The sequence below is a fragment of the Flavobacterium sp. genome, from assembly GCF_027484205.1.
GTDB lineage: Bacteria > Bacteroidota > Bacteroidia > Flavobacteriales > Flavobacteriaceae > Flavobacterium.
The window spans coordinates 346,029-403,699 of sequence record NZ_JAIXUB010000015.1; the positions used below are offsets into that span (position 1 = coordinate 346,029).

General features: G+C 31.3%; 53 protein-coding genes, 1 tRNA gene and 1 pseudogene (2 of these 55 cut by a window edge). 24 read left to right on the top strand and 31 right to left on the bottom strand.

All coding sequences use genetic code 11. The features are described from left to right. The 5 genes from Q0049_RS07660 to Q0049_RS07680 form a co-directional block, all read left to right on the top strand. Nucleotides 1-693, top strand: the 3' portion of a protein-coding gene (locus Q0049_RS07660) for a glycosyl hydrolase 53 family protein (protein WP_298118263.1). Its footprint begins 315 nt before the window's first position; only the last 693 of its 1,008 coding nucleotides appear in the window; its start codon lies beyond the left edge, outside the window; the stop codon is at nt 691-693. A 5-nt stretch (nt 694-698) separates the two neighbouring features. Next, nucleotides 699-3,098: a beta-galactosidase GalA gene (galA, locus tag Q0049_RS07665; RefSeq protein ID WP_298118264.1), complete on the top strand. Its 2,400-nt coding sequence runs from the start codon at nt 699-701 to the stop codon at nt 3,096-3,098. Between the two features lie 198 nt (nt 3,099-3,296). Further along, nucleotides 3,297-4,466, top strand: a complete 1,170-nt coding sequence (galK, locus tag Q0049_RS07670; protein WP_298118266.1) for a galactokinase — start codon at nt 3,297-3,299, stop codon at nt 4,464-4,466. Nucleotides 4,467-4,514: 48 nt separating this feature from the next. Continuing rightward, nucleotides 4,515-5,567, top strand: coding sequence for a UDP-glucose--hexose-1-phosphate uridylyltransferase (locus Q0049_RS07675; protein ID WP_298118268.1), 1,053 nt, complete (start codon nt 4,515-4,517; stop codon nt 5,565-5,567). Nucleotide 5,568: 1 nt separating this feature from the next. Continuing rightward, the gene (locus Q0049_RS07680) at nt 5,569-7,239 is read left to right on the top strand and encodes a sodium/sugar symporter (RefSeq protein WP_298118271.1); all 1,671 of its coding nucleotides are present in this window, start codon (nt 5,569-5,571) and stop codon (nt 7,237-7,239) included. Between the two features lie 5 nt (nt 7,240-7,244). On the opposite strand, the gene Q0049_RS07685 is transcribed toward Q0049_RS07680, so the two are convergent. From Q0049_RS07685 to Q0049_RS07740, 12 genes are all read right to left on the bottom strand, one after another. Continuing rightward, the gene (locus Q0049_RS07685; protein WP_298118273.1) at nt 7,245-7,685 is read right to left on the bottom strand and encodes a LexA family transcriptional regulator; all 441 of its coding nucleotides are present in this window, start codon (nt 7,683-7,685) and stop codon (nt 7,245-7,247) included. Further along, the gene (locus Q0049_RS07690; RefSeq protein WP_298118276.1) at nt 7,676-8,950 is read right to left on the bottom strand and encodes a Y-family DNA polymerase; all 1,275 of its coding nucleotides are present in this window, start codon (nt 8,948-8,950) and stop codon (nt 7,676-7,678) included. Before Q0049_RS07690 ends, Q0049_RS07685 begins: the two co-directional genes overlap by 10 nt. A gap of 96 nt (nt 8,951-9,046) precedes the next feature. Further along, complete coding sequence (locus Q0049_RS07695) at nt 9,047-10,105, bottom strand: hypothetical protein (protein ID WP_298118279.1); 1,059 nt, start codon at nt 10,103-10,105, stop codon at nt 9,047-9,049. Between the two features lie 483 nt (nt 10,106-10,588). Further along, a complete protein-coding gene (gene lepA, locus Q0049_RS07700) occupies nt 10,589-12,385 on the bottom strand; it encodes a translation elongation factor 4 (protein ID WP_298118284.1) in 1,797 nt (598 codons plus the stop codon). Nucleotides 12,386-12,530: 145 nt separating this feature from the next. Continuing rightward, the gene (locus Q0049_RS07705; RefSeq protein ID WP_298118288.1) at nt 12,531-13,610 is read right to left on the bottom strand and encodes a serine hydrolase; all 1,080 of its coding nucleotides are present in this window, start codon (nt 13,608-13,610) and stop codon (nt 12,531-12,533) included. A gap of 134 nt (nt 13,611-13,744) precedes the next feature. Then, nucleotides 13,745-14,104, bottom strand: a complete 360-nt coding sequence (locus Q0049_RS07710; protein WP_298118291.1) for a hypothetical protein — start codon at nt 14,102-14,104, stop codon at nt 13,745-13,747. A 1-nt stretch (nt 14,105) separates the two neighbouring features. After that, nucleotides 14,106-14,588, bottom strand: a complete 483-nt coding sequence (locus tag Q0049_RS07715) for a DoxX family protein (RefSeq protein WP_298118294.1) — start codon at nt 14,586-14,588, stop codon at nt 14,106-14,108. A 42-nt stretch (nt 14,589-14,630) separates the two neighbouring features. Next, nucleotides 14,631-15,296 carry a DUF2807 domain-containing protein gene (locus Q0049_RS07720; RefSeq protein WP_298118297.1) on the bottom strand — a complete coding sequence of 222 codons (666 nt, stop codon included), beginning with the start codon at nt 15,294-15,296 and terminating at the stop codon, nt 14,631-14,633. A gap of 53 nt (nt 15,297-15,349) precedes the next feature. After that, nucleotides 15,350-15,706, bottom strand: coding sequence for a hypothetical protein (locus tag Q0049_RS07725; RefSeq protein WP_298118299.1), 357 nt, complete (start codon nt 15,704-15,706; stop codon nt 15,350-15,352). Between the two features lie 144 nt (nt 15,707-15,850). Further along, the gene (locus Q0049_RS07730) at nt 15,851-16,336 is read right to left on the bottom strand and encodes a hypothetical protein (protein ID WP_298118301.1); all 486 of its coding nucleotides are present in this window, start codon (nt 16,334-16,336) and stop codon (nt 15,851-15,853) included. A gap of 1 nt (nt 16,337) precedes the next feature. After that, on the bottom strand, nt 16,338-17,231 hold the full coding sequence (locus Q0049_RS07735) for a hypothetical protein (protein ID WP_298118303.1): 894 nt from the start codon (nt 17,229-17,231) through the stop codon (nt 16,338-16,340). Between the two features lie 73 nt (nt 17,232-17,304). Then, nucleotides 17,305-18,510 carry an AraC family transcriptional regulator gene (locus Q0049_RS07740; RefSeq protein WP_298118305.1) on the bottom strand — a complete coding sequence of 402 codons (1,206 nt, stop codon included), beginning with the start codon at nt 18,508-18,510 and terminating at the stop codon, nt 17,305-17,307. 104 nt (nt 18,511-18,614) lie between these two features. Here Q0049_RS07740 and dusB point away from each other — a divergent pair, with 104 nt between their 5' ends. Further along, nucleotides 18,615-19,607, top strand: coding sequence for a tRNA dihydrouridine synthase DusB (gene dusB / locus Q0049_RS07745; RefSeq protein WP_298118307.1), 993 nt, complete (start codon nt 18,615-18,617; stop codon nt 19,605-19,607). Here the strand turns inward: dusB and Q0049_RS07750 are convergent. Next, on the bottom strand, nt 19,604-20,809 hold the full coding sequence (locus Q0049_RS07750) for an FtsX-like permease family protein (RefSeq protein WP_298118309.1): 1,206 nt from the start codon (nt 20,807-20,809) through the stop codon (nt 19,604-19,606). The genes dusB and Q0049_RS07750 overlap by 4 nt on opposite strands. Continuing rightward, nucleotides 20,810-21,202 (bottom strand): 30S ribosome-binding factor RbfA, encoded by a 393-nt coding sequence (gene rbfA, locus Q0049_RS07755; RefSeq protein ID WP_298118312.1) that lies wholly within the window; start codon nt 21,200-21,202, stop codon nt 20,810-20,812. A 177-nt stretch (nt 21,203-21,379) separates the two neighbouring features. Between rbfA and mce the strand changes: the two genes are divergently transcribed. From mce to Q0049_RS07770, 3 genes are all read left to right on the top strand, one after another. Next, entirely contained in the window at nt 21,380-21,781 is a 402-nt protein-coding gene (gene mce, locus Q0049_RS07760) for a methylmalonyl-CoA epimerase (protein ID WP_298118315.1), read from the top strand. 109 nt (nt 21,782-21,890) lie between these two features. Continuing rightward, nucleotides 21,891-21,964: transfer RNA gene (locus Q0049_RS07765), tRNA-Ile, on the top strand. Nucleotides 21,965-22,146: 182 nt separating this feature from the next. Next, nucleotides 22,147-22,347 (top strand): hypothetical protein, encoded by a 201-nt coding sequence (locus tag Q0049_RS07770; protein ID WP_298118317.1) that lies wholly within the window; start codon nt 22,147-22,149, stop codon nt 22,345-22,347. Nucleotides 22,348-22,380: 33 nt separating this feature from the next. Here Q0049_RS07770 and Q0049_RS07775 read toward each other — a convergent pair whose 3' ends face one another. Then, nucleotides 22,381-22,968 (bottom strand): riboflavin synthase, encoded by a 588-nt coding sequence (locus Q0049_RS07775; RefSeq protein WP_298118319.1) that lies wholly within the window; start codon nt 22,966-22,968, stop codon nt 22,381-22,383. A gap of 60 nt (nt 22,969-23,028) precedes the next feature. Here Q0049_RS07775 and pdxA point away from each other — a divergent pair, with 60 nt between their 5' ends. From pdxA to accC, 6 genes are all read left to right on the top strand, one after another. Further along, nucleotides 23,029-24,093 (top strand): 4-hydroxythreonine-4-phosphate dehydrogenase PdxA, encoded by a 1,065-nt coding sequence (gene pdxA, locus Q0049_RS07780; RefSeq protein WP_298118320.1) that lies wholly within the window; start codon nt 23,029-23,031, stop codon nt 24,091-24,093. Between the two features lie 78 nt (nt 24,094-24,171). Next, nucleotides 24,172-24,714 carry a DUF177 domain-containing protein gene (locus tag Q0049_RS07785; RefSeq protein ID WP_298118793.1) on the top strand — a complete coding sequence of 181 codons (543 nt, stop codon included), beginning with the start codon at nt 24,172-24,174 and terminating at the stop codon, nt 24,712-24,714. Nucleotides 24,715-24,723: 9 nt separating this feature from the next. Further along, nucleotides 24,724-24,918, top strand: a complete 195-nt coding sequence (gene rpmF, locus Q0049_RS07790) for a 50S ribosomal protein L32 (RefSeq protein WP_298118323.1) — start codon at nt 24,724-24,726, stop codon at nt 24,916-24,918. Between the two features lie 142 nt (nt 24,919-25,060). Beyond that, a complete protein-coding gene (locus Q0049_RS07795) occupies nt 25,061-26,059 on the top strand; it encodes a beta-ketoacyl-ACP synthase III (protein WP_298118325.1) in 999 nt (332 codons plus the stop codon). Nucleotides 26,060-26,085: 26 nt separating this feature from the next. Further along, nucleotides 26,086-26,565, top strand: coding sequence for an acetyl-CoA carboxylase biotin carboxyl carrier protein (accB, locus tag Q0049_RS07800; protein WP_298118327.1), 480 nt, complete (start codon nt 26,086-26,088; stop codon nt 26,563-26,565). Between the two features lie 97 nt (nt 26,566-26,662). Continuing rightward, the gene (gene accC, locus Q0049_RS07805) at nt 26,663-28,009 is read left to right on the top strand and encodes an acetyl-CoA carboxylase biotin carboxylase subunit (protein WP_298118329.1); all 1,347 of its coding nucleotides are present in this window, start codon (nt 26,663-26,665) and stop codon (nt 28,007-28,009) included. 126 nt (nt 28,010-28,135) lie between these two features. Here the strand turns inward: accC and rpmA are convergent, their stop codons facing one another. Then, a complete protein-coding gene (rpmA, locus tag Q0049_RS07810; RefSeq protein ID WP_298118330.1) occupies nt 28,136-28,396 on the bottom strand; it encodes a 50S ribosomal protein L27 in 261 nt (86 codons plus the stop codon). Nucleotides 28,397-28,427: 31 nt separating this feature from the next. Then, a complete protein-coding gene (gene rplU, locus Q0049_RS07815; protein ID WP_298118331.1) occupies nt 28,428-29,120 on the bottom strand; it encodes a 50S ribosomal protein L21 in 693 nt (230 codons plus the stop codon). A 224-nt stretch (nt 29,121-29,344) separates the two neighbouring features. On the opposite strand from rplU, the gene Q0049_RS07820 reads away from it, so the two are divergent. Both Q0049_RS07820 and Q0049_RS07825 read left to right on the top strand, forming a co-directional pair. After that, nucleotides 29,345-30,673 (top strand): pitrilysin family protein, encoded by a 1,329-nt coding sequence (locus Q0049_RS07820; protein WP_298118332.1) that lies wholly within the window; start codon nt 29,345-29,347, stop codon nt 30,671-30,673. Between the two features lie 9 nt (nt 30,674-30,682). Beyond that, nucleotides 30,683-32,734, top strand: coding sequence for a pitrilysin family protein (locus tag Q0049_RS07825; RefSeq protein WP_298118334.1), 2,052 nt, complete (start codon nt 30,683-30,685; stop codon nt 32,732-32,734). Between the two features lie 74 nt (nt 32,735-32,808). Here Q0049_RS07825 and Q0049_RS07830 read toward each other — a convergent pair whose 3' ends face one another. Beyond that, nucleotides 32,809-33,675 carry a DMT family transporter gene (locus Q0049_RS07830; RefSeq protein ID WP_298118336.1) on the bottom strand — a complete coding sequence of 289 codons (867 nt, stop codon included), beginning with the start codon at nt 33,673-33,675 and terminating at the stop codon, nt 32,809-32,811. Between the two features lie 111 nt (nt 33,676-33,786). On the opposite strand from Q0049_RS07830, the gene Q0049_RS07835 reads away from it, so the two are divergent. Next, nucleotides 33,787-34,167, top strand: coding sequence for a heavy-metal-associated domain-containing protein (locus Q0049_RS07835; protein WP_298118338.1), 381 nt, complete (start codon nt 33,787-33,789; stop codon nt 34,165-34,167). A gap of 55 nt (nt 34,168-34,222) precedes the next feature. On the opposite strand, the pseudogene Q0049_RS07840 reads toward Q0049_RS07835, so the two are convergent. The 10 genes and pseudogenes from Q0049_RS07840 to mutY form a co-directional block, all read right to left on the bottom strand. Further along, nucleotides 34,223-34,367, bottom strand: a pseudogene (locus tag Q0049_RS07840) (gliding motility lipoprotein GldD); the annotation flags it as partial. 3 nt (nt 34,368-34,370) lie between these two features. Beyond that, entirely contained in the window at nt 34,371-35,114 is a 744-nt protein-coding gene (locus Q0049_RS07845; RefSeq protein ID WP_298118340.1) for an ATP-binding protein, read from the bottom strand. Continuing rightward, a complete protein-coding gene (locus Q0049_RS07850; protein ID WP_298118342.1) occupies nt 35,096-35,746 on the bottom strand; it encodes a hypothetical protein in 651 nt (216 codons plus the stop codon). Before Q0049_RS07850 ends, Q0049_RS07845 begins: the two co-directional genes overlap by 19 nt. Before the next feature lie 5 nt (nt 35,747-35,751). Next, the gene (locus Q0049_RS07855) at nt 35,752-36,366 is read right to left on the bottom strand and encodes a hypothetical protein (RefSeq protein ID WP_298118344.1); all 615 of its coding nucleotides are present in this window, start codon (nt 36,364-36,366) and stop codon (nt 35,752-35,754) included. A gap of 79 nt (nt 36,367-36,445) precedes the next feature. Further along, nucleotides 36,446-37,573, bottom strand: coding sequence for a hypothetical protein (locus Q0049_RS07860; protein WP_298118347.1), 1,128 nt, complete (start codon nt 37,571-37,573; stop codon nt 36,446-36,448). A gap of 332 nt (nt 37,574-37,905) precedes the next feature. After that, a complete protein-coding gene (locus Q0049_RS07865) occupies nt 37,906-38,538 on the bottom strand; it encodes a response regulator transcription factor (protein ID WP_298118350.1) in 633 nt (210 codons plus the stop codon). A gap of 17 nt (nt 38,539-38,555) precedes the next feature. Next, nucleotides 38,556-39,128, bottom strand: coding sequence for a gliding motility lipoprotein GldD (gene gldD, locus Q0049_RS07870; RefSeq protein ID WP_298118352.1), 573 nt, complete (start codon nt 39,126-39,128; stop codon nt 38,556-38,558). Then, on the bottom strand, nt 39,118-40,416 hold the full coding sequence (locus tag Q0049_RS07875) for a gliding motility-associated protein GldE (RefSeq protein ID WP_298118355.1): 1,299 nt from the start codon (nt 40,414-40,416) through the stop codon (nt 39,118-39,120). Before Q0049_RS07875 ends, gldD begins: the two co-directional genes overlap by 11 nt. A gap of 25 nt (nt 40,417-40,441) precedes the next feature. Then, entirely contained in the window at nt 40,442-40,876 is a 435-nt protein-coding gene (locus Q0049_RS07880; RefSeq protein ID WP_298118357.1) for a single-stranded DNA-binding protein, read from the bottom strand. Between the two features lie 33 nt (nt 40,877-40,909). Beyond that, nucleotides 40,910-41,947, bottom strand: a complete 1,038-nt coding sequence (mutY, locus tag Q0049_RS07885) for an A/G-specific adenine glycosylase (RefSeq protein ID WP_298118359.1) — start codon at nt 41,945-41,947, stop codon at nt 40,910-40,912. 133 nt (nt 41,948-42,080) lie between these two features. Between mutY and Q0049_RS07890 the strand changes: the two genes are divergently transcribed. Then, nucleotides 42,081-42,374 (top strand): HU family DNA-binding protein, encoded by a 294-nt coding sequence (locus Q0049_RS07890; protein WP_035127849.1) that lies wholly within the window; start codon nt 42,081-42,083, stop codon nt 42,372-42,374. 381 nt (nt 42,375-42,755) lie between these two features. After that, nucleotides 42,756-44,300 (top strand): ribonuclease E/G, encoded by a 1,545-nt coding sequence (locus tag Q0049_RS07895; protein WP_298118363.1) that lies wholly within the window; start codon nt 42,756-42,758, stop codon nt 44,298-44,300. A 310-nt stretch (nt 44,301-44,610) separates the two neighbouring features. Here the strand turns inward: Q0049_RS07895 and pbpC are convergent, their stop codons facing one another. The 3 genes from pbpC to Q0049_RS07910 all read right to left on the bottom strand — a co-directional run bounded on the left by pbpC (nt 44,611) and on the right by Q0049_RS07910 (nt 53,353). Continuing rightward, on the bottom strand, nt 44,611-46,986 hold the full coding sequence (gene pbpC, locus Q0049_RS07900) for a penicillin-binding protein 1C (protein ID WP_298118365.1): 2,376 nt from the start codon (nt 46,984-46,986) through the stop codon (nt 44,611-44,613). Between the two features lie 54 nt (nt 46,987-47,040). After that, on the bottom strand, nt 47,041-52,755 hold the full coding sequence (locus Q0049_RS07905) for an MG2 domain-containing protein (RefSeq protein ID WP_298118368.1): 5,715 nt from the start codon (nt 52,753-52,755) through the stop codon (nt 47,041-47,043). Nucleotides 52,756-52,909: 154 nt separating this feature from the next. Further along, the gene (locus tag Q0049_RS07910) at nt 52,910-53,353 is read right to left on the bottom strand and encodes a nucleoside deaminase (RefSeq protein WP_298118372.1); all 444 of its coding nucleotides are present in this window, start codon (nt 53,351-53,353) and stop codon (nt 52,910-52,912) included. A 724-nt stretch (nt 53,354-54,077) separates the two neighbouring features. Between Q0049_RS07910 and Q0049_RS07915 the strand changes: the two genes are divergently transcribed. The 4 genes from Q0049_RS07915 to Q0049_RS07930 all read left to right on the top strand — a co-directional run. Next, nucleotides 54,078-56,033: a hypothetical protein gene (locus Q0049_RS07915; RefSeq protein ID WP_298118375.1), complete on the top strand. Its 1,956-nt coding sequence runs from the start codon at nt 54,078-54,080 to the stop codon at nt 56,031-56,033. 172 nt (nt 56,034-56,205) lie between these two features. Continuing rightward, entirely contained in the window at nt 56,206-56,688 is a 483-nt protein-coding gene (locus Q0049_RS07920; protein WP_298118378.1) for a hypothetical protein, read from the top strand. Continuing rightward, a complete protein-coding gene (locus Q0049_RS07925; protein ID WP_298118381.1) occupies nt 56,681-56,932 on the top strand; it encodes a hypothetical protein in 252 nt (83 codons plus the stop codon). The genes Q0049_RS07920 and Q0049_RS07925 overlap by 8 nt, the downstream gene beginning before the upstream one ends. An 85-nt stretch (nt 56,933-57,017) precedes the next feature. Then, nucleotides 57,018-57,671 carry the 5' portion of a 1-deoxy-D-xylulose-5-phosphate synthase gene (locus tag Q0049_RS07930; protein WP_298118384.1) on the top strand. 1,128 nt of this gene lie beyond the right edge of the window, so only the first 654 of its 1,782 coding nucleotides appear in the window; its start codon is at nt 57,018-57,020; the stop codon falls past the right edge of the window.

Genomic DNA, 57,671 nt, shown 5'->3' on the forward strand with positions numbered 1-57,671 from the left:
CATTATTCCGATTCTTGGGCTGATCCTGCAAAACAAAATAAACCTGCAGCATGGAAAAATCATTCGTTTCCTGAATTATTAAACGATGTTTACAATCATACTTTTGAAGTAATTTCTGCTTTAAAAAATGCAGGTGTAATTCCAGAATGGGTTCAAATTGGGAACGAAATTCCAGGAGGAATGCTTTGGCCCGATGGAAGCACTGATAATTGGAACCAACTGGGACAACTTTTAAACAAAGGCTATGATGCAGTGAAAGCTGTGGATAAAAAAATCAAAGTAATTGTTCACGTTGATGAAGGAAATAACAATGCAAAATTCAGAACATTCTTCGATAATGCCACAGCTCAAAAGGTAAAATATGACATCATCGGACTTTCCTATTATCCATATTGGATTAAAAAAGATTATTCAGAAACCATTGCCGATTTAGAATTCAATCTTAACGATATGGTAAATCGATACAATAAAGATGTTATGATTGTTGAAGTTGGTGGTGAAGACGATAAAGTTCAAAACACTTATGAATTGTTAAAAGCTACCATTGAAGCAGTAAAAAGAGTTCCAAATAAAAGAGGTTTGGGAGTAATGTATTGGGAACCACAAGGCGCAAAATCATGGAGTGGTTACAGTTTAAGCGCATGGCAAGCTGACGGAAAACCATCACCAGCATTAGATGCATTTAAAGACTAATTACGATGAAAAAAATATACTATTTTACTCTAATTCTAATGAGTCTAAGTACAACTTTTGCTCAGAAAAAAATCAGTTTAGACGAAGATTGGAAATTTCATTTTGGAAATGCAGCCGATGTTTCCAAAGATTTCGATTATGGAAAAACAGCCTTGCTTCACAAGTCTAATGTGTATGCTACTACTATTGTAAACCCAAAATTTGTAGATACTTCTTGGAAAAAAATCAACGTTCCACACGATTGGGTTGTCGATCTTCCTTTTGTAAAATCAGATCAAGTTGAAATGGATAGTCACGGTTACAAACCTGTTGGCGGTGCTTATCCTGAAACGAGTATTGGTTGGTATCGCAAACATTTTTCTGTCGACAAAAGAGATGATGGAAAACGATTTGAACTTCAATTTGACGGAATTTACAGAAATGCGGAAATTTGGTTCAACGGATTTTATGTGGGAACTAATTTTAGTGGTTACATTGGCAATTCTTATGATGTTTCAGATTATTTAAATTTTGAAGGCGATAATGTCATTGTAATTCGAGTAGATGCCACACAGTATGAAGGATGGTTTTATGAAGGTGCCGGAATTTATCGTCACGTTTGGTTGAATGTTACTGATAAAGTTTTCATTCCAAAAGATGGTGTTTTTGTTCATTCAAAAGTAAACGGTAAAAATGCAACAGTAACTGTAGAAACAGAGGTTGAAAATAAAAATCTACAATCTTCTAATGCCGTTGTTTATTCCATAATTTCGGATAGAAACGGCAAGCAAATCGGCAAAACTTCAGAACAAAAAGTAGCTCTTTCGGTTAACGGAAAAATGATCATTAAGCAAAATTTGAATCTGAACAATGTTACGCTTTGGTCACTTGAAAATCCGTATTTGTATAAAGTAGTTTCTGTAATAAAATCGGGAAACCAAATTCTACATCAAACAAAAACTCGTTTCGGAATTAAAACGGTTAAATTCGATGCCAAAGAAGGCTTTTTCTTAAACGGAAAAAAAATCAAAATTCAAGGAACAAATAACCATCAAGACCACGCTGGAATAGGAGGTGCATTACCAGATTTTATGCAATATTATCGTATAAAATTACTGAAAGAAATGGGTTCCAATGCTTACAGAGCTAGTCATAACGCACCAACTCCAGAACTTCTTGAAGCATGCGATAGTTTGGGAATGTTGGTTTTAGACGAACAACGTTTGCTAAACAGCAGTCCAGAGTATATCGACCAATTTAAAAGAATACTCAAACGAGATAGAAATCATGCTTCTGTTTTTTTATGGTCCATTGGAAATGAAGAACAAAACATTCAAGGAAACGACTACGGAAAAAGAATTGCAAAATCACTTTTAGCCATTCAAGAAGAATTAGATCCAACTCGAACTTCAACCTATGCTGCCGATATGGCAAATGATTTCAAAGGCGTGAATGAAGTAATTCCGATTCGTGGATTTAATTATCGAGAATATGCCGTTGCCGACTATCATCGTGATCATCCCAATCAACCATTGCTTGGAACCGAAATGGGAAGTACTGTAACGACAAGAGGAATTTATGAAAAAGATGAAATTAGAGCTTACGTTCCAGATCAAGATATAACGCATCCATGGTGGGCAAGCAAAGCCGAAACTTGGTGGAAATTAGCAGCAGAAAATGACTATTGGCTTGGAGGTTTTGTTTGGACAGGATTTGATTATCGTGGTGAACCAACACCTTATAAATGGCCAAATATCAGTTCGCATTTCGGAATTTTAGATGTTTGTGGTTTCCCAAAAAACATTTATTACTACTATAAAAGTTGGTGGACAAACGAAGATATTCTGCACATTTCACCACATTGGAATTGGCCTGAGAAAGTTGGAAAACCTATTGATGTTTGGATAAATACCAATGCTGACGATGTTGAATTATTTCTTAACGGAAAAAGTTTGGGTAAAAAAGTGATGCCAAGAAACAGCCATTTACAATGGGAAGTCAACTATGAGCCAGGAACTTTAGAAGCAGTTGCTTATAAAAACGGAAAGAAATTAACTTCAAAAGTGGAAACTACAAATTACGCTACAAAAGTTATTGCTGTGGCCGATAAATCTTCGGTTTTAGCTGATGGTAAAGATGGTGTTGTGGTGAATGTTTCCATTGTTGATGATAAAGGAAGAGAAGTTCCAAATGCAAATAATATGGTTTATTTCAAACTAACAGGCGATGCTAAAATTATTGGTGTTGGAAATGGTGATCCAAGTTCTCATGAAACTGATAAATGTGCTGATGGTGCTTGGCAAAGAAGTGCATTCAACGGAAAATGTCAAGTGATTATTCAAGCCGGAAAAACAGTTGGAGATGTAAAATTGGAGGTAAAATCAAATGGATTGCAATCAACAACAGTTAATTTGAGCATGAAATAATAATTTTAACCACATAGAAACATAGAAATAAAAGTTTTAAAGAAGCTTTGCTTAAGATAGATTTCATAGCTATGTGAAAAATGAAATTTCTATTTAAATCTTGTAATCACATTGTAATCTATGTTTCTATGTGGTTAAAAAACATAAAAAGGTTTTGGGAATAATTAATAAAAGATACTGAAACAAGTTCAGCATAAAATGAAGAAAAAATTAATACAAAATACATCGGAGCATTTTGAAAAATCCTTTCAAAATAAACCCGAGCATATTTTCCTTTCACCAGGAAGAATCAATATTATTGGTGAACATGTTGATTATAATGATGGTTTTGTTTTGCCAGCTGCAATTAATAAATACGTTTGCATCGCGATTTCACCTAATAAAAATTCCGATTGTAAAATCATAGCCAAAGATTTAAATGAGGTTTTCGAATTTAACTTGAAAGATACTTTAGTTCCAAATCAAATCATGTGGATTAATTACATTCTAGGAGTTTTGCAACAACTGAAAGATCAAAAGCAATTTGATAACGGATTTAATGCAGTTTTTAGTAGTTCTGTTCCTATTGGTTCCGGACTTTCATCTTCTGCTGCAGTAGAATGTGGATTTGCTTATGCCTTTAATAAAATGTTTGGTTTAGGTTTAACCAAAGAAGAAATAGCGCTTATCGGACAAAAATCTGAGCATACTTTTGTTGGAGTAAATTGTGGAATTATGGACCAATTTGCTTCTGTTTTTGGTAAGAAAGATAAAGTAATCAAACTCGATTGTAATACTTTAGCATACGAATATCATAAAGCAGATTTCAAAAAATATTCACTACTTTTATTGGATAGTAGTGTAAAACATACTCATTTAACATCAGGTTACAACGATAGAAGAAACGAGGTAGAACAAGGTTTAGCCATTATAAAAAGTCATTTCCCAGAAGTAAAAACCTTTAGAAATTGTACAGAAGAAATGGTAAATGCTCTTAAAAGTGAGCTAGGAGAAATTGTTTACAAAAGATGCCATTTTGTAGTAAAAGAAATTCAACGCGTTCAAGATGCAGTTGATGCTCTAGAAAATTCAGATTTTAATAGATTAGGAAGTTTAATGACAGAGACACATCATGGTTTATCTAAAGAATATGAAGTGAGTTGTGAGGAATTGGATTTTTTAGTCGATGCTGTAGCCAATGAAACTTCAGTTTTAGGAGCAAGAATAATGGGTGGCGGTTTTGGAGGTTGTTCTATAAACCTAGTAGAAAAAGGTTCAGAGAAGGAACTAATCGAAAAAATTTCAGCACAATATCGTTCTAAATTTGGCATTGAATTAAAATCATACAAAGTAAAAATATCCAAAGGAACATCAGAATATAAGAATTAATTAAACCTGACAGGTTTCTAAAACCTGTCAGGTTTAAAAAATAAGACTATGCAAAACTTCAACCATAACGAACATCCACATAGAAGATACAATCCGTTGTTAGACGAATGGATTTTGGTTTCGCCACATCGCGCAAAACGTCCATGGCAAGGTCAAAACGAGAAAATTGCAGAAGACAATCGTCCAGAACACGATGCCAATTGCTATTTGTGTTCGGGAAATGTGCGTTCTAATGGTATAAAAAATGACAATTATACTGATTGTTATGTGTTTGAAAATGATTTTTCTGCTTTGTTGCGAGATGAGGTTGATTTTGAAAATAATTCCAACAATTTATTTCAGTTAAAACCAGAACGTGGCATCAATAAAGTCATTTGTTTTTCACCAAAACATAATCTCACGTTACCAGAAATGGAAGTTTCAGATATTGAAAAAGTGGTTAAAGTTTGGAAAGAGCAATATATCGAATTGGGAAGTCAAGATTTCATCAATTACGTTCAAATTTTTGAAAATAAAGGAAGTGTAATGGGTTGCAGCAATCCACATCCACATGGTCAAATTTGGGCACAATCTTCTTTACCAACTCAAATAGAAAAAACACAAAAAAACCTACGTTCTTACTACGATAAAAATCAATCCAGTTTGTTGAAAAATTATATTGAGCAAGAATTAAAGTTGCAAGAACGTGTTGTTATTGAGAATGAGCATTTTGTAGTTTTAGTTCCGTTTTGGGCAACTTGGCCTTATGAAACCATGATTGTAAGCAAACGACATTTTGGAAATATCATAGCAATGACTAATGACGAAACGAAAGCATTTTCCGAGATTCTAAAAGGAATTACAGTTAAATATGATAATTTATTTGAAACGTCCTTTCCTTACTCAGCAGGAATTCATCAATCACCAACGGATAGAGTTTCGCATCCAGAATGGCATTTCCACATGCATTTTTATCCACCATTATTGCGAAGTGCTACTGTGAAAAAATTTATGGTCGGTTACGAAATGTTGGCTGAAGCCCAACGTGATATTTCACCCGAACAAAGTGCTAAAATTCTAAGAGACTTACCAAACCAACATTATAAAACTAAAACCAACTAATATGCAAACCTTAGCAACCAAAGACTATATTGTTTTCTTCCTCTATTTTATAATAATTGTAGGTTACGGATTTTGGATTTACAACCGAAAAAAGAAAGCACAAACCAGTAGTAACGATTATTTCCTTGCCGAAGGTTCGCTAACTTGGTGGGCAATTGGAGCGTCTTTAATAGCAAGTAACATCAGTGCTGAGCAGTTTATTGGAATGAGCGGAAGTGGTTTCAAAATGGGGTTGGCTATTGCCACTTACGAATGGATGGCAGCAATTACTCTGGTAATCGTGGCAATTTTCTTCATGCCAGTATATCTCAAAAACAAAATATTTACCATGCCTCAATATTTAAAGCAACGATATAATGGGAACGTTGCAATGATTATGGCTGTTTTTTGGTTGTTATTGTATGTATTGGTAAATCTAACTTCTATTTTATATTTAGGTGCTTTAGCAATTAGTAGTATTTCAGGTTTGAATATTACTTTGTGTATGATTTTTTTGGCTGTTTTTGCAGTTATGATAACGCTTGGCGGAATGAAAGTTATTGGTTACACCGATGTTATTCAAGTGTTTTTCTTGATTTTAGGCGGATTGATTACCACATATTTAGCATTAAATTTAGTTGCAACCGAATTTGGTTCTGATGGAGTTATCAACGGATTTACAATTATGCGAGACAAGGCAGATGACCATTTTCATATGATTTTTGATAAAACCAATCCAAATTATATGGATTTACCAGGACTTTCAGTACTAATTGGTGGAATGTTAATTATCAATTTGAATTATTGGGGTTGCAACCAATACATTACTCAAAGAGCTTTAGGTGCCGATTTAAAAACAGCTCGTGGTGGAATTTTATTTGCCGCTTTCTTAAAATTATTGATGCCAATTATAGTTGTTTTACCAGGAATTGCCGCTTATGTTTTATATCAAAATGGACATTTTCAAACGGAAATGCTACAAGATGGAAGTGTAAATCCAGACCGAGCTTATCCTATTTTATTGAATTTATTACCTGTTGGATTAAAAGGACTTTCGTTTGCAGCATTGACCGCAGCGATTGTAGCTTCTTTGGCAGGAAAAGCCAATAGTATAGCAACGATTTTTACATTGGACGTTTATAAAGAAAAAATTAATGTTGAGGCAAGCGAGAAAAAATTAGTAAACATTGGAAAACTAACAATAATTACGGCAATGATTATAGCCGTTGTTGTAGCGCCATTTTTAGGAATAGATAAAAAAGGTGGTTTTCAATACATTCAAGAATATACTGGTTTTGTAAGTCCTGGCGTTTTTGCCATGTTTATTTTGGGTTTCTTTTGGAAAAAAACTACTTCAAATGCCGCTTTGTTTGCAACGATTGGCGGATTTATTCTTTCAATCATTTTCAAATTCATGCCAGCTTTCGTTGATTTATCGTTTTTGAATCCGATGGGATTTGCGGTGCCAAATGCTAATGGCGTTTATGAAATTCCGTTTATTGATAGAATGGGATTTGTATTTTTAATTTGCGTTATCGGAATGTACTTTATTAGTATCTATGAAACTAAAAAAGGTGTTCAAACTAATGGTCTAGAAGTCGATAAAACGATGTTCAAAATGTCACCAAGTTTCACTGTAGGAATGCTTGTGATTGTTGCAGTTACGGCAGCTTTATATACTGTTTTTTGGTAAAAATATTATAAGTTTTTAATCACATAAGTAACGATTCCCCAAATTATCAACTCATTTTCGTCAGTGACTTTTATGGGTTGATAATTTTTATTTTCAGGCATTAAATACATGCAATCTTCTTCGGTTTTAATTCGTTTTACGGTAAATTCACCATCGATGAAACAAACCGCAATTTTATTGTTTTGAGGTTCTAAACTTCGGTCAACTACAAGAATATCTTTATTGTTTATTCCGGCATTTATCATAGAATTTCCATTAACTTTTATGTAAAAAGTTGATAATGGATTTTTACACAATTCTTTATTCAAATCGATGCCACTTTCCATAAAATCGGTTGCTGGTGATGGAAATCCAGCAGAAACGCCTTCTTTTATGTAAGGTATTTTCAATTCGCTTTCTAAATCAGGACGGAAGAAAGTTAAAGAAGGTTCTTTTTTTAGTGACATTTTATTTCTAGAATTTCGTTAAATCTTGTGGTATATCTTGGTGATAAATGATTTTGTTTCATATTCCAAGTGAGATTCAAATTTTGTGTTCCTAACTTTACTTTTCGATCTCCAATTTTAGCATTTAAAAAATCCATTGCTTTCATGATTGCCAAATGCTTCGGATTTTCTTCTTCAAACAACTGAAGCTGTTTTTTATCTTCATCAATTAATTCGGTAACTATTACACCAGCTTTTTTGAATTTAATTCCTTCATTGCCTTTGTACAAATCTTTCAACATGGATATGGCAACATTTGAAATTGTTAAAGTTGAATTTGTTGCATAGGGTAAAGTCACAGCTTTATTGAAATAATATTTTTGAGATTCATATTTGTGTTTATCAATGACTAACATTACAATTATCGTTTGACAGCACGATTTTTGTTTGCGTAATTTTTCGGCACAAACCGCTGAAAAGGTAGCCACGCGTTCTCGTAAATCATCAAATTCTGAAATCTGTTTTGGAAAACTTCTTGTTGTTGCAATACTTTTCTTTTGTTCCCGAATGGGTTCTAAATCTAAAACCGATTTTCCTTCTAATTCATATTTCAATCGCATGCCAATAACGCCCATTTCTTTTCTTATCCAAGCTTCGTGTTGAGGTTTGGTAAAATCGTAAGCAGTGAGAATATTGTGCGCCATCATTTTTTTTCTCAATCGGAAACCAATTCCCCAAACGTCTTCAATTTTGGTCCATTTTAAAGCTTTGATGCGTTTCTCTTCGGTATCAATTACATAAATTCCTTGTGTCCTGTCTTGAAATTTTTTAGCAATTCTGTTGGCTACTTTTGATAGTGCTTTGGTTGGAGCAAATCCAACGCAAACGGGAATTCCAACCCATTTTTGTACCCGTTTTTTCATCTGAATACCATAATCATGATAATCAGAAATTGACATTCCGTCAAAGTTTAGAAAAGCTTCATCGATGCTGTAAATTTCTACATTAGGCGTAAAACCTTCAAGAATTTTCATCACACGATTACTCAAATCGCCATACAGTGGATAATTAGAAGAAAATACTTTAACATTTTTCTCTTTAATCAATTCACGAATTTTAAATTCTGGTGCGCCCATTGGAATACCAACTTCTTTAGCTTCGTTACTTCTAGAGATGACACAACCGTCATTATTAGACAAAATAGCAACCGGTTTTCCATTATATTGAGGTTGGAAAACACGTTCGCACGAAGCATAAAAATTGTTACAATCGACTAAAGCATACATAGTACAAAATTAGTCAATAATTAAATTTCACAATTGTTAAATAGTTGGATTGTTGATAAATAAAAACCCAACAACTTTCGTCATCGGGTTTAAAGATTAAGCTTTAAATTTTCTAAAAGATTGAATCATTTCATAAATGCCAAAAGCAATTACAATTTTCCCAAAAATAAAAATTAACCAACTTAAAGGATTTGTCAAGTAAACTCTATCAGTTTCTAATGGATTATAAAAATCAGTAACTAAGAAAAATCTAAATAAACCAGAGATAAAATGAGTCCAATTGTCCAAATTTAAAATTTCAACAGTATGATTATAATTTTCAATTATATAAAAAAGAAAATATATGGAGAATCCCCAAAACAAAGTGAATTTTAATGCTCTTTTCCAATCTGTTCCATATTCTGAAACCACATCGCTTATCCATAAAACAAAAGCATCTCTTTTTAATTGTTCAGGTTCTCTTATGCGATGATTCAGATGGTCTTTATCTTTTTCAAACTCTCTTAATTGTTTTCTTATATCTTCTCTATATGCATTAAATTCATATACCCTAAATTTATTATAGTCAATTTTATTTTCAGCTTTCTGAAGTTGTAATTTAATAGTTCGAATAGTCCTTCGGTTACAATTATATATTTGTTTAATTTGAATATCATCAAAGTTTGCTTGTTTCTCAAAAATTGTTCTGTCTATATCTACAATATCAAAATAGGTTTCTTGTAAAGATACAATGTCATTAAATTTTATGTTGTTAAATGATATTTTATGAATTCTAGATTTATTAAAACTTACTTGACTTAAAAATTCGCAATCATCAAATCGTAATATTGTTTTTATTTCATCACCAGTGTTTTCTATTTTAGTTACATTCAAAAACTTACAATTCGCAAAGTGTGTATCATTATTAAATTTAGATTCAAAAAAACTAGAGTAATTAAATTCACATCTATTAAAAAAAGCAGAATTATTTATATGATTAAATGTATTTCCAAAATAATCAAAATGACTTTTAAAGTAACAATGAGAAAACAAAACTTGATTTAAATTGCATCTTACAATAGATACATTTTCTGAGAAATTTGAATTAATTAGTTGGATTTTTGAGAATTCATTAAAAATTATATTTTCAAAATCTAAATTTTTTATTTCTGACAAATCAATTTTTAAATTTCCCTTTCTAAAAACATTTTCCTCACTAAAATTTATCTCCAAAATATTGCAATTTCTTATAATTACATATTCGCAATCAAATTGATTTGACACAAAATAAAGGCTCTGAAAAGTACAATCTCCTATGAATAAGTCTGTTAAAAAAGTGCAATTTTTGAATGTAATGTAGTTGGAGTATTTATCTTTATTTTTATAAAAGCTAAATCTCTTTCCAGAAAAAATTATATTTTCGAAGACGAAATCATTCTTGATCTCGCCTAAATCAATATTAGTAAATTTGTCAAATTCAATTTTACAATTTGAAATTGATTTTTCTTTTGAATATATGATACTTTTAAATTCAAGTTCATCAATAATTTTCATCTATTTCTAATTTATCCAAATATAAATAAAAAACCCAACAACTTTTAGTCATTGGGTTTCTTAATATTTTAAACTTTGTACTTCGTAAATTGTACCTCGTACTTTCTAATCATTCAACTTCAAAACAGCCATAAACGCTTCTTGCGGAATTTCAACATTTCCTACTTGACGCATACGTTTTTTACCTTTTTTCTGTTTTTCAAGAAGTTTTCTTTTACGAGAAATATCTCCACCGTAACATTTTGCGGTAACGTCTTTACGTAATGCTTTTATAGTTTCGCGTGCAATAATTTTAGCACCAATTGCCGCTTGAATTGGAATATCAAATTGCTGTCTTGGTATTAATTCACGTAATTTTTCAGTCATTTTTTTACCAATATTGTACGCGTTATCTTCGTGAATCAATGCAGAAAGTGCATCAACCGTTTGTCCGTTTAATAAAACGTCTAGTTTTACTAATTTAGAAGTTCGCATTCCTATTGGAGAATAATCAAATGAGGCATAACCTTTAGAAACCGTTTTCAATCGATCATAAAAATCGAATACAATTTCTGCTAATGGCATGTCAAAATTCAATTCTACTCTTTCCGTTGTCAAATACGTTTGATTAGTAATTTGACCACGTTTTTCTATACATAAACTCATTACGTTACCCACAAAATCAGATTTTGTAATGATGGTTGCTTTTATAAATGGTTCTTCCACTCGATCTAAACGTGAAGGTTCAGGCAAGTCAGAAGGATTGTTTACTACAAATGATGTTTCAGGATCTTTTTTAGTGTAAGCCAAATACGAAACGTTAGGAACAGTAGTAATTACTGTCATATCGAATTCACGTTCCAAACGCTCTTGAATAATTTCCATGTGCAACATTCCCAAGAATCCGCAACGGAAACCGAAACCTAAAGCAGCCGAACTTTCTGCTACAAATACTAATGAAGCATCATTCAATTGCAGTTTTTCCATTGAAGCACGCAAATCTTCATAATCTTCAGTATCAACAGGATAAATTCCGGCGAAAACCATTGGTTTAACATCTTCAAATCCTGTAATCATATTGGTAGTTGGTGTTTTAGCATCGGTAATAGTATCACCAACTTTTACTTCTTTAGCTTCTTTAATTCCAGAAATTAAATAACCAACATCACCAGCAGAAATAACATTTTTTGGAACCTGATTTAGTTTTAAAGTTCCTACTTCATCGGCAAAATATTCATTGTCAGTTGCCATGAATTTAATTTTTTGACCTTTACGGATTTCGCCGTTTTTCACTCTAAAAATTACTTCAATTCCACGAAAAGGATTGTAAACAGAATCAAATATTAAGGCTTGCAACGGTTCATCAACAACACCTTTTGGTGCAGGAATTTTTTCAATAATGGCAGCCAAAATATTTTCGACACCAAAACCTGTTTTACCCGAAGCATGAATAATATCTTCTAATTTACAACCTAATAAATCGATAATATCGTCGCTAACTTCTTCAGGATTAGCACTTGGTAAATCTACTTTATTTAAAACGGGAATAATTTCCAAGTCGTTTTCTAAAGCCAAATATAAATTAGAAATTGTTTGTGCTTGAATACTTTGTGCGGCATCAACAATCAATAATGCGCCTTCGCAAGCTGCAATTGAGCGAGAAACTTCATACGAAAAATCTACGTGTCCTGGAGTATCAATAAGGTTTAAGATATAATCTTCACCTTTATATTTATATTCCATTTGAATGGCGTGACTTTTTATGGTAATTCCACGTTCGCGCTCTAAGTCCATGTTGTCAAGCAATTGCGCTTTTTCTTCACGAGCTGTAACGGTTTGTGTTGCACCAAGAAGTCGGTCAGCAAGTGTACTTTTTCCGTGGTCAATATGTGCAATAATGCAAAAATTTCTAATGTGTTTCATGCTTCAATTTCAATATCAAGTTCAATCCCGAAACTTCGGGGCAATAGCAATTCTAATGCAATTAATCTGCAAATATAAGCTAAAGTTTAGATTATAATGATATGTTTTTGAATCATAATATGGATTAAAGTTGAAACAAAGCCGTTTATTTTTTCAAATCGGTAATTGTACTTTTTTCGCCTTTACTTATTAAATACAATTGTTCTGACATTTCATAGAGATTTGTTGCGCTGGTATTACTAAAAACGATGATGCTTTTGTTGTCATCGAGCGTATGAATCCAATTGGTATTAGAACCAAGAATTCCGCCTGGACGATACACAAATTTAGTATTAAAAATACCATAACCATCGGCAAACCAAAATCCAAACGCCACATTTTCAAGTGCTCTGTTTGGCGCAATCATTAGTTCGGTAGTTTTTTTAGAAAGCAATTTATAGTTGAAAATACCGCTATCAAATTTTAATAAATCTTCCACAGTCGAATACATAGAACCCGATCCAAAAAAGTTTTCTATATAATAAGGTTCGTCATTTTTGAATTCATTTGTTTTTTCATCTAAAGTATAAGAATCCACTAATCCCGAAATAATATCAGTTGATTTTAACATATTGGTATTTTGCATTTGAAGCGGTTTTAGAATTTTTTCTTCCAAATTTTTTTCAAATGATTTTCCAGTTATGTTTTCGATAATTTTATGCAAAATCATGTAGTCACCATTATTATACGCGCTTTTTTTCCCTGGAATTGTATCTAATTTATTGCTACAATAAGTGTCAATATAGTCATCAATAGACAACGGTAATTGGTAGGTTTTCAATTCAAGTTTTTCGGCAAGATTTGGAATTGCAGAACTGTAGGTAAGTAAATTTTCAATGGTAACTTTGTCTTTTGCTTCGCCTTTGTAATTTGGGAAATACGTTCCAAAAGTCGCTTTTAAATCAAGTTTTCCTTCTTGGTAAAGTTGCAAAATTAAAACAGCAGTAAACGTTTTTGTTATCGATAAAATTTTGAATTTAGAATCGGCTTTTATGACATTATCCAATTGTCTATTAGCAATTCCAGTTCCGGTCAAGAAGTCGATTTTGCCATTAGTAGCTACTAAAACGGTTCCGTTAAAGTTTTTTTGCGAATGATAATAATTTATGACTTCGGTATATTTTTCTGTTTGCGCAAAACTGATTTGGCAAACTATAATTAGTATAATTGATAGAATTTTTTTCATATATGTAAAATTTATTTGTTAGCGGTCATATATTGTATCGCCTTTTTATTTATTGGGGTTTGCGTGAGCAAACTTTTTTGTTAATGGCGATTTCATAATTTAGTTTTAAAATTGTTCTCTAAACTACTGATTTTTTATCTTTTATTGAATTTTGCATTAAAAAAAGTGGTGTCCTTTTCAGAAAATAAGATTCTTCGGTTGTCTTCATTTTGAAATTCGAACGTATCGTTGACCACAAATTTTACTTCTGTAAATTTATAGCCGGTTTCTCCAGTAATTATTATTTGAAACAAACTGTCCTTTTTAATTTCCTTCATTTCGGTGTCGTAATCCCAAGACAAAGGTTTGTCGTTTCCTCGAATTCCGACTTTTTTCACGTTTTTAATTTCCGAAGTATCTAATGTGAAAACGACAGTTTTTTTATAGGTTTTCTGAACGCAACTTGTTACCAATAAAGAAAATACAATTGCAGTTATTGTTACTATATTTTTCATATTATGCTTTATTTTTAGTTAGTAAATAATCCATTCCAAATCGTCCTGAACCTATAATTAAATAGAACATGGCAACCCAAAGAAATCCCATTGCAGCAAGACAATTCCATAATCCATTTTGTATTTGTTGCATAAAAATGGCAACTAACATGGTGCAAATAATAAGGAATGATGTTATCTTTGTTTGAAGTCCGAATAGTAAAAATAGTCCGCCAACAGCTTCTGCAAATGCGCCCATCCAAGCAAAAAACGCTGGAGCGATGGCGAAAATTCCACCATAACTAGCCACATCATTTGGAAACCAAAAAGCCACTTCAAACAATCCTAAATTATTATCGACTGGCGACCATGGCATTCCAAATTTAGATGCGCCAAAATCGAAGGCAAGCAAGTAACCACAAACGATTCGTGGAATAGTTAAAAATAAATCTTGAGACCAATGAGGTAACAAAATGGGTTTTGTGATTTTAGATAGTAGTTTCATAGTTTTTGAAATTGAAATTGATTTTTGATTATGATTGAAACTTTAGTTTATAATTAAATTACCGTTTCCTGATTTTTTAGAATTAGAATCAAATTTGGCTTTTCCTTTATTGATGATATCGCCATTTCCGGTTAATTTTGCTGTAAGTTCTTCAGAAGCATTTGCAATTAAATTTCCATTTCCTGTGCTTTTTAAATCGGCTTTTTTTGCCAATAAATTTTCAGCATTTACATCACCATTACCAGTTTTAATAATATCTAGAACATCAATTGTTCCACTGATTTTGCTATTACCATTTCCTGTATTTTCTAGTTTGAAATAACGTCCAACAATATTTTCTACGGTTAAATCACTATTGCCTGTGTTTTTAATTACACTCGCTTCTGGCATTGTAATTTTGATTTTGAAATTGGTATCTTCTATATACATTTGATTGTTCTTGTTTCCTTTAAATTGAATTTTTAATTCATTTTCTGAAATGTTTTCTGAAAAATTCAAAAGATTTTCAAGATTGTCATCAATGGTCACTGAAATACTCCAAGTTTTTCCTATTTCAACTTCTATTTTTCCATCTAAATCTTCTAAAGTTAGTTTGTCGAAATTTTTATAATCATAATTTTTGGTACTAATTTTTCCTGAGCCTTTTAATTGTGCGTTTGCAAAAGTTGAAGTTAGTGTCAATACAATTGCGATGATTAATTTTGTCATTTTTATTTGTTTTTGAAGTTGTTTTTTGATTTTGATTAATGATTGAAACACGTTTAATTTTTATATCCCATAGATAATCCAGTATCGCCAGTAACATACAAATCGACAGATGCACCTTCATTAGATTTATTTTCAATAACTAAAGCGGTATTTTTTTCTGCTTTTACCGTTACAGTTTCATTTGGACTTACGGTAATTGGTGAATGTGTTCCACCAGAAATTGGAGCCATAATTATTTGTAAATCATGGTTGGAAACATTTTTAAGTTTTACTTTAAAGGTTCTGTGTTCGTTGTTTCCTAAAACAAAACTTTCGTTTGGTTTAATGGTTGTGTTTGAAGTTAGCGAACCAAAAATACTGCAAGAAGTAGTAAGTAATAAAATAGCGAATAATGCAATTGTTGTTTTCATAATTTAAATTTTGATGATTAATAACAGGGCAAAATTGCGCCATTAATTATCGTCAATCGCTTCAAATTATGATTTGAGACCTAAGTTTTTGAAATAAAATAAATTGATACTATCTGATAAACAACAGTTTATGATTTGATACCTTTATTGATAGGAAGTTGGACTGCATTGCGCAAATTTTTCAGTCGCTGTTGATGAAAAAGTATATTCTTTTGCAAAAAGTTCTAATAGTCTTTGAAATTCTTTTTGTTTTTCTTCAGAAATTAAGTTTTCTGGAAGTACACTTTTTAGTTTGAAATTATAAATAAAATAATCGATTTTGCCATTTGGAGCAAAATAAATTCTTTGGAAACATTTGGTTTTGGTTTCCCATTTGAAGTTGTTTTTGTTTAAAAACGAACCAAAATCTTGAAGTAATTTAGTGTAAGATTCTTGTAATTTTTGCTGTTGTGCTTCAGTTTTGAAAACAGCTTTTGTACTGTCAACATGAACAGCTGATTTGTATTCTAAATCTAATTTTTCGATACTAATTCCATTTTTTTGAGCTTCTTCAATAGAAAAAACTTTGGATTGTGATTGCATTTTATTGGATAACAAAACGACTAAAAGTATTTTTATAATGGTTTTCATATTAGTATTGGTTAATTATTTGATGCATTCCTGGTTCGCAAGTTAACAAATGCCAACCACCAAAAACAATGTAAACTCGATTATTAGTTTTAAGCAGTTCATTGGTTTTCTGTAATAAAAATTGGTCTCTTATTTCTTTTGATTTTCTACCAATTTCTTGAAATTTCCCATTTTTATCAAATGGATTTGTTGGTTTTAACGAATTGATTTCAAATGGTCTTCCTACTAATTCTTGATAATTTTTCTTGAAATAGTCAAATGTTTTTTCATTTGGCGAAAGCGATAATTTTCCTTTTTTAATGATGTAATTAGCTAAAAATTTATTGTAATTAGAAACAATCGAATCATAATTTGTGACTTTACTGTCATAAAGAGACCAAAGCAATCGTTCAGTAATAATATAAGTTAGGAATTCATTTTTAGAATATAATTTTGAAAGTTCCTTGAGCTCATAATCAATTTCAGGATCACCGTTAACGGTTTTAATTTTCAAACTATCGGATAAATATTTCAATAATCCAATCTCACCATCTTTTAAAATGGCTTCTCTCTTTGAAGTATAATTTTTTCCATCAACAGAACCTCCTTCGTTTATAGCAATTGAAGGATTAGTTTTTAAAAATGATTTTTCAATGTCTTTAAACATTTTGTTAGTTACATCATTATTATCTGTTAGATGTTCAACGCCACAAAATGTTATTGATTTTTCCTTTTTTTCGAATTTAATGATGTAAGGATTGGATGGTAAATGTCCAAAACTATCGAGTTTTATATCTAAATAGCTTTTGGTTTTAAAGTTCTTAATAACTGAAGTTTTGTTTTTCTGATTCTCATTACAAGAAATTAATAAGAGCAAAATACAGATTAAATAAAAAGGTGTGATTGAAAATTTCATTTGATTGATGATTGAAACCTTGATTAAGTAAAAATAAACCTCTTTAATTTAACAAAATTGTAAAATTGTAATCTCAAGAAATTAAATTCAAATACTCTTTTGGAGTTTTTCCAGTATTTTTTTTGAACGCACGGTTAAAAGTCGCTTTGGAATTAAATCCACAATCGTAAGCTATTCCTAATAAAGTAGATTTTTTGTGCTCGCCATTTGCAAAACTATTTTTTACAGCTTCAATTCGGTAGTTATTGATACAATCGTTAAAATTCATTTGGAAACCTTGATTGATGGTTTTTGAAATTACGGAAGCATTAGTTTCTAATTTTTTTGCTAAATCTGTCAGCGTTAATTCTGGATTTTGATAGAGTTTTTCTTCATGAATTAAGGTTTCAATTTTAGATTTCCAAAGTTCAATTTCGGGCGAGTTTGTTTCTTCAAACGTTTCATGCTCTATATCTATTACCGTTTCTTCGATAACAGTATTAGAAGATAAAAGATAAGTAGGTTGGTTGTTAAGAACTGATAATTTGAAAGCAATTTTAGAGATAACAGCATTACTATAACCAGTAACAGCAATATAATATAGTACAATGGAAAACATCAGAAAAAACCACCAAGTACCTTGATAAGAATCTAAAACAGGAAAAAATATGCTAGCAATGGTAAATGTTAATCGAATGCAAATCATGCATAAAAACGCAAATAGATAATTACGAATCCATCGAAACAGTAAGTCATCAGCATTACTTGCAACTTGAAAAATTAATTTTTTGTATTTGAAATAATATCTTAAACTCAAACCAAAATAAATCGTCATCGAAATAAAACCAGAATATTGATACCAATTATCAAAATCTTTATCAGCTTGATCTTCATAAAAATAATATGCTTTAAAAATAAATTTGTCGTAAATCCAAAAGCTCATCATTACAAATAGATACAAAATACCAGGTAAAAAATGCAATAAATCTTTCTTTGAAAGTTTAAACATTGGATTCAATAAACTTTGTGTGTAAAAATATATTATTGGACCAATGAAGAATAAATGCTGAAATGGCATATAAAACATAAAATCTCTGTAAGGTTGATTGTCATACCAACCAGCAAAGCCCAACATCCAAGGTGCAATGAACAAACTGCATAAAAATATAAAAAGACTCAACCAATAGTTGGATTTATCCTCAGTTCTTATGGCTTTTACTAACAATAAAATGCTGTAAATTATTCCTTGCGTGAAGGAAATAAGTAAAAGCGAACTGTAAGATCCAAATTCAAAAAGCATGAAGAAGTTTTTGTAAAAATAAGTATTAAATATTATCTGTTTGTTACAATTATATTAATTTCATAACTGAATATTCTTAACTATCTTTGCAAAAAAATAAAGCAATGCCTAAAATAGGTAACATCATATTACCCGATTTCCCACTATTACTTGCGCCGATGGAAGACGTAAGCGATCCACCATTTCGTAGATTATGTAAATTACATGGTGCGGATTTGATGTATTCTGAATTTATTTCTTCTGAAGGATTGATTCGTGATGCTGTAAAAAGTCGTCAGAAATTGGATATTTTTGATTACGAACGACCAGTAGGAATCCAAATATTTGGCGGTGATGAAGAAGCCATGGAAATGTCGTCACGAATTGTTGATGCTGTTCAACCTGATTTGGTGGATATTAATTTTGGTTGTCCTGTTAAAAAAGTGGTTTGTAAAGGTGCAGGCGCAGGTGTTTTGAAAGATGTAGATTTAATGGTGCGTTTGACCAAAGCTGTTATTAAAGGAACAAATCTTCCGGTAACGGTAAAAACACGTTTGGGTTGGGATGAAAATTCTATCAATATTGATGAGGTTGCTGAACGTTTGCAAGATATTGGTGTTCAAGCTTTAACAGTTCATGCGAGAACTCGTGCGCAAATGTATAAAGGACATTCGGATTGGAGTCACATTGAACGTGTGAAAAATAATCCTAGAATTACGATGCCAATCTTTGGAAATGGCGATATTGACTCTCCAGAAAAAGCATTAGAATATAAAAACAAATTTGGCCTTGACGGAATGATGATTGGTCGCGCTGCAATAGGCTATCCTTGGATTTTTAACGAAATCAAGCATTACTTTGCGACAGGAGAACATCTAGCAAAACCAACAATTTCCGATAGAGTAGAAGCTGCAAGAAATCATTTAACATGGTCAATGGATTGGAAAGGTGAACGCCTTGGAATTATAGAAATGCGTCGTCATTATACTAATTATTTCAAAGGAATTTCAAATTTCAAAGATTACCGATTGAAATTGGTTACTATTGATGATGCCGAAGGTTTATTTAAAGCTTTAGATGAAATTCAGGATGTTTATTCAAGTTATCAAGTCATTTAATCTAAAACACTTTTACTAGCGCGACTACTTGCAATTAAACTTGCTAGAAATCCTAATAACATGATTGTTATAAAAACAATTACAATATTTTCAATAGAAAAGACAACAGGATAAGCAAGTGATTCTGTTATCATTATCAATTCAAATTGTTGTTGTATAAGAACAATTGCTGAACCTAATAAAAGCCCAATAATTCCTGCAATTGCACACGATAAAATTCCTTGATATAGAAAAATTGACTTTAGTTTCTTTGGTTCAACTCCTAAATGATATAATGTTTTTAAATTATCTTTTTTGTCTAAAACCATCATGATAATTGCACCTGAAAAAGCAAACAAAATCATAATGATCACTAAAGTAAAAATCAAATAAATTGCTAAATTTTCGGTGTTGAGCATTTTGTGTAAAGTAGCATTTAATTGTGCTCTGTTTTTTACTTCAACTTTTCCATTGAAAACAGAATTGATGGAGTCAATAATTTTATTTTCATCAACATTAGGATTCGTTTTTATTTCAATTCCCGAAACTTGATTAGGTTTATATTCTAATAATTCTTGTGTTAAACTTAAATCGGCAAAGACAAATTTAGAATCTAATTCTTCGCTTATAGCATATATTCCAACAGGAATAAGTGATGTTTTGTTGAAAGCATCTTCAATATTTTCTATACTAATATTTCCTTTTCCTGGTTTTGGAACAAAAACTTCAAACGGATTGTTAAAATCAAATAACCCTAATGATAATTTTTCTGAAATTCCATAACCAATGACAACCTGATAGGTATCTTTTTTGAGCCATTGACCATTAAATAATTTATCTGAAACTTTATTAACTTTTGAATAATTCGAATCAATTCCTTTTAGAGATGTAAAATATTCTTTTTCGTTGAAAGAAAACATTACTCGCTCTTCAATTATTTTGCTGTAACTTACAACACCTTCAATATTTTTGATTTTTTTTTCTTGTTCAGATGAAACTATGAAGGATTTACCTAATTTTGAATTTACCTTTAAATCAGGATCAAAATCATTTGAAAAAGATAAGCTAAATACACGTAATCCGCTAAATACAGAGAGTACAATAAACAAAGCCATTGCACCAATAATAATTCCACCCGATGCAATTCGAGTAATAATATTGATAGCATTATTTTTACTTTTACTAAAAATGTAGCGTTTAGCTATGTAAAGCGGAAAATTCACTTATGCTTTTTTTCTTTTTTCTAAAAGATCACGATTTTCAATTGGATTTTCTTCACCTTTCAAAGCATTATCGATTTTTTCAATATAATCCAAAGAATCATCAATGTAAAAGGAAAGATTAGGTACTTTACGTAATTGCAGTTTTACTCTCTGTGATAAATCGTGTTTAATTAAAGGAGCATTTGATTTTACTGCTTCTAAAATTTCTTTAGCTTTATCTTGAGGGAATACACTTAAATATACACGCGCCACACCTAAATCGGTTGTAACACTAACTTTAGAAACCGAAATTATCAAATTTGTAAGTCCGTTTTTTCTCACTTCACCTTGAAGAATATCTACTAAATCATTTTGTAGAACACTTCCTATTTTTTTCTGTCTATTTGTTTCCATAGTGCAAAAATACGATTTTTTTAAAGCCACGAAGACTCAAAGGCGCAAAGTTTAATTTTTTCTACTATGTGTTGTTTCAGAAATTTAATTTTTAAGGTTACTTTTTTTAAATTAATTTTTGGAAATTACTTAATTTTACAAAACCTTAGAGTCTTAGAGACTTTGTGGCAAAAAAGCATGAGAAAAATAGAACACATAGGAATAGCCGTAAAAAGTTTAGAAACATCTAATTTATTATTTGAAAAATTATTTGGCGCGCCTGCATATAAACAAGAAGAAGTAGCAAGTGAAGGAGTAAAAACCTCTTTTTTCATGAATGGTCCAAATAAGATAGAATTACTTGAAGCCACAAATCCAGATAGTCCAATTGCAAAATTCATTGAAAAAAAAGGAGAAGGAATTCATCATATCGCTTTTGATGTAAAAGATATTGTATCAGAAATGAAAAGATTAGAAGAAGAAGGGTTCATTTTGCTAAATGCAGTCCCAAAAAAAGGAGCTGATAATAAACTTGTAGCTTTTTTACACCCAAAAACCACTAATGGAGTTTTGATAGAATTATGTCAAGAAATAGAATAGAATAATTGAATTTCAAACAATTATGAAAATATATAAAATCTAAAAAATCAAAAACAAAAAAACACTTGCAATAAATTAAAAATAGTAGTAATATTGCAACCTCATAATCGGTCCTATAGCTCAGTTGGTTAGAGCACCTGACTCATAATCAGGTGGTCCTTGGTTCGAGCCCAAGTGGGACCACATTTTAAAAAGACTTCTTTTTTGAAGTCTTTTTTTATTTTTTGAAAACTAAAAACAATTATTTTACGTTTATAATAACAACAAGTAGATTAAGTTAACAAATTGTCATTAAATTTCTACAAGTATTAAATTATAAGCGAAAATATTTTGATAAAGAGATTTTTTTTTTACTTTTACGCCCTATGAGAATTGTCCCAAGTAGAAAAGTTTTATTATTAGTAGGTCTTTTGGGTTGTAACGTTATGTTTGCAGCACCTGATCCTCCGCCACCAATTCCACCACCTCCAGGGTTGCCAATTGATGGTTGGATTACTTTTGTTGTATTCTTATCATTGGTTTTTGGATTATACAAAATATACAGAATAAAAAAAGCTTCAAATTAATTTTGAAGCTTTTTTTATTTTTGTCACAATTTATTATCTTATGGAATGAAGTTTAGAAACATATTTTCCAATTACATCAAATTCTAAATTTATTTTTGTACCAATAACAAAGGTGTTAAAGTTGGTATGTTGATAGGTATAAGGAATAATAGCTACACTAAATTCATTAATTTTCGAATCTACAACAGTTAAACTAACACCATTTACAGTAATAGAACCTTTTTCAATAGTTAAATTATTTAAAGAAGCATCATATTCAAAGGTATATTTCCAACTGCCGTTAGTTTCCTCAATTGATTTACATACTCCAATATGATCAACATGCCCTTGAACAATATGACCATCTAGACGATCACCAAGTTTCATTGCGCGCTCAAGATTAACAAAATCATTAATTTTCCAACTTCCAACATTGGTTTTGTCAATTGTTTCTTTAATTGCGGTTACCGTGTAATTGTCATTTTCAATCCCTACAACAGTCAAACAAACACCATTGTGTGCAACACTTTGATCAATTTTTAGTTCATTAGTAATGGATGAATTAACCGTAATGTGAAAATTTTCTTCTTCTTTTTTAATGTCTTTTATTGTTCCTAGTGTTTCTATAATTCCTGTAAACATTTGTCGTTTTATTTTACTAAATTTGCACTTCAAAAATAGCAATAAATAAGAAGAGTCACTATGAAAAAAGCAGAAAATATAATTGTTGGAATTTCAATTGGAGATTTAAACGGTATTGGAAGCGAAGTAATATTAAAAACATTTGAAGATACTCGAATGTTAGAACTGTGCACGCCTGTAATTTTTGCTAATGTAAAAATTCTTTCTTTCATAAAACGAAATTTGAATTCTGATGTAGCTCTTCATGGAATTGATAAAATAGAACAATTAGTTAAAGGTAAAATTAATGTTTTAAATGTTTGGAGAGAAGGAGTTGATATTAATTTTGGTCAAAATGATGAAAACGTAGGTAAATACGCTATTAAATCATTTGTTGCAGCAACAAAAGCACTTAAAGAAGGTTTGGTTGATGTTTTGGTGACAGCTCCAATTAATAAATACAATATTCAATCGGAAGAATTTAAGTTTCCTGGACATACAGATTATTTGGATAAAGAATTGGCAGGAAACGCATTAATGTTAATGGTTCAAGATAATCTAAGAGTTGGGTTGTTGACAGATCATGTTCCTGTTAATGACGTTGCAAAACATTTGACAGAAAAATTAATTTTCCAAAAAATTGAAACCATTAACTTGACACTGAAACAAGATTTCAGTATTACAAAACCTAAAATTGCTATTTTAGCTTTGAATCCACATGCTGGAGATAATGGTGTAATAGGTAAAGAAGATGATGAAATTTTGAAACCAGCCATAAAAAAATTATTTGACAAAGGAATTTTAGCATTTGGACCTTATTCTGCTGATGGTTTTTTTGGAAGTGGCCAGTATGAAAAATTTGATGCTGTTATTGCAACCTACCATGATCAAGGTTTAATACCTTTTAAAACACTTTCATTTGGTAGTGGTGTAAACTATACTGCGGGTTTAGATAAAATAAGAACTTCTCCAGATCATGGAACGGCATATGAAATTGCAGGAAAAGGATTAGCAGATAATAGTTCTTTCAAAGAAGCAGTTTATCTTGCAATTGATGTTTATCATTCACGAAATGAGTATTTAGAACTCTCAAAAAACCCACTAAAAATAAAAGAAATTCAATTAGAAACAAAAAAAGGTGCGTAACGCTTTTGAATTTATAATTAATTTATATCTTTGCACTCCCAAAGTCGAATCTTCGGTTTTGGACAAATTGATGAAATGATGAAAGTTACAAATGAATTTTTAATTCCATTTATAGGATTAAAGTTAGGAAAACATCAATTTGAGTATCAAATTAATAAAAAGTTCTTTGATAGTTTTGATTATCACGAATATGAAGATTGTGATATCAATGTAAATGTAGTTTTAGAGAAAAAAAGCACCATGTTAGAGCTTTCTTTCAAACACAAGGGTACAATTTATGTGCCTTGTGATTTAACAAACGAAATGTTTAATCTTCCAATAAAAGGGAAAATAAAATTAGTTGTTAATTTTGGAGATGAGTTTAATAATGATAACGAAGAGTTATTGATTTTGCCTCATGGTGAGCATCAAATAGATATATCACAATATATATATGAGATGATAGTTTTATCTGTTCCATTAAAAAGAGTTCATCCTGGTGTAAAAGATGGTACTTTGCAATCTGAAGCAATAGAAAAATTATCTAAACTAACAATAAAAGAACAAAAAGAAGAGAGTAAAAAAGAAGAAAATACTGACCCACGTTGGGACAAATTAAAACAACTATTAACGGATAAATAATATAGTAAAATGGCACATCCTAAAAGAAAAATCTCGAAAACAAGAAGAGATAAGAGAAGAACTCATTACAAAGCAACTGCTGCAACAATTGCAACTTGTCCTGTAACAGGCGAAGCGCATTTATACCACAGAGCTTACTGGCATGAAGGAAAAATGTATTACAGAGGTCAAGTTGTTATTGATAAATCAGTAGCTGCTGCTTAATATATTTTTAAATATACACTTAAACTCTCACTACAATGTGAGAGTTTTTTGTTTTTTATAAAATTTAATTATAACTAAATAATTTTTTGTAAATTCCACCTCTTTTAAAATTTACTTTTTAAAGAGATTATAAAATAGTAATATGAGTACAATTACAGCCGCAATTACCGCTGTCGGTGGTTATGTTCCAGATTTTGTTCTTTCAAATCAGGTTTTAGAAACTTTGGTTGACACTAATGATGAATGGATAACAACAAGAACAGGGATAAAAGAGAGAAGATTATTAAAAGAATCTGGTAAAGGAACTTCTTATTTAGCAATAAAAGCCGCTCAAGATTTAATTAAAAGAGGGAATGTAAATCCTGCAGAAATTGATTTAGTAATCATGGCTACAGCAACTCCTGATATGCCAGTTGCAACAACTGGTGTATATGTTGCAACACAAATAGGTGCAGTAAATGCTTTTGCATATGATTTATCTGCGGCATGTTCTAGTTTTCTTTATGGAATGTCAGCTGCTGCTGCTTATGTTCAATCGGGTAGATATAAAAAAGTATTATTAATTGGAGCTGATAAAATGTCTTCGATTATAGATTATACAGACAGAGCAACATGTATCATTTTTGGTGATGGTGCTGGTGCAGTTTTGTTTGAGCCTAATAATGAAGGGCTGGGATTGCAAGATGAATTTTTACGTTCCGATGGAATTGGTAGAGAATATTTAAAAATTGATGCAGGAGGTTCTATTTTACCTGCTTCAAAGGAAACAGTTGAAAATAGTCAGCATTATGTTTTTCAAGATGGTAAAACTGTATTTAAATATGCGGTTTCGGGTATGGCAGATGTGAGTGAAAAAATAATGGAGCGTAATAATTTAACTAAAGACGATATCAATTGGTTAATTGCGCATCAGGCTAACAAAAGAATTATTGATGCTACTGCTTCTAGAATGGGACTTGAAGAAGAAAAAGTATTAGTAAATATTCACAAATATGGTAATACAACTTCAGGAACATTACCATTATTATTGAGTGATTTTGAAGATAAATTTAAAAAAGGTGATAACCTAATATTTGCTGCGTTTGGTGGCGGATTTACATGGGGTTCGATTTACCTTAAATGGGCATACAACAAACAATAAAAAACTATAACTAAAAACAAATAATTATGGATTTAAAAGAAATTCAAAACCTAATCAAATTTGTATCAAATTCAGGTGTTGCTGAAGTAAAGTTAGAAACTGGTGATATTAAAATCACTATACGAACTACTTTAGAAGGTAATACTCCAGATATAACTTATGTTCAACAAGCTCCGATGCAACAAGCTGTGCCGCAAATTGCTCAAGCTCCAGTTTCTCAAGCTCCAGCTGCTCCAGCGGCAACACCAGCAGACGATAATGCAAAATATATTACAGTAAAATCTCCAATGATTGGAACATTTTATAGAAAGCCAGCTCCAGATAAAGCTCCGTTTGTAGAAGTTGGTGCAACAATTGGAAAAGGTGATGTGTTATGTGTTGTTGAAGCAATGAAATTATTCAATGAAATTGAAGCAGAAATTTCAGGTAAAATTGTTAAAATTTTAGTTGATGATATGTCTCCAGTTGAATTTGATCAACCTTTATTCTTGGTTGACCCATCTTAATTTAGGTTTCAGATTTTTAGGTTTTTAGTACTGTGTAGATTTCTAATTATCCAAAAATCCAACAATCCAATTGTCTAATAATCTAAATTAAAAGAAGATGTTTAAAAAAATATTAATTGCCAACAGAGGTGAAATTGCTCTAAGAGTAATTAGAACTTGTAGAGAAATGGGCATTAAAACAGTAGCGGTTTACTCAACAGCTGATGCCGAAAGTTTACATGTGAAGTTTGCAGACGAAGCAGTTTGTATTGGTCCACCACCAAGTAATTTATCTTACTTAAAAATGTCAAATATTATTGCAGCAGCAGAGATTACAAATGCTGATGCAATTCATCCAGGTTATGGTTTTTTGTCTGAAAATGCTAAATTTTCAAAAATTTGTCAAGAACATGGAATCAAGTTTATTGGTGCTTCACCAGAAATGATTGATAGAATGGGTGATAAGGCTACTGCAAAATCAACTATGATTGAAGCAGGAGTTCCATGCGTTCCAGGTTCAGAAGGGATTTTAGATTCTTATGAAGACGCTGTAGAAGTTGCTAAAAAAATTGGATATCCAGTAATGATGAAAGCAACTGCTGGAGGTGGAGGTAAAGGAATGCGTGCTATTTGGAAAGAGGAAGATTTGCTAAAAGCATGGGAAAGTGCTCGTCAAGAAGCAGCAGCAGCATTTGGAAATGACGGTATGTACATGGAAAAACTTATTGAAGAGCCACGTCATATCGAAATTCAAGTTGTTGGAGATTCTTATGGAAAAGCTTGTCACCTTTCAGAAAGAGATTGTTCTGTTCAAAGACGTCACCAAAAATTAACCGAAGAAACACCTTCACCATTCATGACTGATGAATTACGTCATAAAATGGGTGAAGCTGCTGTAAAAGCGGCTGAATATATTAAATATGAAGGCGCTGGTACGGTTGAGTTTCTAGTAGATAAACACAGAAATTTCTACTTCATGGAAATGAATACTCGTATCCAAGTAGAACACCCAATTACTGAACAAGTTATCGATTACGATTTGATTCGTGAGCAAATTCTTGTTGCTGCTGGTGTGCCGATTTCTGGTAAAAATTATTTACCTCAATTACACTCTATAGAATGTCGTATAAACGCTGAAGATCCATATAATGATTTTCGCCCTTCGCCAGGAAAAATTACAGTTCTTCATGCTCCAGGCGGACATGGTGTACGTTTAGATACACACGTTTATGCTGGATATACAATTCCTCCAAATTATGACTCTATGATTGCAAAGTTGATTACAACAGCGCAAACACGTGAAGAAGCTATCAATAAAATGAAGCGTGCTTTAGATGAATTTTATATTGAAGGAATTAAAACAACTATTCCTTTTCATAGACAATTGATGGATGAACCAGATTATGTTGCGGGAAATTATACAACTGCATTTATGGAATCCTTCAAAATGAAAGATATAGAATAAAAATTGAAATTTTATTATTTCACATAAAACCATTCTTTACGGATGGTTTTATTTTTTTTGGAATTTACGGAATAAAAAAAACCTGTTCATTGAACAGGTTTTTTTTATTATCTAAAATAATTTAGATTATGCTTCAAAAGGAATAATAGAAACAAACGACTTATCGTCAGCTTTTTTCTGAAATTTCACAATACCATCAACTTTAGCATGTAAAGTATGATCGTTACCCATGTAAACATTTTCACCTGGATTGTGTTTTGAACCTCTTTGTCTTACGATAATGTTTCCAGCAATTGCAGCTTGACCACCATATATCTTAACGCCTAAACGTTTTGAATGTGATTCTCTACCATTCTTCGAACTACCGACACCTTTCTTGTGAGCCATGATGTATTGGTTTTATAAGTTAATACTAAAATTAAACAGCTTTACCACCGTTTAATTCATCTTGTAATTTTTTTAATTCATCCATTTTGCCATCAGCAGCTAATTGAGCTTGTTGTGCCCAAGTAGTTGGATCTAAATGTTGTACTTTTGAAGTAGATGCATCTAAGATTGCTTTTACTTCTTCAGCAGAAGCAGTAGCTAATTTTGCAAATGTATCAATTCCAGCAGCAACTAATGCTTCAGCCGCTTTTGGACCAATTCCTTCAATGATTACTAAATCATCACCTTTTTTTGCTTTTGGAGCTTTTGGAGCTTTTTCTTCAACAGCTTCTACAAGTTTTTCTGCTTTTGGAGCTTTCTCAGCTTTTGGAGCTTCTACTTTTTCTGCTTTTGGAGCTGCTTTTTTAGCACCTGTTGCAACAATTCCTTCAATTAGGATTTGTGTAAAACTTTGACGGTGACCATTTCTTTTTTTGTAACCTTTTCTTCTTTTCTTTTTGAAAATAATTACTTTATCACCTTTTAAGTGTTGTAACACTTTTGCTTCAACAGAAGCACCTTCTATAGCTGGGGCGCCTAAAGTTACATTTCCATTATCGTCTAATAAAAGAACTTTGTCAAAAGAAACTTTTGAACCTTCTTCACTAGCCAAACGGTGAACATAAACCTTTAAGTCTTTGCTTACTTTAAATTGTTGCCCTGCTATCTCTACGATTGCGTACATAACAAATTGTTTAGTTAATTTTTTTAAGGTTGCAAATATACAAATAAATTCTTCTCATACAACTCAATTATAAAAAAGTTTTACTTAGAAATCAGTTCGTTATGTTTTTTTAGAATTAAAAGATAAAACTTTAATGTGTAGTAATAAAAAAATCTATTTTTGTGTAACAGAAATAGCAATTACTATACTAATTGTGCTATCAACTAAATTTATAAATAGTTTTTATGAAAAAATCTTTAATCGCTTTAAGTTCAATGCTTATGCTTGGAGTAACAGCTCATGCTCAAAAGGTAGCTTTTGAGGAATACGATTTAGCTAATGGAATGCATGTCGTTTTGCACAATGATCCATCTGCTCCTGTAGTTATAACTTCGGTTATGTATCACGTAGGTTCAAAAGATGAAAATCCTGAAAGAACAGGTTTTGCTCACTTTTTTGAACATTTATTATTTGAAGGAACTCAAAACATCAAAAGGGGTGAGTGGTTCAAAATTGTGACAGGAAATGGAGGAACAAATAACGCTAATACTTCTGACGATAGAACGTATTATTTTGAAGTTTTTCCATCTAATAATTTGGAATTAGGTTTATGGATGGAATCTGAAAGATTAATGCATCCTGTAATTAACCAAATTGGAGTTGATACTCAAAATGAAGTAGTTAAAGAAGAAAAACGTCTTCGTGTTGACAATCAGCCTTATGGAAGTTGGATTGCTCAAGTTAAAAAGAATTTGTTTAAAGTTCATCCTTATCGTTGGGCTACAATTGGTTCAATGGAACATTTAGACGCAGCTACTTTAGAGGAGTTTCAAGCTTTTAATAAAAAATTCTATTGCCCTAAAAATGCTGTTTTAGTTGTTGCAGGTCAATTAGATATTGCAAAAACTAAAGAATGGATTGAGAAATATTTTGGTCCAATTCCTGCTGGTGTAAAGCCTGTAAAACAAACATTTGTTGAAGAACCAATAACGCAACAAATCAATGCGACTTACGAAGATCCAAATATTCAAAAACCAATGGTTGTTGCAGCATACAGAACACCATCAATGAAAACAAGAGATGCTAGAGTTTTAGATATGATTTCTACATTATTGAGTGATGGAAAAAGTTCAAGATTGTACAAGAAAATTGTTGATGAAAAGAAAATGGCACTTCAATTAAGTTCATTCAATTATAGTCAAGAAGATTATAGTTCATATATGATTATTGGAATACCACAAGGAGATTTTACATCGGCTGATATTATCAAAGAAACTGACGAAGAAATTGTAAAACTTCAAACAGAATTGATTTCAGAAAATGATTTACAAAAATTGAAAAACAAATATGATAACAATTATGTAAACAATAATTCAAGCGTTGAAGGAGTTGCAGAAAATTTAGCTACATATTATATGTTGTATGGCGATATCAATTTAATTAACACTGAAATTGAAATTTACCGTTCAATAACTCGTGAAGAAATTAGAGATATTGCAAAAAAATATTTGAATCCAAATCAAAGATTAATCTTGGATTATGTTCCTGCAAAAGACAAAGCTGAAAACAAATAATAAGAAATCATGAGAAAAATAATTTTAATAGTAAGCTTGTTTTTAACAATAACTATGCAAGCACAAGATAGAACACAGCCAAAACCAGGTCCAGCACCAAAAATAAATTTAAAAAAGCCTGTATCATTTATACTTCCAAATGGCTTGAAAGTTTTAGTTGTTGAAGACCATAAACTTCCAAGAGTTTCCTATAATTTATCAATTGATAATGCACCTTATGCTGAAGGAGATAAAAAAGGAGTTGCTGATTTAACAAGTTCATTGATAGGTAATGGTTCAATGAAAATTTCTAAAGATGCTTTCAATGAAGAAGTAGATTTTCTTGGAGCTGATATTAGTTTTAATTCAGGAGGAGCTTTTGCAAGTGGGTTGTCTAAATATTCAAAAAGAATTTTAGAATTAATGGCAGAAGGTTCTTTAAATCCAAATTTTACTCAAGAAGAATTTGATAAAGAGAAAGAAAAACTTATTGAAGGATTAAAAACTCAAGAAAAAAGTGTTCCTGCTGTTGCTTCAAGAGTTGAAAATGTCCTTGTTTATGGTAAAAGTCATCCATCAGGAGAATATTTGACAGAAGAAACAATCAATAATGTATCACTTGCTGATGTAAAAGCAAATTACGGTTCTTATTTTGTTCCTGAAAAAGCTTATCTAGTTATTATTGGAGATGTAAATTATAAAGAAACTAAAAAGTTAGTAGAAAAGTTATATGGAGTTTGGGTAAAAGCAAAAGCGCCACAGTTAACTTATTCTAATCCTAAAAATTTACAATACACACAAATCAATTTTGTGGACATGCCAAATGCAGTTCAGTCTGAAATTGCACTTGTAAATACCGTAGATTTGAAGTTGTCAGATCCTGATTATTTTCCAGTTATTGTTGCTAATCAAGTTCTTGGTGGTGATTTTAATAGTTATTTAAACATGAATTTACGTGAAGCTCATGGTTGGACTTATGGAGCTCGTTCAAGTGTTGGTTCTAGTAAATATATGTCAAGTAAATTCAAAGCAAATTCTCAAGTAAGAAATTCAGTTACTGACAGTGCCGTTGTTGAATTTTTGAAAGAAATTAAAAGAATTAGAACTGAAAAAGTATCTGATGAGACTTTAAATAATGTAAAAGCTGGTTATGTAGGACGTTTTGTTATGAATGTTGAAAAACCACAAACTATTGCTCGTTTTGCATTAAACATCGAAACAGAAGGTTTACCTGTTGATTTCTATGAAAATTATATCAAAAATATTCAGGCAGTTACTGCTGATGATGTAATGAGAGTTATGAATAAATATTTCCTTGAAGATAATTTGAGAATTATTGTTACTGGTAAAGGTTCAGAAGTTATTCCTGGTTTAGAAAAATTGAAAATACCAATGTTCTATTTTGATAAATTTGGAAATCCAACAGAGAAGCCAAAAATGAAAAAACCAACTCCTGCAGGTGTTACGGTTAAAACAGTTATGGATAATTATATCAATGCAATTGGTGGGCAAAAAGCAGTTGCAGCTGTAAAAACTATTTATGCTACAGGTTCAGGTTCTATTCCTCAAGCTCCAGCACCATTAAAATTAACATCTAAAAGAGATGCAAAAGGAAGAACTTCTTCTGTAATGGAAATGGAAGGAATGGGTGAATTATCTAAACAAGTAATTGGCGATAAAGCAGGTTATACTGCATCTCAAGGTCAAAGAAAAGAGTTGTCTGCTGAAGAGTATGCTGATAAAAAAGCTACTGCAACTACTTTTGAAGAATTACTTCTTGCTAAAAAAGCTGATGTAACTATTGATGGAATTGAAGAAATGAATGGTGTTGAAGCTTATGTTATCAAAAACGGAAAAACTTCTCTTTACTATGATGTGAAGACAGGATTGAAAGTTGCTGATGCTAAAATTGTAGAGCGTGGTGATCAAAAAATGACGGTATCAACAATGTATAACGATTACAAAGAAGTTAAAGGTGTAAAAGTTCCTTTTAATTTAATTGTTAATCAAGGTTTTGAACTAGATTTAAAAATGACCGAAATTAAAATCAACGAAGGAGTTTCTGATGCTGATTTTCAATAATTAGGTAGAAATAATAAAGTTAAAGACCGTTTCACATAACGTGAAACGGTTTTTTTTATCTTTAACACTGAACACTATTTCTTACTCGACAAATAAACTCCAATCAAAATAATAAATGCTCCAATAAATTGAATTGGCGTAAGCATTTCATTGTCTAATAATCCCCAAAAGAATGCTACAACAGGAATTAAATAGGTTACTGAAGTAGCAAAAACAGGTGATGACATTTGAATCAATTTAAAGAAAATAATATTCGCAATTCCTGTTCCAACAACGCCAAGAATGATGATGTAAAGCATCGAGTTTTGAACTTCTGCGTTTTCTACAACGGTTAAAAAATCGGTTGAGAATAGTACAATCAAAGCAGGAACCAACATTACTAAAAAGTTTCCAGTAGAAATACTTAAAGGTTTAACATCAGATAAATGTTTCTTTAGTAAATTCACATTTGTTGCATAACAAATAGAAGCCACAAGAACCAAAATTGTGTACCAATAATTCTGATTGGGATGATTTATTGCACCATTTACGATTAGTAAAAGTGTTCCAACTAAACCAATGATTACGCCAAAAACCTGAGTGCGTTTGAAGCTTATACCGAAGGCTAATCCGCCAATAATTAACGTGTTTAAAGGTGTAAGTGAATTTAAAATAGAACTTACCGAACTGCTAATTTGTGTTTGAGCAATTGCAAAAAGAAATGCCGGAATAAAAGTGCCAAACAAAGAAGTTAACGCAATATACTTCCATTGATGTTGCTTGATTTCTGTGATACTTTTAAATCCAATTATGATTAGAAATAAAGCAGAGAAAATTATTCGCAATGAACCTAATTGCATCGGAGATAATCCAACCAATCCTTTCTTAATTAAGATAAATGAACTTCCCCAAATCAAGGCAAGAACGGTTAGAAAAAACCATTTTAATGTATTTGTTTGCATAGCATTTTTTTAGCACCACAAAATTGACATAATTTTATGAATTGTAGCATAAAAAAAGTTGTAATTTTGTAAAACTAATAAGAATCAAAAAATTTAAAAAACATAAATACAATGAGAATTTCAAAAGCAATCTTTGGTTTAGCATTGGCATCAGTACTTTTTGTGGGATGCAAAAATTCAGATAGTAAACCAACAGAAGTTAAAGAAGAAGCTACTGCCAAAAAAGAAATTGCAGCAGCAACAAAACCTGAAACGGCAACATTTCACATTGAAGGAATGACGTGTGCAGTTGGTTGTGCTAAAACCATTGAAGAAAAATTAGCTGAAATGGAAGGTGTTCAAAAAGCAAAAGTAGATTTTGAAACAAAAACAGCAATAGTAAATTTTGATTTAGACAAATTAAAATCAGACGATTTAGTAAAAGCAGCAGAATCTTGTGCTGACGGAAAAACCTACAAAGTTTCTGATGTAAAACTTGGAAATAAAGCTTAATTATTAATTCAATATAATAATGGAAAGGATTCGTAATTGCAAATCCTTTCTTATTTTATTTCCACTTTAACGATTCCATTAAATTTTGCATATCATTTTGATGTAATCTGCAGCTGGCATTATCGAATCGTAATTTGGTTTGGCATAAAAATAAACGGAACCTGTCAAGAAATGTTTAGTGCTATCTCGGTTAAGTAAAATTATTAATTATTAAAATTAAATGTTTGTACTTTAAACCAAATATGAGTTCCTTTTTCATTTTCAAAGTACAATTCTCCATTTATATACTTAATTCTTTTTTTAATGTTAGTTAAGCCATTTCCAAAAGGGTTGTGATTTTGAATGCCTATTCCGTTATCTCGAATCGATATTATAAGTTCATTATTTTTTGTTGTTATGCTTAAATTTACACTTGAAGCTTTAGAATGCTTTACGCAATTATTGACAATTTCCTTAACCGTTAAAAATATGTTTTTCCTGTAAAAACCACCAACAGAAATAATTTTATTATCATAATCATTATTAATAATCAATTCAATATTTGTAGGTTCAAAAAACTGTGTACAATATTGTTTTATGTATTCTATAAGATTGATTAAGGTGTCTTTTTGTGTATCCAAACTCCAAATTACCATATTTATTTGTTGTGAAACAGATTTAGAAATTTCGGATATTTTTAAAACACTTTCTGCTGTTTTTTGAGAATCTAAGTTGTTATTTATTATTAAGCAGCTAATTATTTGAATACTATTTATGCTACCACCTAATTCGTCATGAAGATCTTTTATAATTCTTTCGCGTTCAAGATGAATAGTTTTTAGTTTTTCGAGCTCTTCTTGAATTTTTCTTTTTCTAAATTGAAAAATAAAATAAAATAATCCAATCATCATTGTTAAGATGATAAAGAATGTAATTGTTAAAAAAATATTTATTTCGGTTTTGTCCATAGCATTCCAATAGAAAATAATGTATACATAAGGCAGTTTAAAACCAGCATAAAAATATAAAACATTTTAAGGTCGTTTGGATAATTATCTAAAAAGTAGTTGTATAAACCAAAAACAGGAAACGTTCCTAGATAAAAAAGTAACAATCCGCTACATAGCCAAAATTCTAATTCTTTATCAAAGTTAAGTATTCTTTTAGAATGAATTAACTGTTTAAAGTAAATCAGTATCAACAATAGTAATACTAAATTACCAAAAGTGTATGATAATGAAACGAAAACTGCTTTTGCATCATAAAAAAACATCCATTCGATTATAAATGAACATGTTAACAATAGAATTCCAATTTTAACAATCAACTTTTCTTTTTTCTTTTTAAAATTTGTCAGAAGAAAAAAATACCAAAAAAAGAATTCTGTAGGAATTACTATAAAATTGTACCAATACTTTGTCAATTCCAAATACCGGTATATGTCAAAGATTTTTCCAATCATTTCTGAAAATACAATGAAAGCAAAGTAAAAAATAAACTTTCTATGAGATTTATTTCCTTTGTAACAATATAAAGCTATTATAAAAGTTAAAGCTTCAATTATATTTAAAACAGTTCTTAATGAGCTTATAGTACTCATTAATTTTAATTGAGAGAATTAATTATTTCGCCATTATCATTATAAATAGCACTTCCAGTATATCCATCAGGAGGAACTAAATTACCATGATTTTTAGAAGAAAAAATGGTGCTTTTTTTGCCAACACTTTTTACAAAATCTTTGTGAAAAGTACCGTTTTTAAATTTTACATCTACAGTTGGCACAAAGAAAACACAATGCTTATGTCCATATTGTTGATCGACATTTTCTAATTGACCTCTAAAATTTGAGTTGTCAGGATATCTTCCATAATATATTCTAACTCCAAGATTTTCTTGTGGAACACCATCGCCAATATCTCTTTTCATTGCACATAAAAATTTTGTTAGGTCATTGTAACTAAACCAAGAACTTCTGGCATCTTTTTCCCAATAATTTAATGGTGATAAACTAGTATTATTAATTCTTTCGATAGATTCTAGAGATTGTTTATAATTATTTACCAAACCTTTTGCTGTTTCTATATCTAAAAGTGATTCACTATCATATTCGCAAATGTTCGCAAATGATTGTTGTGACGTGAATTGGTTTCTACATGAAATTAAGAATAAAAGCGACAACGTCAGTAGATTGCTGAAAATTAAAAATCTTGTTTTCATAATTTGAATATTTGATATTAATAATTAGGTAAATTTAATTAAAAGAGATGATAAATAAATACCATCTCTTTTTACCTTTTTATGCTCTTACTATTTCCCAATAATATTTCAGACGATATCTAGCATTATGGTCGCTAAAAATCATTCTGTAAACAGGTGAAGTATCGTTACCATTAAAATTTGAACTAGCATTTTCTAACGTTATTCCAGAAAAATGTTCATCCGTTATTTGAAAAATATCATCCATAAGTGATTGAACCAACCAGCCAATAAGTGCTCCTAAAATTAATCCTGCAAGAATGCCAATAATTGTTCCAATCGGACCCGCCACTGCAGATCCAACAGTTCCACCAATTTGAGCGCCAATCCAAGCACCAGCTGCCGCACCAGCCGCACCTAATAAGATAGCTACAGCATCTTTAATTGATTTATAGGCTTCATTTAAAAAGTCTGAAAAACCACCATTATCTATTTCAGCAAGAAATGGAATTATAACAAAGCTTTTAGGATATGTATTGTCGTTTAAAACAAACCTTTTAAATAATAAGTCAGGATTAAAATTCACGTTAGTTCCATCATTAAAATTACTGCCAAGATCTCTTTTACTAATTTTAGATGTTTCACCTTTATCATCTGTTGCAGCACCACCAATTGCGATTTTGTCACTACCCAAAAATTCTGGATCAGTTTCGTCAAGACATTTAATACTTTCTAGTTTAAAATGAACTTCCTTTATTTTTTTTGGCGCTGGTGCAGGAGTTGCTAAAGTTGTAAATTCTGTAGAAACGAAACTTGAAAAGGTATTTTCAATCAATTTTGCATTAATATTTGTTACAAATTGTAAATCTGAAGCGAAATTAAATTGCTCAAATACACTTAAATTTTTCTTTAAATCTATTTTAGATTGGCTGATAAATTGTGTTAGTTTCTGATCTGATGAATTTTTTGTATAAACATTTTTGTAAAAGTTCTTTTTTGATTCAACCGATAGAGTATCATAATATTTTCCAAAAACAGTACCAAGAGAAGTAAATTCTTGTTTGTTAATTTTACTATCTTTAAAGTCATATTTGTAAAGATTTGAATCTCTTTTCGCACTAATAGATTGTAAAATTGATGCCTTACATAAGTTCTCAACTTTTTCTTTAATTAACATCAAATTTGGATCTTTAATGACAGCTTTTTGTGTAACTTTTATATTATTCATAATATTATATTTTTAATGATTTTACTTTTTACTTTTAGGATAATCCTATTTTTTAATTTTTTACATTTCTTTAGTTCTTATGTATTAGGGAGGTTTTTTTTTGTAGTACATGATTTTTTTTGTTTTCATAATTTTCAATTTTAAATTCTTTGTAAAATTGTTTCATAATGAAAATCAAAACAATACCGAAATGGGAGTATTTTTGACGTAATTAATTAATTATCAAATAGATTGTTAAACACCTATTTATCAAAGATTCATTGTTTTTTTAAAAAAGTGAGCAAAAAAAAATACGCCTTATGGCGTATTATGTGTAAAAAGAAAATTATTATTTATCGTTTTAAATATTTGTTTACAGCTTCTATTCTTGTATTTACATGAAGCTTTTCATAAATGTTTTGAATGTGCTTTTTAACCGTTCCTGTACTTATGAATAATTGGTCGGCAACTTCTTTATTTAATAATCCTTTTGAGAGTAATGATAGTATTTCAACTTCTCTATTTGTTAATGATTGAGTGGTATTATTGGAAGTATTAATTGAAGAAAAACTACTGACAACTTTTCGAGCAATACTGCTTGTCATTGGACTTCCTCCTTCAAAAAGTTCGGTTATCGCCTCAATAATTTTAATTGGCCCATCAGATTTTAAGATATATCCACTAGCACCAACTTTTAAGCTATCAAAAATTTTTTCATCATCATCATAGGAAGTACACATTAAAAAATGTAATTGTGGGTGTTTTTGTTTTAAGGATGCTACTAATTCAATACCATTTTTACCAGGTAAGTTAATATCAACCAAAACTACATCTGGAAGGGAATTTGATATAAATTGAATTGCAGTCTCAGCGTTTTCAAAACACCCTAACAAGTCATAGAATTTTGTTAAAGAAATTATTGAAGCAATCGCTTCTCTGAAATCTTTATTGTCTTCGACAACACAAATTTTATATTTTCTTTCCATAACTCATTCAATATTTTTTACTTCCACTTTAACGATTCCATCAAATTTTGCATATCATTTTTAATGTAATCTGCAGCTGGCATTATGGAATCGTAATTGGGTTTTGCATAAAAATAAACGGAACCAGTCAAGAAATGTTTAGTGCTATCGGTTACATAAAATTGCGAATTAGTAGCAGCATTTCCACCAACACGATAAAACATTCCATATACTTTCTTATCTGCATTTATGTAGGGTTGTTCCAAGATGTCGTCAGCTTTAATAACGTGTTCGTAAGTTAGTTTTTGAGCATCACGAAGCAATTTATCAATATTGCCATTTACAGATTTATAAGTCAAATAAATTGTTGCTTTCATCTTCGGATAAGTTATCGTAAAACCACAATCGGTTTTTTCTTTAATCACGGCTTCCGAATTAATATCGAATGAAAAAGGACAATGATTTTCAAAAGTAGCATATTCTGCTATGGGATAATCTAATCGCAATTGGCTAGAAGGTTTTGGCAGTACATCGTCCTTGCAACTTGTAAAAATTAATGTACTAAAAACTAAAGTCAATCCTACTATATAATGAAATGGTTTACGCATCAATGGTAACTTTTATTTGTTTAACTCGTTTTTTGTCAACTACTTCTATGGTAAATAGGCAGTTTTCAAATTGTATTTTTTGTCCTTTTTTTGGAAAATTTCCTAATATTTCTAAAATAAATCCAGCTAAGGTTTCGGCTTCTCCTTTTCTTATTTCAAATAAATCCTCGTCAACATCAATAATTCTGTAGAAATCTTTTAGGTTAATTTTACCTTCAAATAAGTAATTTCTATCATCAATTTGAGAAAAATTAATGTTCTCATCATCAAATTCATCACTAATATCACCTACAATTTCCTCAATAACATCCTCTAAAGATACAATTCCTGACGTTCCGCCATATTCATCAACTACAATGGCCAAATGACTTTTCATGCCTTGAAAATCTTTCAATAAATCGTCAAGTTTCTTGTTTTCAGGAACAAAAAAGGGTTCACGGAGTAATGTTTTCCAATCAAATTCTTTCTTATTAATGTGCGGAATCAAATCCTTAATAAACAAAACGCCTTCTATGTGGTCAATATTGTCTCTGTAGACTGGAATTCGCGAATATCCTTTTTCTACAATCTTTGGAAATATTTCAGCAAAAGTTTCTTCAATGTCTAAAGCAAATAAATCGATTCTTGGACTCATAACTTGTTTCGTGTCCGTATTTCCAAAGGAAACGATACCTTCCAATAGTTTTTGTTCTTCTTGCGAAGTGTCTTCAGTTGAGGTTAATTCCAGAGCTTGCGAAAGTTGATCAACCGAAAAGTTGGTTTTTTGTTTGCCCAATTTCTCTTGAATAAAATTAGTAAAAGCTCTCATTGGTAGACTGATTGGCGAAAGCAATTTATCTAAAACCGAAAGTGGATAGGCTATAAACGAAGCAAATTTTATATTATTTCTACTGGCATAAACTTTAGGTAAAACTTCTCCAAAAAGTAAAATTAGAAACGTTACTAAAACTACTTCAACAATAAATTTCAAGAGTGGTGAGGCGATGGTTGAAAAAACTTCATCTAATGAAAAGGAAAATAAAATTACAATAGAGATATGAAGAAAATTATTAGCAACTAAAATAGTCGCTAAAAGTTTTTTAGGTTTCGAAAGCATTTGATTGACAACAATAGCTTTTGAAGCATTTTTTTGTTCTAAATCGGAAATATCTTTAGGTGTAAGCGAAAAAAGAGCTACTTCAGATGCTGCAACCATTGAACAACAAAAAAGCAAAATTATAATTCCAATGATGCCAAAAAGCATGTTGGTGTCAACGGTAGAAAATAATGTAAAACTGGGCTCTAGGTCCAAATTAAATTAAATTAGTTAAACATAATTAATAAGGCAAATCGTTTTCGATAGCTGAATTAGGTGTGTCAAAGTTATTGTTTTTAGATTCAGAACCTGACATTTGTTTGTTGCCTTCAGTATCTTTTTTCACATTTAAAAAGGTAAATTCTGTAACTTGAATTTCTGTGGTGTATTTTGTAGAACCATCTTCAGCTTGCCATTGGCGCGATTTAATTCTGCCTTCAACATATATTTTATCACCTTTCGTAAGGTATTTTTCACAAATTTCAGCAGCTTTATTTCTAACCACAAGATTGTGCCATTCAGTTGAAGTGATTTTTTCGTTGGTAGATTTATTGATATAAACTTCATTAGTCGCTAATGGAAAACGTCCAATGCAGTTTCCTCCTTCAAAATAATGCATCTTAATATCGTCACCTAAATGACCAATCAGCATAACTTTATTCAATGTTCCGTTCATAATTCAATAATTTGAGAATTTCAAAATTACAAATTAAATAGAATATTTCTCAATAAAATTATAAATTACTATCGGAAAAGGATAATTTCTTAAGGATTCCAAGTCTATTCCGTTGTTTAATTTCTTTGAAACTTCAACTTTATAAAAATTAATATGTAGTTTTTGATGCGATAATTTGTGAATAATCTGATTATCATTATAAATCAAGATGCGTTCTATTTCTAAATGTGAATAATTTTGATGAACTAATGAAGACAAAGCATCAAAATCCATTTCATTTTCAGTTTCTATTATTGGAAATTCATACAAGTTCTGCCAAATTCCTTTTTCACTTCTCTTATTAATAATAGTGGTTTTGGAATCATCTAAAAAAACCAAATAATTGAAATATTTATTACTGACTTTGGTTTTCTTAAATTTTACTGGAAGTTCGGCAACTTTTTTCTTTTGCAAAGCAGCACAACTACTATTAAAGATGCATATTTCGCAATTCGGATTTTTAGGTACACATTGCAAAGCACCAAATTCCATGATTGCCTGATTGAATAACGCTGGGTTATCTTTCGGAATCAACTCATTTGCTAAAGCAGTAAACTCTTTCCTTGCAGAACTCGAGGCAATATCAGTTTCAACATCAAAATATCTTGATAATACTCTGTAAACATTTCCGTCAACTACGGGAACAACTTCATTGAAGGCAAAAGAAGCAATGGCAGCCGCAGTATATTCACCAATTCCTTTAAGTTTTAATAGGTCATTATAATTATTAGGAAAATTTCCGTTGAGTTCAAAAGCTATAATTTGTGCCGTTTTGTGCATATTTCTTGCACGAGAATAATAGCCTAATCCTTGCCAAAGTTTTAAAACTTGCTCTTCATCGGCTTTCGCCAAATCAAAAACAGTAGGAAAAGCGTCCATAAATGACAAAAAATAGGGCAATCCTTGCACTACTCTCGTTTGCTGAAGCATGATTTCTGAGAGCCAAATAGGGTAAGGATGTTTGGTATTTCGCCACGGTAAATCACGTTTGTTTTGTAAATACCAATGCAATAATGAGTTAGAAAATTCCATAAATAAGTTAAGATTAACAAAAGTATAACTTTATGTGATTAAATTTTAATCAATTATCCTTGAAATATTGTTTTTTTAATTCCTATATTTGCACTCTCAAAAAAATACACATAATTATTAAATACGAAAGAAAATGACGAAAGCAGACATCGTAGCGAAAATTTCAGAAAAATTAGGTCTAGAAAAAGGTGATGTTCAATCAACGGTTGAAGCATTAATGGAAGAGGTAAAAACTTCTTTAGAAAATGGAGATAACGTTTATTTAAGAGGTTTCGGTAGTTTTATTATTAAAACTAGAGCCGAAAAAACAGGTAGAAACATTTCAAAAAATACTACAATTAAAATTCCTGCTCACAATATTCCAGCATTCAAACCTGCAAAAGTATTTGTAGAAGGAGTAAAAACTAAAACTGAAGTAGCAGTTTAAAAAAACTTATTTATTAATCACAAAAAATCAACCTATGCCAAGCGGTAAAAAAAGAAAGAGACATAAGGTAGCGACGCACAAACGTAAAAAAAGAGCGAGAGCTAACCGTCACAAAAAGAAAAAGTAGTTTTAAACTACTTTTTTCTTTTTAAACGTTCATTGAAAACGAAATTTAGTAATCAGTATTCAGTCACAGTAAGCAGTCTGCTAACTGAAAACTGCTACTGCCAACTAAAATTCACCGGGTAAATACCTGTAAAAAATGTTTAATCCATCCTAACAATTCAGTTGCGAGTTGAAAAGTTGAAAGTTGCGAGTTGAAAAACCCGAAACTCGAAACTCGAAACCCGAAACCAAAAAGTTTGGATAAAAATTTACAACATGAATAAAGAATTAATCATTCGCAAGGATGACAATGCTGTAGATTTTGCCTTATTAAAAGATGGAAAACTAATTGAATTACACAAAGAAGAAGAAAAAAAGAACAGTTTTGCTGTAGGTGATATTTTTATTGCCAAAATCAGGAAACCTGTTGCCGGATTAAATGCTGCTTTTGTAAATGTAGGCTATGAAAAAGACGCCTTTTTACATTATCATGATTTAGGTCCGCAATTAGCTTCTTATTTGAAATTCATTAAACTTGTAAGCGCAGGTAAAATAAAAGATTTCTCCCTAAAAAACTTTCAGTTTGAAAAAGAGATTGATAAAGATGGTGCAATTTCAGATATTCTGAGCGCCAATCAATCTGTTTTAGTGCAAGTGGTAAAGGAACCAATTTCTACCAAAGGACCAAGAATTAGCTCTGAGCTTTCTTTTGCCGGTAGATATTTAGTTCTTGTCCCTTTTTCTGACCGAGTTTCTGTTTCTCAAAAAATAGAAGACAAAGCCGAAAAAGACCGATTAAAAAAATTGGTACAAGCAGTCAAACCAAAAGGATTTGGCGTTATTGTGAGAACAGTAGCAGAAGGCAAAAAAACAGCCGAACTAGAAAAAGATTTGCAAAACCTAAACGATAGGTGGCTTGCAATGTGTAAGAAATTACCAACTGCTCATCATCCTTCTAAAGTATTAGGAGAACTTAACAAAGTTTCTTCAATGCTTAGAGATATTTTCAACGATACTTTCACCGGTATTCAAGTAGATGATGAAGAGTTGTACCAAGAAACGAAGGACTATATAGCCGAAATAGCACCTTCAAAACAAAACATGGTGAAGCTTTACCAAAATAAAGACCTTCCTATTTTTGAGAAATATCATATAGAACGTCAAATAAAAACCTCATTCGGACGAACAGTTTCCATGAGTAAAGGTGCTTATTTGATTATAGAACATACAGAAGCTTTGCACGTTATCGACGTAAATAGCGGAAACCGTTCTAACAAAGCAACGAATCAGGAAGATACTGCTCTAGAAGTAAACATGATTGCCGCAGCAGAAATTGCACGTCAGTTAAGACTTCGCGACATGGGCGGAATTATTGTAGTCGATTTTATCGATATGCAAAATCCTGAAAATCGTCAAGTGCTATACAATTTCTTAAAAGAAGAAATGGAAGATGATAAAGCCAAGCACAAGATCTTACCACCAAGTAAATTTGGATTAGTTCAAATTACTAGACAAAGAGTAAGACCTGAAGTAAATATTGAAACAAGAGAAGAAAATCCTAATAATTTGAGTAGCGACGTCGATGCGCCAATCCAAATTATAGATAAGATTACTTTTTCACTTGAAAAAATTATGAAAGACCACAAGAAAGTAAAACTTAACGTTCATCCTTTCGTGGCAGCATACCTTAAAAAAGGTTTTCCATCAATACGTTCAAAGTGGTTCTTTGAACATAAAAAATGGGTGAAAATCATACCTCGTGACGCTTACACGTACCTTGAATATCATTTTTTTGATAATCAAGGAAAAGAAATTAAATAACAAAAACCGTCTCGTTTTTTAACGAGACGGTTTTTTTATGTCTTTTTTGAAGCTATTTCCAGCTATCCGTTTCAATCTTTTACTTTGTTACCTTCGAGTACCTCAGGCAACAAAGTAAAAGGATTTCCACTTCTATCTGGGCTAGGGCAAAAGTTTTCAAAAGTTGTATTTAAAATTTTAGTTTTTTTTAAACTTGAACTTCACAAAAGACTAAACCAATCTATCCCGAAGTTTCGGGACTGATTGTAGTGGCACGAAGTAGAACGAAAAGCAGGAATAGGGAAACCAAGAATGCGCAAACCATTCGCTCCTAATCTCTTACAAATTCCACCTTTCTATTAATTTCATTTCCAAATTCATCGACAACCGTGATGTAATGAAAACCGGTGTTGGCTTCGATTTGCATTTCGTGAAACGTTTGGGTTTCGCCTTTGTAAACGTTGTCAACATACCAAAAAAGTTTGGCTTCTTTGTTGGAATGCGCCACTTTTAGAATTACAGGTTGTACTTTACTTTGAAAGTTTTTGGTAAGGTATATTTTGCTATTCGTTTTTGGATAAATAAAATCCATTGATGCTTGTTGAGTTTGTTGGCAATCGGCTCTAAATGGTGGCAATGGCATATAATCAATGTGCTGACTTTTGTAATACCATTCCATAACTGGTGGCAAAACAAACCATTTTTTGGTAACGATATTATCTACATTTTCGCAACTGCTGTTTACTCGAAATTGTTGTGAAGCATCTAAATGTACTAATTTATGATATGGACAAATACTAGTTTTTTTGCCATTTTTAGGAATCAATTGATTGGTTTTCGGGCAATCATCTTGAGCTAAATGACCACTTTTGGTACAAACATCGGCATATTCTAAATCATTCAATGTCGGACTGAAAAACGCTTTTCGTGGTAATAAATTAAAAACATCAAACAGTATTGGTGCGGCACTATCAACACCTGTCAATTGAGGTCGTCCTTCACCTGAAGCATTGCCAACCCAAACGCCAACGACATATCTAGAATTGGTTCCAATTGCCCACGCATCACGATTTCCAAAACTGGTTCCTGTTTTCCAAGCAATGTCTAACGACGAATCGTAGAATCTCCAAGCTTCATCGCCTTCTGGTCGGTTGACTTCTTTCATGGCGTTGTAAGTCAGGTAAATAGAACCTGCGCCAAGTATGGGTTTTTGATTGGTTTCATCACCATAATCTTGTTCAAATCCGTTAACGTAATTCAATTCGGCAAATTCTTTATTTCGATATTTTCCTTTTGTTTTATTGAAATAATTTACGGTTGAAGAAAGATTAGCATAGGTTCGACACAAATCCCAAAGATTACTTTCGGCACCGCCAAGAATTAAAGATAAACCATAATGATCTGGTCTTTTATTGATGTTTTTCAGTTGGAATTTTTGAAGTAATTCATAAAAATTATTCACGCCGTGTTCTTGCAACATCAAAACCGCTGGGATATTTAACGAACGTGACAAAGCTCGTTGTGCTGGAACTGCGCCATCAAAAGTCAGATTAAAATTCTGCGGTGCATAACCCGAAATTTGTGTTGGAATATCAGCAACCAAAGTATTTGGAAGAAGTTCACCCGAATCCAACATCGAAGCATAAAGTAAAGGTTTTAAAATACTTCCTGTACTTCGTGGTGCCGAAATAATATCAACATCTTTGTCGTGATCTTTATCCGTTGGGGAATTTCCAACATAACTAATTACGTTACGATTTTGAATGTCAATAACCATAATCGCCAAGTTGTGCACTTCGTTTTGCTTGTATTGATTGTAATAATAAGCCGAAATTTGATTAACACGATTTTGCAACGAAATATCAACGGTAGTTTTGATACGTTTTCCTTCATCAGATTTAGCAACTCGTTGCAATAAATGAGGTGCAATTTGCGGAACATTATAAGGTTTTTGAGGCAATGGTTCTTCAATCGACAACTGATACGTCATTTTATCAATAACTTTTTCGTTGAACAATTTTAGTAAAAGTGTGTTGCGTTTTTTAAGTAATTTTTGTTGGTTTTTCCCAGGGTAAATTAAACTTGGAGCATTGGGTAAAACCGCCAAAGTAGCCGTTTCTGCCCAAGATAATTGATGCGATTGCACACCAAAATAACGCCAAGAAGCCATTTCAAGTCCAACGACATTTCCGCCATAAGGTGCATGAGCTGCATATAATTCTAAAATTTTTTCTTTAGAATGACGAAATTCTAATCGTGTTGCAAGAATTATTTCGATTACTTTTTCAAAGTAAGTACGTTTTTTATTTTTTCGAGACAAACGAATCACTTGTTGCGTCAAAGTACTTCCGCCACGAACTACTTTTCCAGCGCTTCGATTTTGTTGTATGGCTTTGACCATCGCCACAGGATTAAAACCCCAATGATAATTGAAATGCTCGTCTTCAAAATAGACAATACATTTCTTGAATTTATCTGGAATACTGTCTTTCGCAGGAAAACGCCATTGTCCATCGCGAGCAATTTTGGCAGCTAATAATTCGCCATCATTACTTTCAATTACAGTGGAATATGGTTCTTCAAAAAGTGTTCTCGGCAAAGAAAAATAGTAAACCACAAGAAGAATAAATGCAATTGCAGATTTCTTTTTGTTGGTTTTAATGTATTTTAAAATGCGTTGAAGAAACGCTTGGAGTTTTTGTTTCATGTTTTATAGTAACCCTGTCAGAGTTCAAAACTCTGACAGGGTTAGTAATATAATTTACTTCACCACTTCAACCCATTGTCCTTTAGTTCGAGCCAAGAATTCATTGTCATACATAGCTTCACATTGTAATCCTGGTAAGTAGTATTTACCTAAATACGAAGCATTAAGTAAGATTTTGAAGGTTCTTGTTTCGCCACCACGAAGACCGAAATAATAATTGGCTCTATCATCACGAATGTCAATGTAATCAGCAACATTAGAAGTTGATTCACCAAATTCGGTGTATCGTGTATTTACAATTTCGAATCCTGAAGGTAGAATTTGCGAAAGCGCAATGTTTTCTACATATTCATTTTTCTTATTTGAAATTGTAACTTCTGCAATGAATTCTGTTCCTTGAGCTATTTTAGTAACCGAGATTGCTTTGCCTTTTCGGTCTTTGAAAACTACATTGGCCGACACATTGTTTTGTACTACATTTTCTTTTCCAACAGGAAGAATTCCACTATTCAAGACACGAACGAATATCGTATTATTCTTGTTGTTCTTAATAGTAACAGAGTTAGTACCTGAAACTAAAGCTAAATTTCGTTGAGCAATAGTTTTATTGGTGTTAATTACAACTGATTTTCCACCATTTGTATATTGAACAGAAACACCTTTGCTACCATTACTTTGGGCAAACTTTGACATTGCGTACAATCCGTAAGCAGTTGTTTGTGTGCTCATCCATTCATTACTTGAAAGATTTTTAGCCAATTTAGTTGCCATTGCAAAAGCTTTTTGTTTTTGACCTAATAATACTAAAGTTTCTAAAGCCATCGCACGATTTCTTTCGTTTGAACCATAATAATAGTAGTAACCATCTTCGTTTTGTTCGTCAATCATTGATTTGCTCAATAAGGCTAAACCTGCCGAATTTTGTTTGATAATAGCATAAGCTGCTGCCAAACGTAATTTACTTTCGTTAGAAATTCCAACCGTTTCACGAAGTCTGTTCATCGAAGCTAAATCGGCTGAACCTGCTAAAGCTAATGTGTAAAGACGATACGCTTGAGCAAAATCGTTACCATATTGTTTTTCAAAACGCCATTGTTTTGCCATTTTTTTCTGGTAAGAAATCCATTTATTTTTGAAAGAAATTGGTAAAACATATCCTTTTTTCTCTGCTTCAATTAAGAAATGTCCTGCATAAGATGTTCCCCAATCGTCAGCTTCGGCATTTCCTGGCCAATAAGCAAATCCGCCATTTGCAACTTGGAAATTCCCTAATTTTTGGATTCCAGCTGTTACATTTTTCTGAATTCTTTGTTTGTAAGTCGCATCTAAATCCATTACATCATTCAAATACAATTGTGGAAAAACCGATGATGTGGTTTGCTCTACACATCCATGTGGATATTGAATTAAATAATCCAATCTTCTACTAAAATCTACTGTTGGAACCGATGAAACTTCCATTTTAGACTTATTACTTCCGGTTACACCAAATAAATCCCAAGAGATTTTTTTAGAACTATTTGGTTCAATGATAATATCAGTGTAAGTTGTCGTAACAGGATTTGGATTCATTACATCAATTTCAACATCATAAGTAGATTTTTCTTTTCCTGATGTGGCGATGATTTGCACTTTTCCAATACCGGTAACGTTGCCAACACTTAAATTGAAATACGCCATTTTTTCGTCAGGTTCGGTGAATTTCACAATTTGACTTGCTTTTCCAATGACTCTAACAGCATTATTAGTTTTAATTTGAAGTGTAACATTTTTAATGTTTTTCTCTGTTGCAAAAAGTGTTACAGGAATCGTAACATTTTCTGAAGGAGAAATTTTTCGTGGCAACGAAGCCAAAACCATCAACGGACTTTTTACTTGTGTAGCTTTTTCAGCCATTCCGTAAGCGCTATTTTCTTTATTGGCAGCCACAACCATGGTACGAACCGAACCAATGTATTTTGGAAGTTTAATTTGATGCGTTTTAGAATCGCCTTTTTCTAATTCAAATGGTCCGAAATACATCACAACTGGTTTGAAACGATTGGCTTTTTTAGCTTTTCCGCCACCTAAATCGGCATCACCACCAATGGCGAAAACTTGATTTACTTTTCCGCCATAAGCACCAATTACATCGTCATAAATATCCCAAGTTCTAATGCCTAATGCTTCACGAGTATAGAAATTATCCCAAGCATTCGGAGTTTTGAAACGCGTTAAATCTAATAAACCTTCATCAACGACAGCAATGGTATAAGTCATCGCTTTGCCTTGTTTTTCAGATACTTTTACATTTACCGTTTGCTCCGGACGAAGTACATCTGGCATTGAAATTTGTGGTTCTAAAACTGTATTTTTATCAACAACTTCAATCGGAACAATTCCATACATTCTTATTGGTGAATCGTTTTTAGTAGAAGCATGAGGTTGCAATAAAGTTACATTTAGGTAAACATTTGGCGCCATTTCACCTGTAATTGGTAATTCGACAGTAGTTTCACCTTTTTTGGTTTTTGCCCAGAGTGTTTTTACAACTTTAGTTCCGTTTTCTACCGAAATTAAAGCTCTTCCGCCTTCACTTGATGGGAAGAATATTTTAGCGGTTTCACCAACTGCATATTTCTCTTTATCAGTTGAAAAACGTAACATTGTCGCAGCTTTTCCATCTTCGTTTTTAGAACGAGCGGACCAATATGGCGAGTCAATATAAACTCGTGTTCCTGTCGCGTGACCATCATTTGGATCGGAAACACGAACCAAATAATTACCCCAATCGTTTTCTGGAACTACAAATGATACACTTGCTTTTCCTGAATAATCGGTAGAAACTCTAAAGTTTTTGTAAGCAATTGTTGAGGTTGACGAACTATAATTTGACAAATTATCATTGGAAGCATCCCACCACCAACGTGATTCTAATTTGTAAACACGAACATCTAAATTTTGAACTGATTTTGGTTTTCCATTTTCTGAAACGGCTACAATATCAAATCGGTTGGCTTTTCCTGTTTCTAATAAACCATATTTGTTTGGTTGTGGTGCTTTTACACCAATATAAGTTTGATATGGAGAATACGTTGTCGAAGCGACATCGGTAGAAACATCGCCGCCTTGTTCGTATACTTTTGTAATAAATGCTGCTTTCAACATTCCTGGTGCTTGACCTTGCAATGTTGGTTTTATAGGAATGGAAGCACGACCATTTCCATCAACTTTTCCTGAAAAGATATTGATTTCTTCGGTTGAAAAACTTCTTGTTGGGTCATCAAAAACATATTTGTCAAATCCTTTGAACGTTGTAACTTGTTGTGAGAATTTGGCTTGAACTTCGGTTTTTAAATCTTTTGCTACAGCACCGTGAAGCCACAACACTTGTATGTTATTGACGTTATTCTTGCTTGTAGAAAGCACCGCATCATTGAAACTATTTTTGATTTTTAAACGATTAGGTTTTATGGTTTCAATTTTTAAACTTTTGTAAAAACGAGCACCACCAACACTCACAATCGCTTCCCAATTTCCTGTTGGCGCACTTGATTGGGTTGGAACCACAAATTTATAATGACTTAAAGCTGTTCCTTTTTGAACCGATTGATACACGGTTTTTCCGCTTGGATCGTTAACTCTTATTTTTATCGGATGATTTTCTGGTAATTTATTGGCATTATCATTTAGAATGAATGACAAATACAACGTATCGCCTGGACGCCAAACACCACGTTCACCATATAAATATCCTTTCAAACCTTTTTGTAACGTTTCGCCTGAAACATCAAAATCACTTACAGATAAAGACAATTCGTCGTCTAATTTTACATAAGTGCTTTGATCACCTTTGGTTACAATTGCGAAATAGGCAATTTTCTCTAATTGGAACGACGCCATTCCATCGCCATCCGTACTTGAATCGGCAATTTTTTGTTGTTGGTAATTGTATAAAGTAACCGTTGCACCCGAAACTGGATCAGTAGAAACGATATCGCTAACAGCAATAACTACAGATTTATCAGTACCACGTTTAGCAATTACTCCTAAATCGGTTGCTAAAATATTGGTTCCAATGGTTGTATTGTTGTAATAATAATAGTCGGTGCAAGGATCAAGACTTTCTCTATAATCATAATCTTCTTCGTAGTAATAATAGTCATAATTGTTACCACTATAATTAACATCATCTTCATTTTCTTCTTCCGAATCATCGTTTTCTTCTTCGTTATTTGCAGTTTCATTTCCGCATTTGTAAAGCGAATATTTTTTCTTAAATGAAAATTCCACACGATAAATAGCACCTGGTTCTGGAGTTACAATTTTAGAAATATCTAAAGCATAGGTATTCCATTTGGTATAATCGAGCAGGTTATTTTGTTTTAATTCGATGGTTTTTTTGGCGACCGATTGTCCAACTTGTTTCAGATTTCGAGTTCCGTTAAGTTCGTTATTTTGCAAGAATTGCATGATATTGTTTTTGTAAATTTTGTACACTTTTACATCAACAGCATTCAAATTAGCCGCTTGAAAATTGATTTTTAAATTGTTGGAACTTGGTAAAATAGTTCCGCTTTTTAGTAATCGAACGGCTGGTTTTATTTGTTCAAATTGTAATTTTTCAGAATAATTTTGTTTCATTTTATAGCCATATTCGCTTTCAATTCCTTGAAAAACTTCGACTAATTTTGTTCCAGCAAACGATTGAACATTAGATTCTTCTTCAACTGCTTCAACAACAGGTTCAACATAAGCAACAGCTGAATCGACAGCAACAGCAGCAGTATCAACCGCAGCGGCAGCAGCTTCAACCACAACAGCGGCAGAATCAACAGCAGCAGTTACACTTTCGGTAATAGTTTCAGTTGAATTTCCATTATCTACTTCAGAATTTTTTGCTTCATTGCTAAAAAATACTTTTAAAACGTTGCCCATTGTAGCAAATTTCAAATTATTAGTATTTTCTATGGCAATTAATCCTTTAAAATCTTGATCTCTTTTTAATGGATCTGAGAAATTGATAAGTAAAGATTGGTTGTTTTCGTCACCAATTTTAATGTCTAAAACTTTAAATTGATTTTTACCTGGAATAGGATATTGTACTTCACCTTCTTGCTCAATATCAGCATCATCGCCATCCCAAGCAATGGTGATTTCGCTATCGTCATCAAAACGTTTTATTTTGTCTATTGTGAATTTAAACTCAGTTGAAGTGCTTGTTGCTTTATCGAAGATTATTTTTAAATCATCACCATTTTGAGTTGCTTTCAATAATTTTTGAGCCTCTTCAAAGGATAGATTATCAGCAGTTTTAATTGTTCCATTCAAATAGTAAGTATCTCTGTCATATGACTGTAAGTCTAAAGTGTTGACAATGAAATCTTGCTTTATGGTTTTAATCGAAAACTTAAAATCCTCCAACTCTTTAGGAGTTTTATCATTGATTTGAGAAAGGCGAAGCGTAATTTGATACAACGTATTTTGTTCCAATTTGTCTTTCGGAATAAATGCAATCGTATTATTAGAAAGTGCTACAACCTTTCCTGAAACACTTGGCGAAATATCAAATAAATCTTCGTCTAATTCTTGGTTGGGTTTCCAATCACTTTTATTGAATGCCAATTGTACACGAATATCGGAACTGACCGATACAAAACCGGAAGAAAAACTCGATATATAATCCTTGTATAAAGAGAAGTCGGAATCAAAATCGGCGGCCGATTTTTTAGAACAAGAATGCAATACAAAGATTGCAAGAAACAAACCGATTAACTTGCTGGTTTTCATGTGTTTTTTGGAATTATTGATTAGAACTTTTTTGTCTTGAAAAGATGCTTTTTTAACACTTTCAATTAATGCTATAACTTAAATAAATTTTAAATATTGTAGTAAAAGTAAAATAAATTTTTGGACTATTTTTCTTGTAAAAAAAGTAATTTATTTACTTTCTTTTTTCAGCAAAAAAACGTTTCATCAAGTCGCCACATTCTTGAGCTAAAACACCTTGATTTACTTGAGTTTTTGGATGCAATTTAGTTCCTAAAGTTAAAAATCCACGTTGTTCGTCTCGAGCACCAAAAACAATTTTAGAAATTTGACTCCAATACAAAGCACCAGCGCACATTTGACAAGGTTCGAGTGTAACGTATAAAGTACAATCTTTTAAGTATTTTCCACCAAGAAAATTTGCAGCAGCAGTTATCGATTGCATTTCTGCATGAGCTGTGACATCGTTTAATAATTCGGTTAAATTATGACTTCTTGCAATGACTTTGTTATCAATTACAATGATTGCACCAACAGGAATTTCACCTTTTTCAAAAGCGGTTTCGGCTTCTTGCAAAGCTTTTTTCATAAAGTATTCGTCGGTGAAAATGTTTTCCATTTATTTTGAATTCATTTCAAAATCTGCTGATTGTTAGTTAGGTTTATTTATCAGAATAATGTCCGAGAGCAGCAACTACAAAAACGGTTACAACATCTTTGTCAACACTATAAATTAATCGGTCTTTTTGGCTCAATCATCTTGATCAATAACCTGATAAATTATTTTTTAAAGCTTCGGGATTACCTATGTCAGAATACGGGGTTTCTGCTAATTCAATAAAAATTTTCTCAATCTTTTTATAACAGCTTTATTACCAGATTTAAGATGAAATTGAATTTCAACTTGTGCAGAAGGTTCTACTTCAATCCTAAACTCTCCCATAAATTATTAGGATTAATTTCTTTCCAATTTTTTCTTTTTTCAGGATTGTTTATGCTCTCATCACGTTCTAAAATCATTTTCACAAATTCAGGATTGTAGATTTCGTCTTCTTTTTCCTCCTAGCTTTCTATGATTTCGATTCCTTTCGCATCTTTAAAAAATGTTTCCGTCATGGCTCTAAAAGCTTTTCCTGCTTTTGTACGTTCTTAATTTTTATAGTGAAAGTTGTCATATTTATATGATTTTGAATTACAAATATACAAATTACAATAAAAGTAAGACCTTTTCTTTGAAGTTAAATACGAATTATTGCTTTATTTCGTTAATTTTAAAAGCTAAAATTTCATTATTAATATCCAAAATTTGGTTTCAACAAAATAGTAATAAAAAAATAAATATTATGTCAATAAATCCACTAGATGATTTTGATGAAAAAAGTCAAGAAATGCTTAAAAGTATGAAGTTTATAGATATGAATACTTTTTACGATATGAAAAATGAAAATAGATTTATCGATCCTTTAGAATCAATAAGAACTACTAGGAGTTTTGAGGATATATCAAATGAAATAGCAATGGAAATTCCATTTGGTAAAAAGAGCATGTTTTATAAATTACCTGATGGCAGTTTTGTTGAAAACAATATTGATAAAAAACTTTTAGCTCAACAAATAATCAAATATACAAGTTCAAAAAGTAAGTTGGTTTATAATCTTGTTCGTTACAATGTTGGTATAATTTCTAATTTTATATTAGATAATGAAATAATTGATGTCAAAACTGAATTAAATACTTTATCAGGTGAAATAGATTTTTCAAGAAACCCAAGTTTTAAATTCAACTTTGATATTGAAAAGCAAAAATCGGAGTATAAACTATTTTATGAATTTGTTAAATTTAAAAATTCTGCTAATTTCAATAGAGTAGCAATCATTTTAACTTTCTACAGATATTTAGATTTTAACTTTTTTCTTAGTGAGTTAAACAAAGAATTGATTCTTACAACGCAGGAAAGAATAAAGAAAGAGTTAAAAAGTGCATTTATTTTAGCAAAAGACAAATCCGAGGTTCTAGATTTTATATATGAAACAGCACCCGATTTTGCTTTGAGCGAAAGAGGTGATGAATATTTATTTGAAGATTTAATATTATTATCAAAACAAACTATTAATACTTGGGGAACTAACGAGAATATATCTATAATAAATTTATTAAAGGCAATTAAAAACAAACAATGGTTTGCAGATAAAGTTAATAAAAATCCGGATGTTATTAGAGGTTTATTAGAGAATTTTAATGATGCATATGTAAATGTGTTAATTGATATTTTGGTATCTATTGGAAATTCTGTTTGGACTGAGATAGAATTGGAAAATTCAATACAATTTTCCTTAAATTCATTTGATAATGATTATGATGCGGATAATTTTATTGATTCAAGAATAGCATATTGGTGTGGATACGATAAACAAGAAAAAAAGTTTGAAGTTGGGTATTCAATTCACCAATATGATAAGTCAAACGTTCCTTTTAAAACCATTCCTCAAACTCTAGGATTTGCAGCGGCATATTTTCCGTTAAAAATTCAAGTTGAAAAGGAGAAAAAGTATATACCAACATTTATTGGAGAATACATCACTAATCTACAATTAAAAGAAGATAAGGATATAGTTTTAAATGATTTAGTTTCAATGCTTCTACCTGAGTTTAGGATTTCTACAAAAGCAGTATCAAACTTAACAAAACTATTTAGTGGTAAAAAAGTACAGACTGTTGACGAACTAATTGAGATTTTAAATGAAATTGATAGCACTGTAAAAGCAACTGAGCTTGAAAATTATGGTATAGAGGTTTTGTTTAGAGGAACCACAAGAAATGCCCAAGGAGATCTTTTTTTAGGAAATAATAATAGTATTATAAATGGAGCATCTACTTCCACAGATCCGATAAGAGCAGTGATTTTTGGTATTGAATCTTCATCCAAGCCAGGTGCAAAAGGAGTTTTACAAATTTTTGCACCTAAAAATTTAAAAGGATTAAATTTACAAGCACCTCAAAGAGGAAGATTTTCACTAGAGTTAGAAGTGATTATTAACACCTCGCCCGAAAATTTATCAAATTTTGCTGTAAAGGAAATCGCAATAGAAGATGCAAGAAAATTGGTTGAAGAGGTTTATGGTATTAGTTTGGATACTAGAATTACAACAAGAGGTAGTGCTGATTTATGGTTGGCTGAGACTAAAAAACTTAATCCAAGAGAAGCATTAGAATTTTCAAAAAAATTAATAAAACTTAAAGATGCAAATAAAGTATATAAATTTGTTAAGCCACCAATTCAAACAAATGATAAAAAATAGTACTAGAGTTATAAAAATTTAAAAAAGTTATCATTAGAATTTAAAATTTATAAAGTTTAAAAAATTCTTCAAAACTAGTCTAATAATTTTCAAAATTGTATGAATCCTTAATATTGAGTAGTGATTAACGATTTATACAAATATCAAATTCAACAAGTAACAAAGCAATAACATGAACAAATTAGTTTTAGAAATATTGGGCAAATTAAATGAAAAAGAAAATTTGCTGATAAAAAAACCTTTTTTAGGCGCAATGAGCATGTTATCCAATAAGGATATCTCTAAATATAAGCTGCCGAAAATAGATAGAAATAATTATATATATATAATGAACACTAGGAATGAAGGTGATTTGTTATTAGGAGAAAAGTATAATGTGATTTTTTCAATAGGAAACCCAAAAGAATATTTAAAATCAGATGTAGAGGTTGATTATTTATCAATGAATGAAGATGATAATATTAAATTAATGCCCGATGGAAAAGGAGGTTTTGTGGGATTGAAGTTTAAAAATGAGGTGCCTGAAATCACAAAATTTCTTAAACAAAACGATGATGAACAATTCGACAACAATATTCATAGCTTTTTGTTTTTTACAACACAAGAAGTAATGAATAAAATTTTAGATGAATTAGATAAGGTTGAAAATGTGTAGAATTAAACATTTAATTGATAAAAAGTCTTTATCTGAATTTACTGATATGTTTGAATACGGAAACGCATCAACTGTAAATTGGTTAATTTCTAAATTGAAAATTATCAAATCAATTATAGATAATGGTCATTTTGTAAGTATTGAAGGTGATGATATTATAACGCTAAAGACACATGAGGATTTAAAAATTTGGATATCAAAACTTTTTGATGAGGTATCAATAGAAGAGGTCTATAAAACTTAAATAGATATATGTTTGTGAAGTATTAATATTTTATTTTTTTAAGTTAACATTAAAACAAAACCCTAACTTTGCTTTTTAAAATCCGATGAAAAGCAACCTAATTCAAAACATCAATAATCCATCCGATTTGAAAAAATTGGAAACATCGCAATTGCCTCAATTGGCTAAAGAGTTGCGTGATTTTATTATTGATGTTGTTTCGGTAAAAGAAGGACATCTTGGCGCAAGTCTTGGTGTGATTGAACTGACAATTGCTTTGCATTATGTTTTTGATACACCCAATGATTTATTGGTTTGGGATGTTGGTCATCAAGCTTATGGACATAAAATTCTAACGGAACGAAAAGATAATTTTCACACTAATCGGCAACTTGAAGGCATTTCTGGCTTTCCAAAACGGAGTGAGAGTGTTTATGATACTTTTGGTGTAGGACATTCGTCAACTTCTATTTCTGCGGCATTAGGAATGGCCATTGCATCACAACTTAAAGGAGAAAGTAAACATCATATTGCGGTTATTGGTGACGCTTCAATTGCAAGCGGAATGGCGTTTGAAGGATTAAATCATGCTGGAGTTACTGATGCGAATTTGTTGGTAATTTTAAACGATAATGCTATAGGTATTGATCCAAGTGTTGGCGCTTTGAAAAACTATTTAACTTCTGTTAAAGAAGGAAAAAATCCGAAGCAGAATAATATGATTAAATCGTTAAACTTTGATTATTCTGGACCAATCGAC

Bases quoted from the DNA above. Each gene is read 5' to 3' on its own strand.
- galA (WP_298118264.1), top strand. From the start codon at position 699: ATGAAAAAAATATACTATTTTACTCTAATTCTAATGAGTCTAAGTACA.
- galK (WP_298118266.1), top strand. From the start codon at position 3,297: ATGAAGAAAAAATTAATACAAAATACATCGGAGCATTTTGAAAAATCC.
- Q0049_RS07675 (WP_298118268.1), top strand. From the start codon at position 4,515: ATGCAAAACTTCAACCATAACGAACATCCACATAGAAGATACAATCCG.
- Q0049_RS07680 (WP_298118271.1), top strand. From the start codon at position 5,569: ATGCAAACCTTAGCAACCAAAGACTATATTGTTTTCTTCCTCTATTTT.
- Q0049_RS07685 (WP_298118273.1), bottom strand. From the start codon at position 7,685: ATGTCACTAAAAAAAGAACCTTCTTTAACTTTCTTCCGTCCTGATTTA.
- Q0049_RS07690 (WP_298118276.1), bottom strand. From the start codon at position 8,950: ATGTATGCTTTAGTCGATTGTAACAATTTTTATGCTTCGTGCGAACGT.
- lepA (WP_298118284.1), bottom strand. From the start codon at position 12,385: ATGAAACACATTAGAAATTTTTGCATTATTGCACATATTGACCACGGA.
- Q0049_RS07705 (WP_298118288.1), bottom strand. From the start codon at position 13,610: ATGAAAAAAATTCTATCAATTATACTAATTATAGTTTGCCAAATCAGT.
- Q0049_RS07710 (WP_298118291.1), bottom strand. From the start codon at position 14,104: ATGAAAAATATAGTAACAATAACTGCAATTGTATTTTCTTTATTGGTA.
- Q0049_RS07715 (WP_298118294.1), bottom strand. From the start codon at position 14,588: ATGAAACTACTATCTAAAATCACAAAACCCATTTTGTTACCTCATTGG.
- Q0049_RS07720 (WP_298118297.1), bottom strand. From the start codon at position 15,296: ATGACAAAATTAATCATCGCAATTGTATTGACACTAACTTCAACTTTT.
- Q0049_RS07725 (WP_298118299.1), bottom strand. From the start codon at position 15,706: ATGAAAACAACAATTGCATTATTCGCTATTTTATTACTTACTACTTCT.
- Q0049_RS07730 (WP_298118301.1), bottom strand. From the start codon at position 16,336: ATGAAAACCATTATAAAAATACTTTTAGTCGTTTTGTTATCCAATAAA.
- Q0049_RS07735 (WP_298118303.1), bottom strand. From the start codon at position 17,231: ATGAAATTTTCAATCACACCTTTTTATTTAATCTGTATTTTGCTCTTA.
- Q0049_RS07740 (WP_298118305.1), bottom strand. From the start codon at position 18,510: ATGCTTTTTGAATTTGGATCTTACAGTTCGCTTTTACTTATTTCCTTC.
- dusB (WP_298118307.1), top strand. From the start codon at position 18,615: ATGCCTAAAATAGGTAACATCATATTACCCGATTTCCCACTATTACTT.
- rbfA (WP_298118312.1), bottom strand. From the start codon at position 21,202: ATGGAAACAAATAGACAGAAAAAAATAGGAAGTGTTCTACAAAATGAT.
- mce (WP_298118315.1), top strand. From the start codon at position 21,380: ATGAGAAAAATAGAACACATAGGAATAGCCGTAAAAAGTTTAGAAACA.
- Q0049_RS07770 (WP_298118317.1), top strand. From the start codon at position 22,147: ATGAGAATTGTCCCAAGTAGAAAAGTTTTATTATTAGTAGGTCTTTTG.
- Q0049_RS07775 (WP_298118319.1), bottom strand. From the start codon at position 22,968: ATGTTTACAGGAATTATAGAAACACTAGGAACAATAAAAGACATTAAA.
- pdxA (WP_298118320.1), top strand. From the start codon at position 23,029: ATGAAAAAAGCAGAAAATATAATTGTTGGAATTTCAATTGGAGATTTA.
- Q0049_RS07785 (WP_298118793.1), top strand. From the start codon at position 24,172: ATGAAAGTTACAAATGAATTTTTAATTCCATTTATAGGATTAAAGTTA.
- rpmF (WP_298118323.1), top strand. From the start codon at position 24,724: ATGGCACATCCTAAAAGAAAAATCTCGAAAACAAGAAGAGATAAGAGA.
- Q0049_RS07795 (WP_298118325.1), top strand. From the start codon at position 25,061: ATGAGTACAATTACAGCCGCAATTACCGCTGTCGGTGGTTATGTTCCA.
- accB (WP_298118327.1), top strand. From the start codon at position 26,086: ATGGATTTAAAAGAAATTCAAAACCTAATCAAATTTGTATCAAATTCA.
- accC (WP_298118329.1), top strand. From the start codon at position 26,663: ATGTTTAAAAAAATATTAATTGCCAACAGAGGTGAAATTGCTCTAAGA.
- rpmA (WP_298118330.1), bottom strand. From the start codon at position 28,396: ATGGCTCACAAGAAAGGTGTCGGTAGTTCGAAGAATGGTAGAGAATCA.
- rplU (WP_298118331.1), bottom strand. From the start codon at position 29,120: ATGTACGCAATCGTAGAGATAGCAGGGCAACAATTTAAAGTAAGCAAA.
- Q0049_RS07820 (WP_298118332.1), top strand. From the start codon at position 29,345: ATGAAAAAATCTTTAATCGCTTTAAGTTCAATGCTTATGCTTGGAGTA.
- Q0049_RS07825 (WP_298118334.1), top strand. From the start codon at position 30,683: ATGAGAAAAATAATTTTAATAGTAAGCTTGTTTTTAACAATAACTATG.
- Q0049_RS07830 (WP_298118336.1), bottom strand. From the start codon at position 33,675: ATGCAAACAAATACATTAAAATGGTTTTTTCTAACCGTTCTTGCCTTG.
- Q0049_RS07835 (WP_298118338.1), top strand. From the start codon at position 33,787: ATGAGAATTTCAAAAGCAATCTTTGGTTTAGCATTGGCATCAGTACTT.
- Q0049_RS07845 (WP_298118340.1), bottom strand. From the start codon at position 35,114: ATGGACAAAACCGAAATAAATATTTTTTTAACAATTACATTCTTTATC.
- Q0049_RS07850 (WP_298118342.1), bottom strand. From the start codon at position 35,746: ATGAGTACTATAAGCTCATTAAGAACTGTTTTAAATATAATTGAAGCT.
- Q0049_RS07855 (WP_298118344.1), bottom strand. From the start codon at position 36,366: ATGAAAACAAGATTTTTAATTTTCAGCAATCTACTGACGTTGTCGCTT.
- Q0049_RS07860 (WP_298118347.1), bottom strand. From the start codon at position 37,573: ATGAATAATATAAAAGTTACACAAAAAGCTGTCATTAAAGATCCAAAT.
- Q0049_RS07865 (WP_298118350.1), bottom strand. From the start codon at position 38,538: ATGGAAAGAAAATATAAAATTTGTGTTGTCGAAGACAATAAAGATTTC.
- Q0049_RS07880 (WP_298118357.1), bottom strand. From the start codon at position 40,876: ATGAACGGAACATTGAATAAAGTTATGCTGATTGGTCATTTAGGTGAC.
- mutY (WP_298118359.1), bottom strand. From the start codon at position 41,947: ATGGAATTTTCTAACTCATTATTGCATTGGTATTTACAAAACAAACGT.
- Q0049_RS07890 (WP_035127849.1), top strand. From the start codon at position 42,081: ATGACGAAAGCAGACATCGTAGCGAAAATTTCAGAAAAATTAGGTCTA.
- Q0049_RS07895 (WP_298118363.1), top strand. From the start codon at position 42,756: ATGAATAAAGAATTAATCATTCGCAAGGATGACAATGCTGTAGATTTT.
- pbpC (WP_298118365.1), bottom strand. From the start codon at position 46,986: ATGAAACAAAAACTCCAAGCGTTTCTTCAACGCATTTTAAAATACATT.
- Q0049_RS07905 (WP_298118368.1), bottom strand. From the start codon at position 52,755: ATGAAAACCAGCAAGTTAATCGGTTTGTTTCTTGCAATCTTTGTATTG.
- Q0049_RS07910 (WP_298118372.1), bottom strand. From the start codon at position 53,353: ATGGAAAACATTTTCACCGACGAATACTTTATGAAAAAAGCTTTGCAA.
- Q0049_RS07915 (WP_298118375.1), top strand. From the start codon at position 54,078: ATGTCAATAAATCCACTAGATGATTTTGATGAAAAAAGTCAAGAAATG.
- Q0049_RS07920 (WP_298118378.1), top strand. From the start codon at position 56,206: ATGAACAAATTAGTTTTAGAAATATTGGGCAAATTAAATGAAAAAGAA.
- Q0049_RS07925 (WP_298118381.1), top strand. From the start codon at position 56,681: ATGTGTAGAATTAAACATTTAATTGATAAAAAGTCTTTATCTGAATTT.